General features: G+C 74.3%; 53 protein-coding genes and 4 tRNA genes (1 of these 57 running past the window's edge). 38 read left to right on the forward strand and 19 right to left on the reverse strand.

Annotation, left to right across the window (positions count from 1 at the left end; all coding sequences use genetic code 11):
- Both KK617_RS04010 and KK617_RS04015 read right to left on the reverse strand, forming a co-directional pair.
- Nucleotides 1-4,461 (reverse strand): ATP-dependent helicase (locus KK617_RS04010; RefSeq protein ID WP_277498251.1); only part of this gene is annotated, 4,461 nt, incomplete at its 3' end.
- A 72-nt stretch (nt 4,462-4,533) separates the two neighbouring features.
- Nucleotides 4,534-5,064 (reverse strand): GNAT family N-acetyltransferase, encoded by a 531-nt coding sequence (locus KK617_RS04015; protein WP_277498252.1) that lies wholly within the window; start codon nt 5,062-5,064, stop codon nt 4,534-4,536.
- Nucleotides 5,065-5,105: 41 nt separating this feature from the next.
- Between KK617_RS04015 and KK617_RS04020 the strand changes: the two genes are divergently transcribed.
- The 7 genes from KK617_RS04020 (at nt 5,106) to KK617_RS04050 (ending at nt 9,779) form a co-directional block, all read left to right on the forward strand.
- Nucleotides 5,106-5,735 (forward strand): DinB family protein, encoded by a 630-nt coding sequence (locus KK617_RS04020; RefSeq protein WP_277498253.1) that lies wholly within the window; start codon nt 5,106-5,108, stop codon nt 5,733-5,735.
- Entirely contained in the window at nt 5,732-5,926 is a 195-nt protein-coding gene (locus tag KK617_RS04025) for a DUF3046 domain-containing protein (RefSeq protein ID WP_277498254.1), read from the forward strand. Before KK617_RS04020 ends, KK617_RS04025 begins: the two co-directional genes overlap by 4 nt.
- Nucleotides 5,927-6,157: 231 nt before the next feature.
- On the forward strand, nt 6,158-7,195 hold the full coding sequence (gene recA / locus KK617_RS04030; RefSeq protein WP_277498255.1) for a recombinase RecA: 1,038 nt from the start codon (nt 6,158-6,160) through the stop codon (nt 7,193-7,195).
- Nucleotides 7,185-7,769, forward strand: coding sequence for a regulatory protein RecX (locus KK617_RS04035; protein ID WP_277498256.1), 585 nt, complete (start codon nt 7,185-7,187; stop codon nt 7,767-7,769). Before recA ends, KK617_RS04035 begins: the two co-directional genes overlap by 11 nt.
- A gap of 23 nt (nt 7,770-7,792) precedes the next feature.
- Nucleotides 7,793-8,638 (forward strand): PPK2 family polyphosphate kinase, encoded by an 846-nt coding sequence (locus KK617_RS04040; protein WP_277498257.1) that lies wholly within the window; start codon nt 7,793-7,795, stop codon nt 8,636-8,638.
- Complete coding sequence (locus KK617_RS04045) at nt 8,635-9,399, forward strand: HipA family kinase (protein WP_277498259.1); 765 nt, start codon at nt 8,635-8,637, stop codon at nt 9,397-9,399. Before KK617_RS04040 ends, KK617_RS04045 begins: the two co-directional genes overlap by 4 nt.
- Entirely contained in the window at nt 9,396-9,779 is a 384-nt protein-coding gene (locus tag KK617_RS04050) for a DUF3037 domain-containing protein (RefSeq protein WP_277498260.1), read from the forward strand. Before KK617_RS04045 ends, KK617_RS04050 begins: the two co-directional genes overlap by 4 nt.
- Nucleotides 9,780-9,783: 4 nt before the next feature.
- Here the strand turns inward: KK617_RS04050 and KK617_RS04055 are convergent, their stop codons facing one another.
- From KK617_RS04055 to KK617_RS04070, 4 genes are all read right to left on the reverse strand, one after another.
- A complete protein-coding gene (locus tag KK617_RS04055; RefSeq protein ID WP_277498261.1) occupies nt 9,784-10,527 on the reverse strand; it encodes a sirohydrochlorin chelatase in 744 nt (247 codons plus the stop codon).
- A gap of 127 nt (nt 10,528-10,654) precedes the next feature.
- Nucleotides 10,655-11,395 carry a phosphoadenylyl-sulfate reductase gene (locus KK617_RS04060; RefSeq protein WP_277498263.1) on the reverse strand — a complete coding sequence of 247 codons (741 nt, stop codon included), beginning with the start codon at nt 11,393-11,395 and terminating at the stop codon, nt 10,655-10,657.
- Nucleotides 11,392-11,595: a hypothetical protein gene (locus KK617_RS04065; protein ID WP_277498264.1), complete on the reverse strand. Its 204-nt coding sequence runs from the start codon at nt 11,593-11,595 to the stop codon at nt 11,392-11,394. The genes KK617_RS04060 and KK617_RS04065 overlap by 4 nt, the downstream gene beginning before the upstream one ends.
- Nucleotides 11,588-13,321 (reverse strand): nitrite/sulfite reductase, encoded by a 1,734-nt coding sequence (locus KK617_RS04070; RefSeq protein WP_277498265.1) that lies wholly within the window; start codon nt 13,319-13,321, stop codon nt 11,588-11,590. Before KK617_RS04070 ends, KK617_RS04065 begins: the two co-directional genes overlap by 8 nt.
- A gap of 292 nt (nt 13,322-13,613) precedes the next feature.
- Here KK617_RS04070 and KK617_RS04075 point away from each other — a divergent pair, with 292 nt between their 5' ends.
- Nucleotides 13,614-15,173, forward strand: a complete 1,560-nt coding sequence (locus tag KK617_RS04075) for a glycine hydroxymethyltransferase (RefSeq protein WP_277498266.1) — start codon at nt 13,614-13,616, stop codon at nt 15,171-15,173.
- Nucleotides 15,174-15,329: 156 nt separating this feature from the next.
- Here KK617_RS04075 and KK617_RS04080 read toward each other — a convergent pair whose 3' ends face one another.
- From KK617_RS04080 to KK617_RS04090, 3 genes are read right to left on the reverse strand one after another with little or no spacing between them, the layout of a single operon-like run.
- A complete protein-coding gene (locus KK617_RS04080; RefSeq protein ID WP_277498267.1) occupies nt 15,330-16,004 on the reverse strand; it encodes a response regulator in 675 nt (224 codons plus the stop codon).
- Nucleotides 16,001-17,485, reverse strand: a complete 1,485-nt coding sequence (locus KK617_RS04085; protein WP_277498356.1) for a sensor histidine kinase — start codon at nt 17,483-17,485, stop codon at nt 16,001-16,003. Before KK617_RS04085 ends, KK617_RS04080 begins: the two co-directional genes overlap by 4 nt.
- Nucleotides 17,452-17,667 (reverse strand): hypothetical protein, encoded by a 216-nt coding sequence (locus KK617_RS04090; RefSeq protein ID WP_277498361.1) that lies wholly within the window; start codon nt 17,665-17,667, stop codon nt 17,452-17,454. The genes KK617_RS04085 and KK617_RS04090 overlap by 34 nt, the downstream gene beginning before the upstream one ends.
- A 121-nt stretch (nt 17,668-17,788) precedes the next feature.
- On the opposite strand from KK617_RS04090, the gene KK617_RS04095 reads away from it, so the two are divergent.
- From KK617_RS04095 to KK617_RS04115, 5 genes are all read left to right on the forward strand, one after another.
- Nucleotides 17,789-19,231, forward strand: coding sequence for a cation:dicarboxylase symporter family transporter (locus tag KK617_RS04095; protein ID WP_277498268.1), 1,443 nt, complete (start codon nt 17,789-17,791; stop codon nt 19,229-19,231).
- A 127-nt stretch (nt 19,232-19,358) separates the two neighbouring features.
- Nucleotides 19,359-20,315: a YihY/virulence factor BrkB family protein gene (locus KK617_RS04100; RefSeq protein WP_277498269.1), complete on the forward strand. Its 957-nt coding sequence runs from the start codon at nt 19,359-19,361 to the stop codon at nt 20,313-20,315.
- 5 nt (nt 20,316-20,320) lie between these two features.
- Complete coding sequence (locus tag KK617_RS04105; protein ID WP_277498270.1) at nt 20,321-20,692, forward strand: hypothetical protein; 372 nt, start codon at nt 20,321-20,323, stop codon at nt 20,690-20,692.
- Between the two features lie 9 nt (nt 20,693-20,701).
- The gene (locus KK617_RS04110; protein WP_277498271.1) at nt 20,702-21,793 is read left to right on the forward strand and encodes a potassium channel family protein; all 1,092 of its coding nucleotides are present in this window, start codon (nt 20,702-20,704) and stop codon (nt 21,791-21,793) included.
- 27 nt (nt 21,794-21,820) lie between these two features.
- Nucleotides 21,821-23,836, forward strand: a complete 2,016-nt coding sequence (locus KK617_RS04115; RefSeq protein ID WP_277498357.1) for an ATP-binding protein — start codon at nt 21,821-21,823, stop codon at nt 23,834-23,836.
- Nucleotides 23,837-23,843: 7 nt separating this feature from the next.
- Here KK617_RS04115 and KK617_RS04120 read toward each other — a convergent pair whose 3' ends face one another.
- Entirely contained in the window at nt 23,844-24,383 is a 540-nt protein-coding gene (locus tag KK617_RS04120; RefSeq protein WP_277498272.1) for a hypothetical protein, read from the reverse strand.
- A gap of 425 nt (nt 24,384-24,808) precedes the next feature.
- A complete protein-coding gene (locus tag KK617_RS04125) occupies nt 24,809-25,015 on the reverse strand; it encodes a hypothetical protein (RefSeq protein ID WP_277498273.1) in 207 nt (68 codons plus the stop codon).
- 90 nt (nt 25,016-25,105) lie between these two features.
- Between KK617_RS04125 and KK617_RS04130 the strand changes: the two genes are divergently transcribed.
- The gene (locus KK617_RS04130) at nt 25,106-25,402 is read left to right on the forward strand and encodes a hypothetical protein (protein WP_277498275.1); all 297 of its coding nucleotides are present in this window, start codon (nt 25,106-25,108) and stop codon (nt 25,400-25,402) included.
- A 93-nt stretch (nt 25,403-25,495) separates the two neighbouring features.
- Here KK617_RS04130 and KK617_RS04135 read toward each other — a convergent pair.
- The 4 genes from KK617_RS04135 to KK617_RS04150 all read right to left on the reverse strand — a co-directional run bounded on the left by KK617_RS04135 (nt 25,496) and on the right by KK617_RS04150 (nt 26,765).
- A tRNA-Val gene (locus KK617_RS04135) sits at nt 25,496-25,570 on the reverse strand.
- 37 nt (nt 25,571-25,607) lie between these two features.
- Nucleotides 25,608-25,678, reverse strand: a tRNA-Cys gene (locus KK617_RS04140).
- Between the two features lie 28 nt (nt 25,679-25,706).
- Nucleotides 25,707-25,779: transfer RNA gene (locus KK617_RS04145), tRNA-Gly, on the reverse strand.
- A 242-nt stretch (nt 25,780-26,021) separates the two neighbouring features.
- Complete coding sequence (locus KK617_RS04150; RefSeq protein ID WP_277498276.1) at nt 26,022-26,765, reverse strand: FCD domain-containing protein; 744 nt, start codon at nt 26,763-26,765, stop codon at nt 26,022-26,024.
- A gap of 139 nt (nt 26,766-26,904) precedes the next feature.
- Here KK617_RS04150 and KK617_RS04155 point away from each other — a divergent pair, with 139 nt between their 5' ends.
- Nucleotides 26,905-27,726 (forward strand): aminodeoxychorismate lyase, encoded by an 822-nt coding sequence (locus tag KK617_RS04155; protein ID WP_277498277.1) that lies wholly within the window; start codon nt 26,905-26,907, stop codon nt 27,724-27,726.
- A gap of 65 nt (nt 27,727-27,791) precedes the next feature.
- A tRNA-Val gene (locus tag KK617_RS04160) sits at nt 27,792-27,863 on the forward strand.
- Between the two features lie 92 nt (nt 27,864-27,955).
- On the opposite strand, the gene KK617_RS04165 is transcribed toward KK617_RS04160, so the two are convergent.
- Entirely contained in the window at nt 27,956-28,333 is a 378-nt protein-coding gene (locus KK617_RS04165) for a DUF1330 domain-containing protein (RefSeq protein ID WP_277498279.1), read from the reverse strand.
- A 78-nt stretch (nt 28,334-28,411) separates the two neighbouring features.
- Between KK617_RS04165 and KK617_RS04170 the strand changes: the two genes are divergently transcribed.
- From KK617_RS04170 to KK617_RS04260, 19 genes are all read left to right on the forward strand, one after another.
- On the forward strand, nt 28,412-29,101 hold the full coding sequence (locus tag KK617_RS04170) for an NADPH-dependent F420 reductase (protein ID WP_277498281.1): 690 nt from the start codon (nt 28,412-28,414) through the stop codon (nt 29,099-29,101).
- A gap of 529 nt (nt 29,102-29,630) precedes the next feature.
- A complete protein-coding gene (gene thrS, locus KK617_RS04175; RefSeq protein WP_277498282.1) occupies nt 29,631-31,619 on the forward strand; it encodes a threonine--tRNA ligase in 1,989 nt (662 codons plus the stop codon).
- 5 nt (nt 31,620-31,624) lie between these two features.
- Nucleotides 31,625-32,644: a hypothetical protein gene (locus KK617_RS04180; protein WP_277498283.1), complete on the forward strand. Its 1,020-nt coding sequence runs from the start codon at nt 31,625-31,627 to the stop codon at nt 32,642-32,644.
- 43 nt (nt 32,645-32,687) lie between these two features.
- A complete protein-coding gene (locus KK617_RS04185) occupies nt 32,688-33,209 on the forward strand; it encodes an HIT domain-containing protein (protein WP_277498284.1) in 522 nt (173 codons plus the stop codon).
- Nucleotides 33,206-33,985: an inositol monophosphatase gene (locus tag KK617_RS04190; protein WP_277498285.1), complete on the forward strand. Its 780-nt coding sequence runs from the start codon at nt 33,206-33,208 to the stop codon at nt 33,983-33,985. Before KK617_RS04185 ends, KK617_RS04190 begins: the two co-directional genes overlap by 4 nt.
- 12 nt (nt 33,986-33,997) lie before the next feature.
- On the forward strand, nt 33,998-34,636 hold the full coding sequence (gene pgsA / locus KK617_RS04195; protein WP_277498286.1) for a phosphatidylinositol phosphate synthase: 639 nt from the start codon (nt 33,998-34,000) through the stop codon (nt 34,634-34,636).
- A gap of 163 nt (nt 34,637-34,799) precedes the next feature.
- The gene (locus KK617_RS04200; protein WP_277498287.1) at nt 34,800-35,861 is read left to right on the forward strand and encodes a diiron oxygenase; all 1,062 of its coding nucleotides are present in this window, start codon (nt 34,800-34,802) and stop codon (nt 35,859-35,861) included.
- A 132-nt stretch (nt 35,862-35,993) separates the two neighbouring features.
- Nucleotides 35,994-37,760 carry an FAD-dependent oxidoreductase gene (locus KK617_RS04205; RefSeq protein WP_277498288.1) on the forward strand — a complete coding sequence of 589 codons (1,767 nt, stop codon included), beginning with the start codon at nt 35,994-35,996 and terminating at the stop codon, nt 37,758-37,760.
- Between the two features lie 10 nt (nt 37,761-37,770).
- Nucleotides 37,771-38,676, forward strand: coding sequence for a pyridoxal 5'-phosphate synthase lyase subunit PdxS (gene pdxS / locus KK617_RS04210; RefSeq protein ID WP_277498289.1), 906 nt, complete (start codon nt 37,771-37,773; stop codon nt 38,674-38,676).
- 54 nt (nt 38,677-38,730) lie between these two features.
- A complete protein-coding gene (locus KK617_RS04215) occupies nt 38,731-39,876 on the forward strand; it encodes a metallophosphoesterase (RefSeq protein WP_277498290.1) in 1,146 nt (381 codons plus the stop codon).
- A gap of 61 nt (nt 39,877-39,937) precedes the next feature.
- Nucleotides 39,938-40,621 carry a pyridoxal 5'-phosphate synthase glutaminase subunit PdxT gene (gene pdxT, locus KK617_RS04220; RefSeq protein ID WP_277498291.1) on the forward strand — a complete coding sequence of 228 codons (684 nt, stop codon included), beginning with the start codon at nt 39,938-39,940 and terminating at the stop codon, nt 40,619-40,621.
- Between the two features lie 15 nt (nt 40,622-40,636).
- Entirely contained in the window at nt 40,637-41,404 is a 768-nt protein-coding gene (locus tag KK617_RS04225) for a YebC/PmpR family DNA-binding transcriptional regulator (protein ID WP_277498292.1), read from the forward strand.
- A gap of 138 nt (nt 41,405-41,542) precedes the next feature.
- A complete protein-coding gene (gene ruvC / locus KK617_RS04230; RefSeq protein ID WP_277498293.1) occupies nt 41,543-42,178 on the forward strand; it encodes a crossover junction endodeoxyribonuclease RuvC in 636 nt (211 codons plus the stop codon).
- Nucleotides 42,175-42,777: a Holliday junction branch migration protein RuvA gene (gene ruvA / locus KK617_RS04235; protein ID WP_277498294.1), complete on the forward strand. Its 603-nt coding sequence runs from the start codon at nt 42,175-42,177 to the stop codon at nt 42,775-42,777. The genes ruvC and ruvA overlap by 4 nt, the downstream gene beginning before the upstream one ends.
- Before the next feature lie 55 nt (nt 42,778-42,832).
- Nucleotides 42,833-43,879 (forward strand): Holliday junction branch migration DNA helicase RuvB, encoded by a 1,047-nt coding sequence (gene ruvB, locus KK617_RS04240; RefSeq protein WP_277498358.1) that lies wholly within the window; start codon nt 42,833-42,835, stop codon nt 43,877-43,879.
- Nucleotides 43,880-44,008: 129 nt separating this feature from the next.
- Nucleotides 44,009-44,356: a preprotein translocase subunit YajC gene (gene yajC / locus KK617_RS04245; protein ID WP_277498295.1), complete on the forward strand. Its 348-nt coding sequence runs from the start codon at nt 44,009-44,011 to the stop codon at nt 44,354-44,356.
- 3 nt (nt 44,357-44,359) lie between these two features.
- Entirely contained in the window at nt 44,360-47,059 is a 2,700-nt protein-coding gene (locus KK617_RS04250) for a hypothetical protein (RefSeq protein ID WP_277498296.1), read from the forward strand.
- A gap of 26 nt (nt 47,060-47,085) precedes the next feature.
- Complete coding sequence (locus KK617_RS04255; RefSeq protein ID WP_277498297.1) at nt 47,086-47,694, forward strand: adenine phosphoribosyltransferase; 609 nt, start codon at nt 47,086-47,088, stop codon at nt 47,692-47,694.
- Nucleotides 47,695-47,969: 275 nt separating this feature from the next.
- On the forward strand, nt 47,970-50,207 hold the full coding sequence (locus tag KK617_RS04260) for a bifunctional (p)ppGpp synthetase/guanosine-3',5'-bis(diphosphate) 3'-pyrophosphohydrolase (RefSeq protein WP_277498359.1): 2,238 nt from the start codon (nt 47,970-47,972) through the stop codon (nt 50,205-50,207).
- Nucleotides 50,208-50,294: 87 nt separating this feature from the next.
- Here the strand turns inward: KK617_RS04260 and KK617_RS04265 are convergent, their stop codons facing one another.
- Nucleotides 50,295-51,521, reverse strand: coding sequence for a DUF349 domain-containing protein (locus KK617_RS04265; protein WP_277498298.1), 1,227 nt, complete (start codon nt 51,519-51,521; stop codon nt 50,295-50,297).
- 156 nt (nt 51,522-51,677) lie between these two features.
- Between KK617_RS04265 and KK617_RS04270 the strand changes: the two genes are divergently transcribed.
- Genes KK617_RS04270 through aspS form a run of 3 tightly spaced genes read left to right on the forward strand, consistent with a single transcriptional unit; the run spans nt 51,678 to nt 55,634 of the window.
- The gene (locus KK617_RS04270; RefSeq protein WP_277498299.1) at nt 51,678-52,409 is read left to right on the forward strand and encodes an MBL fold metallo-hydrolase; all 732 of its coding nucleotides are present in this window, start codon (nt 51,678-51,680) and stop codon (nt 52,407-52,409) included.
- Between the two features lie 34 nt (nt 52,410-52,443).
- Complete coding sequence (gene hisS / locus KK617_RS04275) at nt 52,444-53,859, forward strand: histidine--tRNA ligase (RefSeq protein WP_277498300.1); 1,416 nt, start codon at nt 52,444-52,446, stop codon at nt 53,857-53,859.
- Nucleotides 53,856-55,634 (forward strand): aspartate--tRNA ligase, encoded by a 1,779-nt coding sequence (gene aspS / locus KK617_RS04280; protein WP_277498301.1) that lies wholly within the window; start codon nt 53,856-53,858, stop codon nt 55,632-55,634. The genes hisS and aspS overlap by 4 nt, the downstream gene beginning before the upstream one ends.
- Before the next feature lie 118 nt (nt 55,635-55,752).
- On the opposite strand, the gene KK617_RS04285 is transcribed toward aspS, so the two are convergent.
- A complete protein-coding gene (locus KK617_RS04285) occupies nt 55,753-56,421 on the reverse strand; it encodes a TrkA family potassium uptake protein (RefSeq protein ID WP_277498303.1) in 669 nt (222 codons plus the stop codon).
- A protein-coding gene (locus tag KK617_RS04290; RefSeq protein WP_277498305.1) for a TrkA family potassium uptake protein crosses the window boundary here: on the reverse strand, nt 56,421-56,798 show its 3' portion. It continues 285 nt past the right edge of the window; the window shows 378 of its 663 coding nt (coding positions 286-663); its start codon lies off the right edge, out of view — the gene reads right to left on this strand; its stop codon occupies nt 56,421-56,423. Before KK617_RS04290 ends, KK617_RS04285 begins: the two co-directional genes overlap by 1 nt.

Raw genomic sequence — 56,798 nt, forward strand, 5'->3', positions numbered from 1 at the left:
CGCGCCGTCGGTCGCGGCGTCGGCGGCCGGGCGGTCGGGCCAGGCGAGCGCCGCGCCGAACGGGTTGGCCGGGTCGGTCGCGGCCAGCACGTGCGTCGCCGGGGGCGTCGACGAGCCGTCCACGCCGCCGGCGGGCTCGGCGAACGTGCGCAGGCGGTCGACGGCGCCCGTGGTGCCGAACTGGGCGGCGCCCAGGCTGCCGACGAAGTAGCCCCGCCGGCACCGTCCGGACTCCTCGAACGCGGAGAGCACCTTGTAGACGGCCGCGAACCCGCCCGGCAGGCGCTCGCTGACCGCCGCGCCGCGGGTGACGACGCCGTGGCGGGCCAGCATCAGCTCCGCGGCGGCGTGACCCCGGCGGGTCGCGTCGTCGTCCGCCTCCGGCACGAGCGACCAGCGGCCGGACGTGCCGACGGGGACGCCGCCGGAGCGGGGCGTCGCCGGACGGGCGGTCCCGCCCCCCAGCGGCCCCCGGCCGCGCACCCCGACACCGCGCGAGCGGGGCGCGGGTCGCCGGGAACGGTGCGCGCCGGAGCCACCCACGCGGTCGCGCACGGGGGAGAACGTGTCGTTGGTGACCCGCCCCGCCCACACGAGGTCCCACAGCGCGGCGGCGAGGGCGCCGTCGTCCAGGGTGCCGGCGGCCTGGCCCAGCTGGCGGAAGAAGTAGGCGCCACCCGGCTGGAGCGCCTCGAGCACCCGGTCGTGCAGCTCGGACGCGTCGTACGGCGCGGGCAGCGGCACCGTGAGGTCGGCGCTGTCCGCGAGGTGCAGCGAGACCCAGCCGTCCGCGCCCGGGAGCGCGCCGTGCCCGGCCCAGATCACCTCGCCGCTCGCGGTGAGCTCGTCGAGGTACGCCGGCACGTAGTCACGCACCCGCGCCGGCAGCACGAGCGTCTCCCACGCCGAGGCGGGCACCGCGCACCCGGCGAGCTGGTCGACGGCGGTGAGCACCCCGTCGACGCCGTGCAGCCCGCCCCGGCGCGCCGGTTGCCGCGGCATCGGACGCGACCCGTCGGGCTGCGGCTGCTCGGCCTCGGCCACCTGCTGCCAGGCGGGCAGGAAGCGGCCGAGGGCACCCGGGTCGACGGGCTCGACCTCCTGGCGCAGCCGGGCCAGCGAGCGACGGCGCACGCGGCGCAGCACCTCGGCGTCGCACCACTCGCCGCCGCTGCCGCCCGGCCGGAACTCGCCGTCGACCACGCGGCCCTGGGCGCCGAGCCGCACCAGGGTGGTGGTGACGACGGCCGGACCGAGACCGAACCGATCCGCGACGTCGGCGGTGGTGAACGGCCCGTGGCTGCGGGCGTAGCGGGCGACCAGGTCGCCGAGCGGGTCCTCGACCTGCTCGCCGAACACCTCCGGGACCCCCGGGGGGACCGGGACGCCGAGCGCGTCGCGCAGGCGGGCCACGTCCTCGACCACCGCGTGCCGCTCCTCGCCCGCGACGCGGACCGTGACGACGCGGCGGGCCTCGACGAGCGCCGCCACCCAGGCGGCCGTCTCGTCCGGGTCGGCGGTCGAGCGGGCGACGACCTCCTCGGGGGTGAGCGGGCCGACGAGGCGCAGGAGGTCGGCGACGCCCTCGGCGTCCCGGGCGCGCCGGTCGGGCGCGAGCCGCTGGAGCTCGGCCTCGACCTCGGCCAGCACCTCGGGGTCCAGCAGGTCGCGCAGCTCGGTGCGGCCCAGCAGCTCCGCCAGGAGGGTGGGGTCGAGCGACAGGGCGGCAGCCCGACGTTCCGCGAGCGGGGAGTCGCCCTCGTAGAGGAACTGCGCGACGTACCCGAACAGCAGGGTGCGGGCGAACGGCGACGGGGAGGGCGTCTCGACGTCCACGAGCTGCACCTCGCGCCGCTCGACCTGCGCCTGGAGCCCGAGGAGGCCGGGCAGGTCGTAGACGTCCTGCAGGCACTCACGCACCGTCTCGAGCACGACGGGGAACGCCGGGTACTTCGACGCCACCTCCAGCAGCTGCGAGGCCCGCTGCCGCTGCTGCCACAGCGGGGAGCGGCGGCCGGGGTCGCGGCGGGGGAGCAGCAGGGCCCGCGCCGCGGACTCGCGGAAGCGGGACGCGAACAGCGACGACGAGCCGACCTCGGCGGTCACCAGGTCGTTGAGCTCGTCCGCCTCGAACGCGAACACCTCGGCGCCGGGCGGGTCCTCGCCGGTGTCGGGCAGGCGCACGACGATGCCGTCGTCGAACGCGGTGGCCTGGCCGTCGACGCCGGTGCGCTCGCGGATCCGGGCGTTGACCGCGAGCGCCCACGGGGCGTGGACCGGCACGCCGTACGGCGAGTGGAGCACGAGGCGCCAGTCGCCGAGCTCGTCGCGGAAGCGCTCGAGCAGCAGGGTGCGGTCCGACGGCAGCACGTTGGTCGCCTCGCGCTGCTCCGCGACGTACTCCACCAGGTTGTGCGCGGCGTTGGCGTCGAGGCCCCGCTCCCGCACCAGCGCCACGGCCTCGGCCCGGGGCAGCCCACCCAGCTCTCGGTGCAGCGCCCCCACCGCGGCGCCGAGCTCGGCGGGGCGGCCGGGGGAGTCGCCCTTCCAGAAGGGCAGGCGCCCGGGAACGCCCGGCGCGGGCGTGACGAGCACGCGGTCGTGGGTGATGTCCTCGATGCGCCAGCTGGTCGCGCCCAGCGCGAACACGTCGCCGACGCGGGACTCGTAGACCATCTCCTCGTCGAGCTCGCCGACGCGTCGTCCGCCGCGGGCGTTCTTGTCGTCGGCGCCGCCGGTGACGAGGAAGACGCCGAAGAGGCCACGGTCGGGGATCGTGCCGCCGCTGGTCACGGCGAGCCGCTGCGCGCCGGGCCGGGCCGTCAGGGTGCCGGCGACCCGGTCCCACACGACGCGGGGCCGCAGCTCGGCGAACTCGTCGGAGGGGTAGCGCCCGCTCAGCAGGTCCAGCGTCGCGTCGAACGCGCTGCGGGGCAGGGTCGCGTACGGCGCGGCCCGCCGCACCAGGGCGTAGAGCGCGTCGACGTCGATCGGCTCGAGCGCCACGGTGGCGACCACCTGCTGCGCCAGGACGTCCAGCGGGTTCGCGGGCACGCGCAGCGCCTCGATGGCGCCGGAGCGCATGCTCGCCACGGCGACGGCCGTGGGGGCCAGGTCGGCGCGGTGCTGGGGGAACAGGACGCCGCGGGAGACCTCGCCGACCTGGTGCCCGGCCCGGCCGACGCGCTGGAGCGCGCTCGCGACGCTGGGCGGCGAGCCGATCTGCACGACGAGGTCGACGGCGCCCATGTCGATGCCCAGCTCGAGGCTGCTCGTCGCGACGACCGCGGGCAGGCGCCCGCTCTTGAGATCGTCCTCGATGAGCGCCCGCTGCTCCTTGGAGACCGACCCGTGGTGGGCCCGGGCGACCAGCGGCGCCGCACCCGTCGTGGTGCCCGACTGCGCGACGGCCTCGGCCGGGAAGCGCGCGGGCCGCTGCGGCAGGTCGTCGGCGTCGTGGTCGGCGTCGTGGTCGGCGTCGTGGTCGGCGTCGTGGCCGGGCCCGTCGGGCTCGGCGGCCGCGCGCTCCTCGTGCCGCTCGGCCGCCAGCTCGTTGAGGCGGGCGGTCAGGCGCTCGGCGACCCGGCGCGAGTTGGCGAAGACGATGGTGGAGCGGTGGGCCTCGACGAGGTCGAGCACGCGGTTCTCCACGTGCGGCCAGATCGACGAGGCGGCGCGACCGCTGTCGGGGTCGGTCTCGTCGTACTCGCCCGGAGTCGTCATGTCCTCGACCGGGACGGCGACCTCGAGCTCCCACGCCTTCTCCGAGGGCGGCGCGACGACGTCGACCGGGGCGCCGCCGCCGAGGAAGCGCGCCACCTCCTCGATGGGGCGCACGGTCGCGGAGAGCCCGATCCGCTGGGCGGGCTGCGGCAGGAGGGCGTCCAGCCGCTCGAGGGTGACCGCGAGGTGGGCCCCGCGCTTGCTGCCGGCGACGGCGTGCACCTCGTCGAGGATCACGGTCTCGACGCCCCGCAGGCTCTCGCGGGCCTGGGAGGTGAGCATGAGGAAGAGGGACTCGGGGGTGGTGATGAGGATGTCGGGCGGCCGGGTGCCGAGGCGGCGGCGGTCGGCGGCCGACGTGTCGCCCGAGCGCACCCCGACGGCCACCGGTGGCACCTCGACACCGAGACGCTCGCCGGTCGCGCGGATGCCCACGAGGGGGGAGCGCAGGTTGCGCTCGACGTCGACGGCGAGGGCCTTCAGGGGCGAGACGTAGAGCACCCGGCAGCGGTGAGCGGCCTCCTCCGGCGGGGGCGTCGAGAACAACCGGTCGATGGCCGACAGGAACGCCGAGAGGGTCTTGCCCGAGCCCGTGGGTGCGACGACCAGCGCGTGCCGGCCGGTGCCGATCGCGTTCCAGGCGCCCTCCTGCGCGGGCGTCGGCGCGGGGAACGCGGCGCGGAACCACGCCTGCGTCACCGGGCTGAAGCGCTCCAGCGCCGAGGGGGGTCCGACCATGCCGGACATCTTGACAGGCCGCACCGACAGTCCCGGACCGCTGCGCCCGGGGCCGCCCGGGGCCGCCCCGGGTCAGTCGAGGACGGCGTCGCCCGTCGGGATGTTGACGAGCATCCGCTGGTAGAACGCCATGTCGACCCAGTGGTCGAACTTGTTGCCGACCTCCTTGAACTCGCCGACCTTGGCGAACCCGCACGCCACGTGCAGCCGCTCGCTGGCGGGGTTCGGCAGCGCGACGGCCGCGATCGCGGTGTGCACGCCGGAGACCGCCATGGTCTGCAGCAGGGCCGGGTAGAGCATCCGGCCGACGCCGCGGCCGCGCACCGAGCCGTCGAGGTAGATCGACGTCTCCCGCGTCAGCGCGTAGGCGGGACGGGGGCGGAACGACCAGGAGTAGGCGTAGCCCACCGCGTGGTCGTGTGCGTCGACGGCGACGAGGAGGTGGTCGCCCGGGTGCTCGCCGTCGAGGCGGGCGCGCCAGTAGTCGGTGTCGGGGGGCTCGAGGTCGAACGTGGCGAGCGAGTGCTCGACGGCGTGGTTGTAGATGGCGGCGATCCGGGGCAGGTCGCGCTCGTTCGCGGAGCGGGTCGCGTACTCGGCCATCCGCCCATCATCGCCCAGGTGGGCCTTGAGAGGATGCGGGGGTGAGCAGCTCGTGGGAGGCGCCGGCGCCGGACCTCAAGGACTGGACCTGGGTCCTGGACCGGCCGTGCCCCGACTGCGGGACCGCCAGCGGCGCCCTCGACGTCGAGGACCTGCCGTCGCTGCTGTCCGTCACGGCCGAGGCGTGGCACCGCGTCCTGGCCCGCCCGGGCGCCGCGGAGCGGCCGCGGCCGGGCACGTGGTCCCCGCTGGAGTACGGCGCGCACGTCCGCGACGTGCACCGGGTCTTCGACGAGCGCCTGGCGCTCGTGCTGGGGACCGACCCCGGGCCGGCCCGGTTCGCGAACTGGGACCAGGACGCGGCCGCCGTCGCCGGGCGCTACCACGAGCAGGACCCGGCGGTGGTGGCCGACGAGCTGGCCGAGGCCGCCGAGGAGGTGGCGCACCGCTACGCGCAGGTGGGTCCCGGCGACCTCGCCCGCACGGGCCTGCGCAGCAACGGCTCCGCCTTCACCCTGGTCTCGCTGGGGCAGTACCACCTGCACGACGTCGTCCACCACCTGCACGACGTCGGCTCCCCGGTGCGGGACGCCCTGCCCGCCGCCGCCCGTACGGCGCCGCGCACCCCCGCGGCCCCGCCGGCGGTCGCGACGCCGGGGGAGCGGGCGTGAGGCACACCGAGCTCTGGGCGCGTCTCGAGGTCGCGGTCGGTCCCCGCCTCGCACGCTCCTGGGCCCAGACGCAGGTGCACCCGGCGCTCGGCAACCGCACGGTGGTGGAGGCGCTCGACGCCGGGGTCGACCCGCGCGAGGTCTGGGCGGTGGTGCACCGCGCGCTCGAGCTGCCCGACTCCGAGCGCTGAGCGGGGCGACCCGGACGCGCCGACACGCCGCGCACGGGTCCTGCCTGACATCGAACACCTGTTCGTCTACGCTTTTCCCACACAGGCACGAGATCGGGTCGAGATCTCCCCAGGCGCCGGCGGCACACCACCGTTGTCGGTGGCTCGTCCTAGCGTCGTGCCCACGCGAACGACACAGGCAGCGCACGCTGCCGCTGGACTCGGGCCACGAGCTCGGAGGGGATGGACACCATGGCTGGTGCAGACCGCGGCAAGGCGCTCGACACGGCGCTCGCGAGCATCGAGAAGCAGTTCGGCAAGGGCTCGGTGATGCGTCTGGGTGACGACGCCCGCGCTCCCCTGGAGGTCATCCCGACGGGCTCGATCGCCCTCGACGTGGCCCTCGGCCTCGGCGGGCTCCCGCGCGGGCGCGTCGTCGAGATCTACGGCCCGGAGTCGTCGGGAAAGACGACCGTCGCGCTCCACGCGGTCGCCAGCGCCCAGCGCGCCGGGGGCATCGTGGCGTTCATCGACGCGGAGCACGCGCTCGACCCCGACTACGCGAAGGCGCTGGGCGTCGACACCGACGCGCTCCTCGTCTCGCAGCCCGACTCGGGCGAGCAGGCGCTGGAGATCGCCGACATGCTGGTGCGCTCCGGCGCGCTCTCCCTCATCGTCATCGACTCGGTCGCGGCGCTCGTGCCCCGCGCCGAGATCGAGGGCGAGATGGGTGACAGCCACGTCGGTCTCCAGGCCCGCCTCATGAGCCAGGCGCTCCGCAAGATGACCGGTGCGCTCAACGGCGCCGGCACGACGGCGATCTTCATCAACCAGCTGCGCGAGAAGATCGGCGTCATGTTCGGCTCGCCCGAGACCACCACGGGTGGCCGGGCGCTGAAGTTCTACTCCTCGGTCCGCCTCGACGTGCGGCGCATCGAGACGCTGAAGGACGGCACTGACTCGGTCGGCAACCGCACCCGCGTGAAGGTCGTGAAGAACAAGGTCGCACCGCCGTTCAAGCAGGCCGAGTTCGACATCATGTACGGCAAGGGCATCAGCCGCGAGGGTGGCCTCATCGACGTGGGCGTGGAGTCGGGCCTCGTCCGCAAGGCGGGTGCCTGGTACACCTACGACGGCGACCAGCTGGGCCAGGGCAAGGAGAACGCGCGCAACTTCCTGCGCGACAACCCCGACCTGGCCGACGAGCTGGAGAAGAAGATCCTCGAGAAGCTCGGCGTGGGTCCGCAGGTCGACCAGCCGGCGGAGCCGATCGGCGTCGATGACTTCTGATCCCGCCGAGCTGCGCGCGCTGCTCGACGCCCCTCCGCCGCCCGACCCGGTGGCGGAGGGCCCCGACGCCGACGTCGAGCAGGTCGCCCGCACGATCCTGCTCGACCAGCTGACGGGGCGGGCGCGCAGCCGCAAGGAGCTGGCCGACAAGCTGGCCGCGCGCGAGGTCCCGGCGGACGTCGCGAGCCGCCTCCTCGACCGGTTCGAGGAGGTCGGCCTCGTCGACGACGCCGCCTTCGCCCGCACGTGGGTGGACGGGCGCCGGTCCGCGAAGGGCCTGGCGCGCCGGGCGCTGGCCCAGGAGCTGCGCCGCAAGGGCGTCGACGACGAGGTCGCCCGCGAGGCCCTCGACGAGATCGAGCCCGACGACGAGACGGCGACGGCCCGGGCGCTGGTGCGCAAGCGGCTCCGCTCCCTCTCGGGGGTCGAGGCCCCGGTGGCCACCCGTCGCCTCGTCGGCATGCTCGCCCGGAAGGGGTACAGCCCCGGCACGGCGTACGCCGTCGTCAGCGACGAGCTGCGCCGCCAGGGCCGCGAGGTCGACGACTCCGACCACGAGCCGGCCGACGACTGAGCCCCGGGTGCCATAGTGGCGCGGTGGACACCTCGCTGCTGCGCGCACCCGACGGCGCCTTCTCCCTGGCCGACATCGACCCGGGCGCCACGCCCGGCTTCGACGGCGGCAAGGCCGCGGGCAAGGAGGAGCTGAGCACGGTCGTCGCCGAGCTCACCGACCTGCAGGAGCGTCTCTTCGCCGAGGGACGCACCCGGCCCGACGCACGACGCGTGCTGCTCGTGCTGCAGGGGATGGACACGTCCGGCAAGGGCGGCACGGTGCGGAAGGTGATCGGGTCCCTGGACCCGCAGGGCGTGGCGATCGCCTCCTTCGGCACCCCGACGCCCGAGGAGCTCGAGCACGACTTCCTGTGGCGCGTCCGCTCGCGGCTGCCGGCCCCGGGCCGCATCGGCGTGTTCGACCGCTCGCACTACGAGGACGTGCTCATCGCCCGGGTGCGCTCACTGGTGCCGGCCGAGGAGGTGGACCGCCGCTACGCAGCGATCCGCGACTTCGAGGCCGACCTGGTCGCCGACGGCGTCCGCGTCGTCAAGGTGATGCTGCACATCTCGCCCGAGGAGCAGCGCGACCGGCTGCTCGCCCGTCTCGACGAGCCCGCGAAGCACTGGAAGTTCAGCCCGGCCGACATCGACGACCGCGCCCTGTGGGCCGACTACCAGGGGGCCTACGAGCGGGCGATCACCGAGACGCACCGGCCCGGGGCGCCGTGGCACGTCGTACCCGCCGAGTCGAAGTGGTACCGCAACCTGGCGGTGGCCCACCTGCTGCTGGCCGAGCTGCGGGCGCTGGACCTGCAGTGGCCCACCGCGTCGTTCGACCCCGCCGAGCAGCGCCGTCGGCTGGTCGAGGAGGACCCGCTGTCGTGATCCCGCTCCAGCACGTCACGCGGTACGTCGCGCCGCTGCGGGAGGGGGGGAGCCTGCCCGGCCTCGTCGAGGCCGACGACCTCGGCACCTACGTGTGCAAGTTCCGTGGTGCCGGCCAGGGCCTGCGGGTGCTCGTCGCGGAGGTCGTCGTCAGCGGGCTCGCCCAGCGTCTCGACATCCCCACCCCGCGGCTCGTCGCCCTGGAGCTGCACCGCGACCTGGCCCGCTACGAGGCCGACGAGGAGGTCCAGGACCTGCTGCGGGCCAGCGTCGGTCTGAACCTGGGGGTCGACTTCCTGCCCGGGGCCTTCGGGTTCGACCGGTCCGTCGAGGAGGACACGGAGGTGGCACCACGCATCCTGTGGCTCGACGCGCTGACGGCCAACGTCGACCGCTCGTGGCGCAACCCCAACCTGCTGCGGTGGCACGGGCGCACCTGGGCGATCGACCACGGGGCCTCGCTCTACTTCCACCACGCGTGGAGCGGCGGAGTCACCGACCCGGCCCGGTTCGCGGCGCAGCGCTGGGACGTCAGCGACCACGTCTTCGCCGACCGCGCCGGCGACCTCGCCGAGGTCGACGCCCGGGGCCGTGCACTGCTGGGCCCCGACGTCCTCGCCGACGTGGTGGCCCAGGTGCCGGACGAGTGGCTCGAGCCCGTGCCGGGAGCCGCGACCCCCGCGGAGCTGCGCGCGGCGTACGTGCGCTTCCTCGGCGCCCGCCTCGGCACCCGCGCCTGGCTGCCGGGAGCCGACGCGTGAGCGGGGAGCGGTCGCCGTACCAGTACGTCGTGCTCCGCTGCGTGCCGCGCGTGGACCGCGAGGAGTTCCTCAACGTCGGCGTGCTGCTCTACTGCGAGGCGCGCAGCTTCCTCGCCGTGGCGTGGCACGTCGACGAGGAGCGGCTCACCGCCGCCTTCCCCGCCCTCGACCTCGCCACCCTGTGCCGGGCGCTCGACTTCGTCGACGGGGTCTGCGCCGCCGACGAGCGGGCGGGGTCGGCGGCGACGCACCCGATCGGCGTGCGCTTCGGCTTCCTCAAGGCGCCGCGCAGCACCGTCGTGCAGCCCGGCCCCGTGCACGGCGGGCTGACGACGGATCCCGCAGCCGAGCTCGCCCGGCTGCGGGACCTGCTGGTGTGACGGCTCAGACGGGCACGAGCTCCACGGCGCCGACGGCGTAGCGGGCCAGGACGACGCGCGCCACCTCGGGGTGGGCGCCGAGCGGCTCGGAGACCGCGACGGCGCCGGCCTCGAGGGCCAGCTCGGCGGCGCGGTCCGGCAGCATGCCCGGCGCGAGGAACAGGGAGGCCACCGCGATGTGACGGCGACCCTCCCCGCGGAACGCCCGCACGGCCTCGCCGGTCGCCGGCGGCGCGGTCGAGGCGAACGCGGCGCTGACCGGCAGCTTGTGACGAGCACCCCAGACGCGGGCTAGGCGGGCCACCGCCTGGTTCGCCAGCGCGTCGCTGGAGCCGGCGGCGGCCAGCACGAGCGCGTCGAGCTCGCGCACCCGCGCCGAGCTCAAGGCCGCGCGCAGGCGCTCGTCGAGCACCTGCAGGAACGCCGCCTCGAGCCCGAGGATGGCCGAGGCCCGGATGCCGAGCCCCTCGTGGCGCGCCGCGGCCTCGGCGATGGCCGCGGGGACGTCGACCTTCGCGTGGTAGGCGTCGGAGAGGAGCAGGGGGACGACGACGATCTCGTCGTGGCCCGCGCGCACCAGGTCGTCGACGACGTCCTGGAAGCCCGGGCGGGCCAGCTCGAGGAACGCCGGCTCGACCGTGAGGTCGGGGCGCTGCGCGCGCACCTCGGCGACGAGGGCGCGGACGGTGGCGGCGGAGCGGGGATCGCGGCTGCCGTGGGCGAGGGCGATGAGTGCAGGAGCGGCCATGACGGCCTCCTTCCTGAGGTCCGGCCGGGGTGGCCGGGGGCGGGGTGGTGCGGGGTGGGGCGCGCTCCGTGCCCGGGGGCGCGCCGTGGGGTGGTCGCGGTGGGGGTGCTCGGCCGGTGGGCCGGCATCACATGTGGATGCCGCACTCCGTCTTGTTGGTGCCCGCCCAGCGACCGCTCCGGGGGTCGTCGCCGGGGGCCACCCGTCGGGTACACGGCCAGCACCCGATGGACGGGTAGCCGTCGTAGGCCAGCGGGTTCACCAGCACACCGTTCTCCTCGATGTAGCGCTCGACGTCGTCGTCGCTCCACCGCGCGATCGGGGAGACCTTCACCTTCTTCTTCTTCGCGTCCCACCCCACGACGGGGGCGATGACGCGGTTGCTGGTCTCGGCGCGGCGCAGGCCGGTGGCCCACGCGTCGTACCCGTCGAGCGAGGAGCGCAGCGGCTCCACCTTGCGCAGGGCGCAGCACAGGTCGGGATCGCGCTTGTAGAGCTCGGGCCCGTGCTCCGCGTCCTGCTCGGCGACGGTGCGCGTGGGGCCGATGGTGATGACGTTGACGTCCATCGTCGCCGCGACCGCGTCCCGCGTGCCGATCGTCTCGGCGAAGTGGTAGCCGGTGTCGAGGAACACGACGTCGATGCCCGGCGCGACCTTCGCCGCGAGGTGGGACAGGACCGCGTCGCCCATGGAGGACGTCAGGCAGAAGCGCTCGCCGAACGTCGCGAAGGCCCACTCGATGATGTCCTCCGCCGGGGCGAGCTCGAGCTCGGCACCGACGTGCTGGACGATCTCGCGCAGCTCCTCCGACGAGCGGCCCTCCGTCTGGCTCCCGCGGTTCGCGCGGGCCACCTGGGTGGCGATCATGCGGGTGCTCCCTTCGTGATGCCGGCCGGGCGCGGCAGGCGCCCGATCATGCGCAGGGAGAAGGCGCGCAGGCAGCTGCGGCATTCCCAGGCGCCGGCGGGGGACGTGACCTCGCCCGTCGTGGGGTCGGTCGTCTCGTGCGGGCGGAGGTCCTCCTCCGCGCAGTAGGGGCAGTGGTACGGCGCCGCGCGCTCAGACACCGGCCACCTCCGGCTCCCGGGCGGGCTCGGCCGGCTCGCCGCGCAGGAGCGCCTCGTCGGCGCGCACCACCCAGTCGGCGAAGCTCTCGCCGTCGGTGCGGTCGCCGAGGTAGCCCTGCACCACCGCCGTGATGTAGTCGTCCAGCCCGGCGCTCGTCACCTTGTGGGCCCGCAGCTTGCGGCCGAAGTTCGAGTTGAGGCCCGTCGCGCCGCCGAGGTGGACCTGGAAGCCCTCGACCTGGCGGCCGTCGTCGTCCAGGACGAGCTGGCCCTTGAGGCCGAAGTCGGCGACCTGGGTGCGGGCGCAGGCGTTGGGGCAGCCGTTGACGTTGACCGTGATCGGCACGTCGAGGTCGGGCACGCGCTCCTCGAGCGAGGCGATGAGGTCGCGGCTGCGGTCCTTCGTGTCGACGATCGCGAGCTTGCAGTACTCGATGCCCGTGCAGGCCATCGTGTTGCGCCGCCAGTTGGAGGGGCGCGCGCTGAGGCCGATGGCCTCCGTCGCCGCGACGAAGTCCTCGACGACGTCGGGCGCCACGCCGAGGACGACGATCTTCTGGTACGCCGTGAGCCGCGCGCCGGCCGCGCCGTACTGCTCGACGAGGTCGCCCAGCGCCGTCAGCACCGTGCCGGAGATGCGCCCGACCGTCGGCGCGAGGCCGACGTAGTAGGCGCCGTCCTTCTGCGCGTGCACGCCGACGTGGTCGCTCTGGCGCACCGGCGCCTCGGGCGACGGGTTGTCGACGAGGGTGCGGTGCAGGTACTCCGTCTCGAGCACCTCGCGGAACTTCTCCGGGCCCCAGTCGGCCAGCAGGAACTTCAGGCGGGCCTTGGAGCGCAGGCGGCGGTAGCCGTAGTCGCGGAAGACACCCGCGACGCCGGCCCACACGTCCGGGACGTCGTCGAGCGCTATCCACACGCCGAGCTTGTGGGCGAGCATCGGGTTCGTCGAGAGCCCGCCGCCGACCCACAGGTCGAAGCCCGGGCCCAGCTCGGGGTGCACCGTGCCGACGAACGACACGTCGTTGGTCTCGGGCGAGACGTCGTGGCTGGGGTGGCCGGTCAGCGCCGTCTTGAACTTGCGGGGGAAGTTCGAGAACTCCGGGTCGCCGATGTAGCGCCGCTTGATCTCCTCGAGCGCCGCGGTGCCGTCGATGATCTCGTCGGCGGCGACGCCGGCGACGGGGGAGCCGAGGAACGGGCGGGGGGAGTCGCCGCACGCCTCGGTGGTGTCGAGGCCGGAGGCGTCGAGGATGTCCCAGATCGTCGGCACGTCCTCCACGCGGATCCAGTGGTACTGGATGTTCGCCCGGTCGGTGACGTCCGCGGTGTCGCGGGCGAACTCGGTGCCGACCCGGCCGAGCGCCCGCAGCGCGTCGGCGCCGAGCAGTGCGCCGTCGGAGCGCACGCGCATCATGAAGTAGCGGTCGTCGAGCTCCTCCTCCTCGAGCGTGGCGGTCTTGCCGCCGTCGAAGCCCGGGGCCCGCTGGGTGTAGAGACCCATCCAGCGGAAGCGGCCGCGCAGGTCGGCCGGGTCGATCGAGTCGAAGCCGCGCTTGGAGTAGATGTTGATGATGCGCGCCCGCACGTTGAGCGGGTTGTCGTCCTTCTTGGACTGCTCGTTCTTGTTCAACGGCTCCGTGTAGCCGAGCGCCCACTGGCCCTCGCCGCGCTTGCGGCGGGGCGCGGCGGGGCGGCGCTGGGCGGGGGTTGCCGGGGTGCTCACAGCCAGGATCCTTCGCGGGGATGCGGGATCGCAGGTATCAGGTCGCCGTCGGGGGACGGTCGTCGGCCGGGTCCTGCGACCTCGACGTGGGTCGGGTCGGTGCGTCGTCGGCGAGGCCGACGGATGAGGACGTCAGGACGGCCAACACATCATGCTGCGCGTGCGCATGAGGTCCACGTGGCGTCGAACCACGAGGTACGCGTGCGTCGCAGCAGTGACCATGGACAGGAGTCTCAACTGGCGGAACGCGTCCCACAACCACGAATCTCATGATGTGGGAACGCTGTCCAGGATGCGGACGGACCCCCGCGCCAGCAGGGCGGATCGGGCGCCCGTGAGGCACAGGTCACAGCGGGCCGCCCGTCGTACGACGCGAAATCGACGGCTGCGGCGCGCCCTCACTACATTGGCGTCCATGACCGATGCCCTCATCAGCAGTGCGTACTCCCAGGCTCTCGAGGTCATCGCCTCGGTGGAGCCCCGCATCGCGGACGCGACCCGCGCCGAGCTCGCCGACCAGCGCAGCTCGCTCAAGCTCATCGCCTCCGAGAACTACGCGTCGCCCGCCGTGCTGCTCACCATGGGCACCTGGCTGAGCGACAAGTACGCCGAGGGCACGGTCGGTCACCGCTTCTACGCCGGTTGCCAGAACGTCGACACCGTCGAGTCCCTCGCCGCCGAGCACGCCCGGGAGCTGTTCGGCGCCGAGTACGCGTACGCCCAGCCGCACTCCGGCATCGACGCGAACCTCGTCGCGTTCTGGTCGATCCTCGCCCACCGCGTCGAGGGGCCGTGGCTGGAGGAGGCCGGCGCGAAGAACGTCAACGACCTCACCGAGGCCGACTGGGAGCGCCTGCGCAACGAGCTCGGCAACCAGCGCCTGCTCGGCATGAGCCTCGACGCCGGCGGCCACCTCACCCACGGCTTCCGCCCGAACATCTCGGGCAAGATGTTCCACCAGCAGCAGTACGGCACGGACCCGGAGACGGGCCTGCTCGACTACGACGTCGTCCGCGCCCGCGCCAAGGAGTTCAAGCCGCTCGTGCTCGTCGCCGGGTACTCGGCGTACCCGCGGCGGGTGAACTTCGCCAAGATGCGCGAGATCGCCGACGAGGTCGGCGCCACCCTCATGGTCGACATGGCGCACTTCGCCGGGCTCGTCGCCGGCAAGGTGTTCACGGGCGACGAGAACCCCGTGCCCCACGCCCACGTCGTCACCACCACGACCCACAAGTCGCTGCGCGGTCCGCGCGGCGGCATGGTGCTGGCCACGGAGGAGTACGCCCCGAGCGTCGACCGCGGCTGCCCGATGGTGCTCGGTGGCCCGCTCTCGCACGTGATGGCCGCCAAGGCCGTGGCGCTGGCCGAGGCGCGCCGTCCGGAGTTCGCCACCTACGCCAAGCAGGTCGCCGACAACGCGCAGTCGCTCGCGGAGGGCTTCCTCAGTCGGGGCGCGAAGCTCGTGACGGGCGGCACCGACAACCACCTCGTGCTCCTCGACGTCACGGGCTTCGGCCTCACCGGCCGCCAGGCCGAGTCGGCGCTGCTCGACGCGGGCGTCGTGACGAACCGCAACTCGGTGCCCGGGGACCCGAACGGCGCCTGGTACTCCTCCGGCATCCGCTTCGGCACCCCGGCGCTGACCACCCGCGGCTTCGGCCAGGACGAGTTCGACCGCGTCGCCGAGCTCGTGGTCGACGTGCTCAGCCGCACGCAGCCCGGCACCACCAAGACCGGCGGTCCCTCGAAGGCCACCTACGTCACCGAGGACGGCGTCGCCGACCGCACCAAGGCGGCCTCCGCGGAGATGCTCGACAAGTTCCCGCTCTACCCGGGTCTCGAGCTGTCCTGATCCGCAGGGGGTACGCCGGCCCGCTCGCGCCGCCGTACCGGCCCGTTCTTGCCTCGGGGCGACACTTGACGCCGCAACCCGCCACTTCCGGCGGGAAGCTTCCACCCGGAAGTGGCGGGTTCCCCGGTGCACCGGGGAACCCGCCACCCGGGTGACTCAGCTGCGCCAGCGGTACTCGACCTCGGGGCGCCCGGTGCCGCCGTACCGCGGCGCCCGCTCGAGGCGCCCCGCGTCGGCGAGGTGCTCGAGGTAGCGGCGCACCGTGACGCGCGAGGCCCCCACCAGCTCGGCCACCTTGGTCGCGGACACGCCGCGACCGGCGCCGCGCACGGCCTGGGTCACCTCGCGCAGGGTCTCGGCGCTCATCCCCTTCGGCACCGTGCCGGCCGTGGGCGCCCGCAGGGACCCGAGGAGCCCGTCCACCTCCTCCTGGGCGATCTCCGCGGAGTCCAGCAGGCTGGCGCGGTAGGCGGCGTACTGCTCGAGCTTGGCCCGGAAGGTCGGGAAGGTGAACGGCTTCAGCAGGTAGAGCACCACGCCGTGGGCGACCGCCTGTCGCACGACCTCGACGTCGCGGGCCGAGGTGACGGCGATGACGTCGCAGAGGTGGCCGGCGGCGCGCATGCTGCGCACCAGCCCCAGACCGTGCCCGTCGGGCAGGTGCATGTCGAGCAGCACGAGGTCGACCGGCTCGCGCGACAGCGTCCGCGCCGCCTCGCCCGCCGAGCGGGCCACCCCCACCACCTCGAAGCCGGGCAGCCGCTCGACGTACGACGCGTGCGCCTGCGCCGCGGTGGCCTCGTCCTCGACGACCAGCACCCGCACGCTCACGGCGCCGCCACCCCCGCGTCCGCCCGCAGGTCGACGGTGAACGCGGCGCCCCCGAGGTCGGAGGAGCCGACGACGACGTCGCCGCCGTGCCGGCGGGCCACCTGCGCCACCAGCGCCAGCCCGATGCCGCGCCCGCCGGTGCCCTCGGCCGTGGCCTTGGTGGTCCAGCCGCGCTCGAAGGCGCGGGCGGCGTCCGCGGGGCTCAGGCCCGGGCCGGCGTCCTCGACGAGCACGCGCAGCCGGTCGGGCCCGGGGGAGAACGTCACCCGCACGGTGCGCACCCCGCTCGCGGCGACGGCGTCCAGCGCGTTGTCGACGAGGTTGCCGACCACGGTGACGATGTCGCGGTGCGGCACGAGCACGTCGGCGGGCACCGCGCCCTCGATCCGCAGGTCGATGCCGCGCTCGGCGGCCTCCGCGGTCTTGCCCAGCAGCAGCGCCGCCAGCACGGGGTCGCCGGTGGCGGCGACGACCCGGTCGGTCAGCAGCTGCGCCACCTGCAGCTCCTCGGTGGCGAAGTCGACGGCCTCCTCGACGCGGCCCATCTCGACGAGGGACACGACGGTGTGGAGACGGTTGGCGGCCTCGTGGTTCTGGGCGCGCAGGAAGTCGCCCAGCGCGCGCACGACGTCGAGCTCGCCGGTGACCGCCTGCAGGTCGGTGCGGTCGCGCAGGGTGACCACCGCGCCCACGGTGGCGTCGGCCCACGAGGCGGGGGAGGAGCTCACGACGAGCACCTTGTCACCGCTCACGTAGAGGTCGTCGCTGCTCGCCCGGCCCGCGGCCACCGCCGCGACCAGTCCCGGCGGCAGCCCGAGATCGCGCAGCGGGGTGCCGACGACCCCGTCGGCGGGCAGGTCGAGGAGGCGGCGGGCCTCGTCGTTGACGAGGGTGACCCGGCCGTCGACGTCGACGAGCAGCAGCCCCTCGCGCACGGCCCCGAGCACGGCGGCGTAGTACTCGTACATGCGGGTCATCTCGCGCTCGCCCAGGCCGTGGGTCTGCCGGCGCAGCCGGCGCGCCACCAGTGCGGCCCCCGCCAAGCCGACGAGGAGCACCACGGAGGCGGCGACCGTGACGCGCACGAGCGCGGCCCGGACGGCGTCGGAGATCCGGTCGATGCTCACGCCGACGGAGACCAGCGCCACGACGGGCCGCGCCCCGTCGGCCCCGTCCGCCCCCTCGGCCCCGTCGGCGGCCCCGTCCGCGGCGAACACCGGCACGACCGCGCGCACCGACGGGCCGAGCGTGCCGACGTACTCCTGCGTGAAGGGCCTGCCCGCCAGCGCGGGCTCGATGTCGCCCACGAAGCGCCGGCCCACCTGCGCGGGGTCGGGGTGGGTGAAGCGGGTGCGGTCGGTGTCCATCACGACGACGAAGTCGACGTCGGTGTCCTCCTCGACCTCGGTGGCCCACGCCTGCAGGCCGCGCGACGGGTCGGGTCCGGTCACCGCCGCGGCGAGGGCGGGGGAGTCGGCCAGGGACTCGGCGACGGCGAGCGCGCGGTCGGCCGCGTCGTCGCGGTGTCGGCGCGGGCGTCGACCAGCGCGAGCGTCACCGCGGTCGCCACCAGCACGAGGACCAGCACCACCTGCAGGGTGAGCACCTGCCCCGCGACGGACCACTCGCGTCGCTCACCGGGTCGTACCACGGGGACGATCATGCCGCACGTGCAGGTCGTGACCGCGAACACAACGACCACAACGGTGACCCGGCTCACAGCGCGGCCCACAGTGTGACGGTCGTCCCCCGGCGCAGCGGGACCCGAGCACGAGGAGCAGTTGATGAGCAGCAGCACGACGGCGGGCCAGGCGCCCGTGCGCCGCAAGGCGCGCACCCACTTCCTCTACATCGCCGTGATCGTCGCGGTGGCCCTGGGCATCGCGGTGGGCATCCTCGCCCCGAGCTTCGCCGTCGAGCTGGAGCCGATCGGCAAGGCGTTCGTGGCGCTCATCAAGATGATGATCCAGCCGGTCATCTTCTGCACGATCGTGCTCGGCGTCGGCTCCATCCGCAGCGCCGCGCAGGTGGGCAAGGTCGGCGGCCTCGCGCTCGCCTACTTCATCACCATGTCGACGTTCGCGCTCGGCATCGGCCTGGTCGTCGGCAACCTGGTGCACCCGGGTGAGGGGCTGCGGGTCAACGACTCCGTCGCCGCGTCGGGCGCGGAGTACGCCGAGAAGGCCGGCCACGCCACCACCGCGGACTTCCTGCTGAGCATCATCCCGACCTCGCTGGTCTCGTCCCTGACCTCCGGCTCGGTGCTGCAGACCCTCTTCGTCGCCCTCCTCGTGGGCTTCGCGCTGCAGGCCATGGGCCGCGCCGGCGAGCCGATCCTGACCGGTGTCGGCCACGTCCAGCGCCTCGTCTTCCGCGTGCTGGCGATGATCATGTGGGCCGCCCCGATCGGCGCCTTCGCCGCGATCGCCGCCGTCGTCGGTGCGACCGGGGCCGGTGCCCTCAAGAGCCTGGCGGTGCTCATGCTGGGCTTCTACGCCACCTGCGCCATCTTCGTCTTCGTGGTGCTCGGCGCCCTGCTCAAGGTCAGCACCGGCATCAACATCTTCACGCTGCTGAAGTACCTGGGCCGCGAGTTCCTGCTCATCGTGTCGACCTCGTCGTCCGAGTCGGCCCTGCCCCGCCTCATCGCCAAGATGGAGCACGCCGGCGTCGACAAGCCGACCGTGGGCGTCGTCGTGCCGACCGGCTACTCGTTCAACCTCGACGGCACCGCGATCTACCTCACCATGGCGTCGCTCTTCATCGCCTCCGCGCTCGGCGACCCGCTGAGCATCGGCGAGCAGGTCTCCCTCCTGCTGTTCATGATGATCGCGTCCAAGGGTGCCGCGGGCGTCACCGGAGCCGGCCTCGCCACCCTCGCCGGCGGCCTCAGCTCGCACCGCCCGGAGATGGTGGACGGCGTCGGCCTCATCGTCGGCATCGACCGCTTCATGTCCGAGGCCCGCGCCGTCACCAACTTCGCCGGCAACGCCGTCGCCACCGTCCTCATCGGCCACTGGACCGGCGGGTTCGACCGCGAGAAGTTCGACGCCGCCGTCTCGGGTCGCCTCCCCTTCGACGAGGAGACGATGCTCGACGAGCACGGCCACGACCACGGCCACGGTGCCGTCGACCACGCCGAGGCCGTCGCCGCGAACGCCAAGGCCGACCACCAGGTCGCCCTGTCCAAGGACGCCGTCACCGACGACCGGCTCGCCGCGCGCTGACGACCCGCTCGACCCGCACCGGCCCGCCCACCCCGCGCGTCGCCGTACCGGCCCGGACCGCCCACCCCGCGGTCCGGGCCTCGCGTGTCCCGGGGGCCGCACGGTCGCCGGTCGTTACGGTGGCGCGGTGACGCCCCCGAACCCCTCCCGCCGGGCGGTCGCCCGTCGGGCCCTGCGGCTGCTGGGGCGGGTCGCGCGGGCGACGGCGGCGTCGTGCCTGCAGTTCCGGGTGACGGGGCTGGCGGCCGAGGCCGCGTTCTTCGCGCTGCTGTCGGTGCCGCCCCTGGTGTTCGCGCTGACGGGCTCGATCGGCTACGTCTCCGAGCACCTCTCGGCCGGCGAGGTCGGCCAGGTGCGGGACTTCGTGGTCGAGCTGGCGTCCCGGGCACTGACCGACACCGCGGTCGACCGTGTCGTCGTGCCGACCATCGACGACGTGCTCGAGGGCGGTCGCTTCGACGTCGTGTCCGTCGGCTTCGTGCTCGCCCTGTGGTCGGGCTCCCGGGCCCTGCACGTCTTCGTCGACACCATCACGATCATGCACGGGCTCGGCGGGCGGCGCGGGATCATCGCCACGCGGGCGCTGTCGTTCGGCCTCTACCTGCTGGGCCTGGTCATCGGGGCGGTGATGATCCCGCTCGTCGTGGCGGGCCCCACGTTCCTGACGTCCGTGACGCCGTCGCGGCTCGAGGTGCTGCTGGGCTTCTACTGGCCGACCGTGCTCGTGCTGGGGACCTGCTTCCTCGCGACGCTCCACCACGTCGCCGTGCCCGTGCGCACCCGGTGGCGGATGAACCTGCCGGGGGCGGTCCTGACGCTGGCCCTCTGGATCCTGGGCTCGGGCGTGCTGCGCTGGGGGCTGGCGGCGACCGCCGCGGAGTCGCGCTCGATCTTCGGGCCGCTGGCCGCGCCCATCTACGTGCTGCTGTGGCTCTACCTGCTGGCCATCGCGGTGCTCGTCGGCGCCGCCCTGAACGCCGCGCTCGACCGCCTCGTGCCGCAGAGCACGACGGCGGCCGCCCGCCGCGAGCTCGCCCTGCTGCTGCGGCCGCGACGGCAGCCCGGAGCACCCGTGGGAGACTGACGCCCGTGGCCAACGTGAACATGCCGAAGCCCGTGGTCTGGCTCGGTGCCGTGCTCTGCGTCGCCGGCGGGTACCTCCTCGGCGTCGTGGTGACGGCCGAGGACCCCGAGGTCGGCACGGCCGAGGTCGTCTCCTTCGCCCCGTCGTCCAGCGAGCTCTGCCTGCGGGGCGAGGCGCTGGTGGACACCGAGGCCGCCGACGACGTCGAGGGCGACGGCGAGGACGCCGAGCTGTGCGGGCAGTGGATGCGCCCGCCGGACGCGGGCGACCCCGCCGAGGGCACGACCTTCCGCTTCTGGGTGCAGGTGACCGACGACCCGCCCTCGGGCGAGCGTGGCTCGGCCAACGTGCTCATCTACGGCGACGTGGTCGATTAGGTTGACCCGGTGAGCGACCCTCAGCAGCCCGAGGGCACCTCCCGCGGCCGCGTCGCCCTCCCGGACCGGCAGCGCTCCCCCTGGTTCGAGCTGTCCAAGCGCCTGGGCGCGGCGGCGGCGATCCTGCTGGGCACGGTGCTCCTCGTCTACCTGGACCGCGAGGGGTACGTCGACAACAACGACCCCACGAAGCGCGTCGGCCTGCTCGACGCGTTCTACTACACGACCGTCACGCTCAGCACGACCGGCTACGGCGACATCGCGCCGGTCAGCGCGGGCGCCCGGCTCGTGAACGCGATCATCATCACCCCCGCGCGCGTCGGGTTCCTGGTGCTCCTCATCGGCACCACCCTGGAGGTGCTGGCGTCCCAGGGACGCGAGATGTTCCGGGTCAACCGTTGGAGGAAGCGCATGGCTCAGCACGTGGTGGTCGTCGGCTACGGCACGAAGGGGCGCCGGGCGGTCGACACGCTGGTGCGCAACGGCTGGTCGCGCGAGCAGGTGGTGGTCGTCGACCCGCGCCAGGTCGCGATGGACGACGCGCACGCCGACGGGCTGGCGATCGTCGTCGGCGACGCCACCCGGCGCGAGGTCCTGCGCCGCGCGCGGGTCGCCGAGGCCTCCCAGGTCGTCATCACCACCGACCGTGACGACACGAACGTGCTCGCGACCCTGACCGTGCGCCAGCTCAACCCCGAGGCGTTCATCGTCACCGCGGTCCGCGAGCAGGAGAACGTGCCGCTGATGAAGCAGAGCGGCGCCGACTCCGTCATCACCTCGTCCGACGCCGTGGGCCGCCTCCTCGGCCTCTCCTCGCTCTCGCCCGCCCTGGGCACCGTGATGGAGGACCTGCTGACGTACGGCGACGGGCTCGAGGTCGCCGAGCGCGAGCTGCTCGTCACCGAGGTCGGCAAGCAGCCGCAGTCGCTGCCCGACCAGGTCATCGCGGTCGTCCGCGACGAGCGCGTCTACCGCTACTTCGACCCGGTCGTGACGCAGCTGGCGCGGGGCGACCACCTCATCGTGGTCCGGCCCGCGCAGGAGCTGCCGTGGGCCCCCCGTCCCGGCACCCACGGCGAAGCCGCCTCGACGGACGCGTGACGGGGGACTCGTGAGGGGGGACTCGTGATGGGGCAGCCCGCCGTCGCCGGGCGGCGCCCGGCACCCACCTGGCCGTTGTCGTGGCCGTGGGCGCTCGCCTGGGCGACGGTCGTCGCGGGCCTCACCCTGCTGGGGAGGCTCACGGCCGTCGAGCCCGGGGCGCCGTCCCTGGTCGTGCCGTCGACGGGCTTCGCGGTGCTGTGGATGCTGTCGCGGGACGCGGGGTGGCGCAGCCCCGACTGGGGCCTGCTGCTGGTGTGCCTCGCCGCGGTGTCGATCGTGACCGGTCTTCCCCCGGCGCCGGCCGCGGCCCTCGTGGCGGGCGCGATGGTGCAGGTGGTGCTCAGCGTGGTGCTGCTGCGGCGCTGGAGCCCCCGCACCTGGGGCGTCGCCGGCGGTGACGAGCCCGTCGGCAGCGTCGCCGCCATGGCCCGGGTGGTCGGCGCCGTGGTGGTCGGGGGAGTGGTGGGCGGTGCCGTCGCCGCCCTCGGCCTCGCGATCGAGGGGGACGCGCCCGACCTGGTCGGTCTCGGCCTGCTCCTCGGCCGCGGCCTGGCCGGCGGCATCTTCGTGGTGCCCCCGCTGCTCGTCATCGGCCGTGCCGTCGCCGTGCGTCGCCCGCGCGCGTCCGACGAGGGCGGACGTCTCGAGCTGGTGGCGCTACTGGTGGTCACCGCCCTGCTCTACCTGGCTGCCTTCCTGCCCGAGGGCCTGCCCCTCGCGTTCCCGCTGCTCGTCGTCACGGCCTGGGCGGCCCTCCGCTTCCCCACGGCCGTGGCGGCCGCGCACGGCGTCGGTGCGGGCATCACGGTCGTGCTCGTGACGCTCGCCGACCACGGTCCGTTCGCCGGTGCCCTGGACCCGCGCGTGGGTGCGGTGCTCGCCCAGCTCTTCGTGTGCGTGGTCATCGTGTCCGGGTTGGTCCTGGGGGTCGGGCGCGACGAGCGTCGCGCGCTGCTGCTCGACGTACGTCGTGCCGAGGCGGCCGCGCTGGAGCAGACCGACCTGCTGCGCACCATCATCGACACGATGCACGAGGGCGTGCTGGTGGTGGAGGGCGACGGGGCGGTCGTGCTGCGCAACCCCGCCGCCGGCAGCCTGGAGCCCCGGGACGAGTCGTCCTCGGTCCGCGACGCCGCGGGCCGGGTGCTCTCCGTCGACCAGATGCCCTACCGGCGGGCGCTCGACGGCGAGGACGTGCGGGGCAGCTACGTGCTGCGTCTGCCGGCCGACGACGCCGACGTCTTCATCGAGGTCGCGGCCACCCCGCTCCCGCGCTCCGCCGCGCTGCCGCCCCGGGCGGTGATGGTGGTCCGTGACGTCACGCAGCAGGAGCTGCAGCGTCGCGAGCTGACCGCGTTCGCGGGCGTCGTGGCGCACGACCTGAAGAACCCGCTGGCCGTGGTCGACGGCTGGATCGAGGTGCTGGCCGACGAGCTGGAGGAGGGGGGCGTGCCGCCGCGCCGGACGGTCGAGCAGACGGTCGACAAGGTCCGCACGGCGTCGGGCCGGATGCAGAGCCTCATCCGCCACCTCCTGCAGCACGCCACGAGCCGCGACGCCGCCCTGGACCTGGAGGACGTCGACGTCGCGGTGCTCGCCGACGAGGTGGTCGCGGGTCGCGACGCCGCCGACCGCGTCGAGGTGGGCCCGGCGCCGCGCGTGCACGGCGACGCCGCGATGCTGCGCCAGCTGCTGGAGAACCTCGTCGGCAACGCGCTGAAGTACGTCGTGCCCGGCGAGGTCGCCCACGTGCGGGTCGACGGCGAGGCGGCCGGCGACGGCATGGTCGCGGTGCGCGTCACGGACAACGGCGTGGGCATCCCCGACGAGGCCAAGGACCTGGTGTTCCAGCAGTTCTACCGGGCCCACGCCGGGTCGGTGTACTCCGGCACCGGGCTCGGCCTGGCCATCTGCCGCCGCATCGTAGACCGCCACGGCGGCACGATCACGGTGAGCGACAACCCCGCGGGCCGGGGTACCCGCATCGAGGTGCTGCTCCCCGCTGCCGAGACCCCCGGTCCGGGCGCGACCACTCCCTGACGCGGGCTCAGCCCAGCTCGGCGAGCACGTCGTCGGGCAGCGGGAACCGCGCGCTGGTGGCGTCGGGGTCGATCGACCCGACGGCCGACACCTCGACGTACGCCGGCGCGGGGCACTCCGGGACGGTGCCCGTGCGGGTGTCACCGGGCAGGAGGAGGTCGAGCGTGCCCTCGGCCGAGGCGCCGGCAGCCAACGGGTCCCCGATCAGCAGCGTCGACCCCGCGGCGTACTCCCCGAGGGCCGGTTCGTCGCCGCACACGATGCCGAAGCTCGGTACGGCGGTCTCCCGGTCGGTGGGGTTCTCGACGAGCACCGACGCCGTCACCCAGGGGCCGCCGCTGTCGCCGCCGACCGCGAGCGAGGAGACGGTGACCAGGACCCCGTCGACGAGCTCGAGCGCGTCCCCGACGGCGACCTCGGTGGAGCTGCGGGTGGGCACGCCGTCGGGTCCGGCCGCCGGCGCCGTGTCGTCACCGGTGTCGGAGCTGCAGGCGGTGAGCGACGAGATCCCGGCGAGCACGCCGGCCACGAGGACGATGCGCTTCATGGGTGGGGAACCTACCGCCGGACGACGGCGTCGCCGGGGGCGCCTCCGCCAGGGGCGAGCGCCGGAGGCAAAGTCTCGGGCGTTCGGGCCCGGGGCGGTGGTCGCGCACCGTAGCGTCCCGCGGCATGGGGGAGGAACGACGATGAGCAGGCGACACCCACGTGACGGGGTCCCGCCGGTGGTCGCGCTCGGAGGGCTCGCCGTGCTGGCGGTCGTCGCGGTCGTGCTGCTGGCGCTGGCCGTCACGCGCTACTGACGCCGGCCGACCGAGACGGCCCGAGCGACGAGGAACCCCCGCCGCCCTGCGTGAGGGTGACCGGGGTTCCTCTGTGCGCCGACCTCTGCGGGGTGGGCTACGTCCACCACCGTAGCCGTCCGGCGGTCGCCAGCGGGGACGTCAGCGGGGGACGTCGCCGGGTGCCGGGTCACGCGTCGGTGTCCGGGACGCTCTGGTCGTCCTCGCCGACCTGGTCCATGTGGGCGTCGAAGGCGCGGCGATCGGTCACGTCGCCCAGCGGCGACCGTGCCCACTCCCCGAACGGCCGCGGCTCCCGCGTGCGGGTCTCGCGCGGGTGGTACGTGACCGCCCGGCCGTCGTCGCTCCAGGTCGCGACCCAGCGCGAGGCGCGCACGGTCAGGACCTCCCAGCCGGCACGGCGGGAGGGCGAGGCGGGGGCGGCACGAGTGGGAGATGATCGAACACACGTTCTATCCTGCCACTCGTGCGTGTCACCTCCGTCGAGCTGGGCCCGATGTACGCGGCCCGGGTGCAGCACGTGTGGGTGGACGTCACGGGCCGGTGGGAGCAGCCGCGCCCCGGCGTCGTGATGATGTGGCGCCAGCGACGGGGCAAGCGCTTCGGGTGGGACGCCTGGGCGGTGTGGATCGAGCCGGGGACCGACCAGCGGCCCGACGCCCGCATGGAGCAGGCGTGGATCGACTCCCGCCTCGTGCGCACCCTCGACCAGTGGCCGATCGAGGAAGGGCCGATCGAGGAAGGGCCGACTCCGCCACGGTGAGGGCGGCCGCCGTGGACGCGCCGGAGGCGGCCCGAGAACGAGGAAGACCCCGTCTCGGCTGCGCCGTGACGGGGTCTGACCTGGTGGAACGTGTGGTGGGCGATACTGGGTTTGAACCAGTGACCTCTTCCGTGTCAAGGAAGCGCGCTACCACTGCGCCAATCGCCCTTCAAGCGACCACGATCCCGGAGGATCGAGGAAGTCGAGGTGGAGACGGGATTTGAACCCGTGTAGACGGATTTGCAGTCCGTTGCCTCGCCTCTCGGCCACTCCACCGTGGAGGCTTCGACCATTGTTCTCTCCGAGCGGACGACGAGGCTCGAACTCGCGACCTCAACCTTGGCAAGGTTGCGCTCTACCAACTGAGCTACGTCCGCTTGCGCTCCGTTCCGTTCCCGGCCCGGCGTGCGTCGAGAACATTAGCGGATGCCCCACCCGGTGCAAAATCGGGTCCACGGCGGCGTGGCGAGCAGGCGAACGGGCCCGTCGTGGCGCGGTTCTCGGCCGTTCCGGACCCGTCCAGTGCCGGGTCCGTCGAGGGCAGTTGCCCGAGCGCCGCCCGGGCCATGCCCCGAGCTGCGTCGACGCTGCGGCGCCGGCCCGGCGCTGCGTCGGGGGCTCACGTCGTGCCGAGGAACCAGGTGACCGGGGCGTCCAGCACGTCGGGGAAGGTTCGCTCAGCGTGCTCCAGGTGCGCTGCGAGGTGGTCCCGCATGGCGGCGGCGGACCGGGCCGGGTCGCGCGCCGCGATGGACGCGTAGATGGCGCGGTGGGCGTCGTCGACCGCCGACCGGTGGGTATCGGGGAGGTCGACACCGGTGGCCGAACCGTGCAGGGTCTCGAGCAGCGCGTCGACCAGGCAGCCGAGCGCGGCGTTGCCGGAGCCGTGGGCGATGGCCCCGTGGAACTGCCTGTCCTGCTGACGGACCGCGCCCTCGTCGCCGGGCTGCTCCTCCCGGGTCTCGACGCTGCGCCCGAGCTCGACGATCTGCTCGTCGCTCATCCGCTGGGCGGCGAGCTGCGCCATCACGGGCTCGAGGGTGCCCCGGGCCTCGACGACGGTGCGGAACGAGGCGTGCTCGAACTGCAGCAGGAGGGTGAGGCTGTGGGCGAGGTTGCTGGCGCGGGGCTGCTGGACCACCGGTCCTCCACCGGGCCCCGGGCGAAGGCTGATGACGCCTTGGAGCTCCAGGAACCGCAGGGACTCGCGCAGGGTGCCCCGTCCGACCGAGTACTCCTCGAGCATCACCCGCTCGGGGGGCAGGCGGTCGCCGGCCCTGTTGCCCCGCTGGTGGATGTCGCCGACGATGCGCTGGGCGAGCAGCAATGCGGTCTTCTGCGGCCGCAACGACGGTTGGCTCATGAGACCTCCTGGTCGGCCGGGAACGGCGGTCCAGCCGCCACGAGACGGATGATAGGCATGGATCCTTCGGGGGTGAGGGGCTCGCGACAGCCGCCCGGCCCCCCGGGGCATCGACCCGCCCCGACCTACGATGGCCGCCATGCAGACGTGGGTGGACGGCCGGCTCCTGAGCGATCCCGACGAGCCGGTGGTGCGGGCGACCGACCACGGGCTGACGGTGGGGGACGGGGTGTTCGAGTCCGTCAAGGTCGTCGACGGCCGCCCGTTCGCGCTGACCCGCCACCTCGAGCGCCTGGAGCGATCGGCGGCCGGGATCGGCCTCGGGGGCGTCGACGTCGCTGCCGTCAAGGAGGGCGTCGGTGCCGTGCTCGCGGCCGCGCACCTGCCGCTGGGCCGGCTGCGCATCACCGTCACCGGGGGGCCGGCGCCGTTGGGGTCCGGGCGGGGTGACGCGGCGCCCACGGTCCTCGTGTCGGCGGTCCCCATGGACCCGTTGCCCGCCGCCACGAAGGTCGTCACCGTGCCGTGGCGGCGCAACGAGCACAGCGCGGTCGCCGGGCTCAAGACGACGTCGTACGCCGAGAACGTCGTCGCCCTCGCGCACGCGGCCGAGCGGGGCGCCTCGGAGGCGGTGCTCGCGAACACCGCGGGAGACCTCTGCGAGGGCACCGGCTCGAACGTGTTCTACGTCGTCGACGGCGAGCTGCGCACCCCGACGCTCGCGAGCGGCTGCCTCGCCGGCGTGACCCGCGCGCTCGTCATCGAGTGGCTGGGGGCCCGCGAGGTCGACGAGCCGATCACGGTCGCCGAGCAGGCGGACGAGGCGTTCCTCGTCAGCACGACCCGGGACGTGCAGGCCGTCGCGCGGTGGGGCGACCGGGAGCTGCCGGCCCCCGGTCCCGTGACCGCCCGGGCGCAGGAGGTCTGGGCCGAGCGGGAGGCGCAGGACGTCGACCCGTGAGGTCGCGGGACCCCGCATTGTGAGTTGCCGGGCGTCGTGCGCTAACGTGTGCGACCGCACCACGCGGGCGATTGGCGCAGTGGTAGCGCGCTTCGTTCACACCGAAGAGGTCACTGGTTCGAACCCAGTATCGCCCACCGACGGAACGCCCCCGGCTCTCGAGCCGGGGGCGTTCCTGCGTCGTGGGGCGGTCGCGGGGTGTGGCGCCGGGCGGCCGGGTGTGGCGCGGTCAGCTCGCGGAGCCGGCCCACGGCACGGTGGCCTGCAGCACGGCCTCGGTGAGTGCGTTCGTCCGGTGCTGCGTCACCTGCTGGTACTCCGGGTCGGCGACCATCCGGCTGAAGGCCTGCCGGTCGGGGTAGCGCACGAGCAGCACGGCGTCCCAGTCCTGGCCCGTCTCGGCGACGAGGGTGGTGGACCCGTCGCCGGCGTAGAGCACCTGCGCTCCGTACCGCGGCAGGAACGTCTCCTCGAGCGCCGCCGCGTACCGCGCGTACTCCTCGCGCCCGCCGTCCGCGAAGCGCAGCAGGTTGAGCATGACCACGGGTCCGCCCGGGTCCTCGGTCAGGTAGCGCTTGATGTCCTTGCCGGTGGGGTTGATCGCCATGGCGCCGATCGTGGCAGGTCACCGACGCCGTGTCGCGCCTCGCGGAACAGCGGCGCGCCGTGCGGGGTTGCAGCGGCCATGACCACCACCATCGGATTCATCGGCGCCGGCAACATCGGCGGCACGCTCGCCCGGCTCGCCGTCGCGGCGGGGTACGACGTCGTGCTGAGCAACAGCCGCGGCCCCGAGACCCTCGTCGACCTCGTCACCGAGCTCGGCGGCAGCGCGCGCCCGGCCACGCCCGAGCAGGCCGCGGCCGAGGGCGACGTCGTCGTCGTGACCATCCCGCTGAAGGCCTACCGCGACGTGCCGGTCGAGCCGCTGCGCGGCAAGGTCGTCATCGACACGAACAACTACTACCCCGAGCGCGACGGGCACGTCGCCGAGCTGGACGACGAGTCGACCACCACCAGCGAGCTGCTGCAGGCGCACCTGCCGGAGTCGCACGTGGTCAAGGCGTTCAACAACATCTTCTTCGAGCACCTCTTCAGCCGGGCGCGCGAGAGCGGCGACCCCGAGCGCAGCGTCCTGCCGATCGCCGGCGACGACCCGGGCGCGAAGGCGACGGTGCGCGACGTCATGGACCGCCTGGGGTACGACGCCCTCGACGTCGGCCCGCTGGCGGAGGGCTGGCGCTACCAGCGCGACACGGCGGCGTACGCGGGCCTCTTCGTCGTCGACGACGACTGGGCCCACCCGCGCCAGGCCACCCGCCCGCTCCTCGAGGAGAAGCTGGCGACCGCGCAGCGCTACCGCGACATGGCCTGACCCGCCCGACCGAGAGGGCGACACAGAGGTAGGTGCCCGCCAGGTGCACGACGCCGAACCCGGCGAGCACCAGGACGAGCAGGGCCACGAGGAGCACCAACCCGAGCTCGCCGTCGCTGACCGTCGACGACCGCACCCACGCGTGCTGCGGGACGTCGGCCTCCGCCGCCCAGGAGCGCGCGTGCTCCATCCCGCAGAAGCTGACGGCGTAGGAGTGCCGCCAGTCGGTGTCGATCTCGCTGGAGGCCGTGGTGGGGTCGGAGGACGGCTCGTCGAGCCCACGGGCCAGGACGAGGCGCACGGTCGTGCCGTCGGTCAGGTCCACGGCGCTCCAGCACACGGCGCACCGGTTGGCGGGGGGACTGCTGCGGCGGGTCGTCTGCTTCACCCGCGCAGGGTAGGCCGTCGGCGGCCCGCCGCGGGGCGAAACCGGGGCGAGCGCGGACGGCGGCGACCGATAGCATCGCGCCGGGCGCCCCCGTGCGCCCGCCGAGCGCCCGCCACCGACCGCACGCCCAGGAGATACCTCGTGTCCGACATCTCGATCGCCCGCACCCACGCCGACGTGCGCGAGGAGCGGACGGTCACGGCCGGCACGAGGGCCTGGGAGCTCTTCGCCGAGCAGCCGGACGTCATCGCCGCACGCATCGGCGGCGAGCTCCGCGACCTGTCCCACGAGCTCGCCGACGGCGACGAGGTGGAGGCCGTCGAGATCACCAGCCCCGACGGCCTCGACATCCTGCGCCACTCGACCGCGCACGTGCTCGCCCAGGCCGTCCAGGCGCTCTTCCCGGAGGCGAAGCTCGGCATCGGCCCGCCGATCACCGACGGCTTCTACTACGACTTCGACGTCGAGACCCCGTTCACGCCCGCGGACCTCGACAAGATCGAGACCCGGATGCGGAAGATCATCAAGGAGAACCAGCGGTTCTCCCGCCGGGTCACCACCGACGCCGACGCGCTCACCGAGCTGCAGCACGAGCCCTACAAGCTCGAGCTGATCGCGCTCAAGGGCGGCGGCGCGGCGGAGGACGCCGCCGAGGGCGCGAGCGTCGAGGTCGGCGCGGGCGAGCTCACCATCTACGACAACACCGGGCGCAGCGGCGACGTGGTCTGGAAGGACCTGTGCCGCGGCCCGCACCTGCCCACGACGAAGCGCATCCCGGCGTTCAAGCTGATGCGCAGCGCGGCGGCGTACTGGCGCGGCGACGAGAAGAACAAGCAGCTGCAGCGCATCTACGGCACCGCCTGGGCGACCAAGGAGGACCTCGAGGCCCACCTGCACCGCCTCGAGGAGGCCGAGCGCCGCGACCACCGCAAGCTCGGCCGCGAGCTCGACCTGTTCAGCTTCCCCGACGAGCTGGGCTCCGGGCTGCCGGTCTTCCACCCCAAGGGCGGCGTCATCAAGCGGGAGATGGAGGACTACGTCCGCCGTCGCCACATCGAGGAGGGCTTCTCCTACGTCGGCACCCCGCACATCAGCAAGGACGGCCTGTTCCACACCTCGGGGCACCTGCCGTACTACGCCGACACCATGTTCCCGCCCATGGAGTTCGAGGGCTCGAACTACCAGCTCAAGGCGATGAACTGCCCGATGCACAACCTGATCTACGCCTCCCGCGGCCGCTCCTACCGCGAGCTGCCGCTGCGGCTCTTCGAGTTCGGGTCGGTCTACCGCTACGAGAAGTCCGGCGTCATCCACGGCCTCACCCGCGTGCGCGGCTTCGCCCAGGACGACTCGCACTCGTACTGCACCCCCGAGCAGGCGCCGGCCGAGGTGGAGCACCTGCTCGACTTCATGCTGAGCGTGCTGCGCGACTTCGGTCTCGACGACTTCTACCTGGAGCTCTCGACCCGCGACGACTCCAAGCCGGGCAAGTTCGTGGGCACCGAGGAGCAGTGGGCGACCGCGACGAAGGTGCTCGAGGACGTCGCGCGGGGCTCCGGTCTCGAGCTGGTGCCCGACCCGGGCGGCGCCGCGTTCTACGGCCCGAAGATCTCCGTCCAGGCCAAGGACGCCATCGGCCGCACGTGGCAGATGGGCACCGTGCAGTACGACTTCAACCAGCCCCAGGGCTTCGGTCTGGAGTACGCCGCCGCGGACGGGTCGCGCCAGCAGCCCGTGATGATCCACTCGGCGAAGTTCGGCTCGATCGAGCGGTTCCTCGGCGTGCTGGTGGAGCACTACGCCGGCGTCTTCCCGCCGTGGCTCGCGCCCGTGCAGGTGCAGGCCATCCCGGTCGCCGAGCGGCACGTGGACTACCTGTACGACGTGGCGAAGCGCCTGCGGGCCGCGGGCATCCGGGTCGAGGTCGACGACTCCGACGACCGGATGCAGAAGAAGATCCGCAACGCCCAGCTGCAGAAGGTGCCCTTCATGGTCATCGTGGGCGACCAGGACGTGGAGGCGGGCGCGGTGTCCTTCCGCTACCGCAACGGCGACCAGGACAACGGCGTGCCGATCGAGGACGCGGTCGCCCGGGTCGTCGACGCCGTCGCCGCCCGCACCCAGGTCTGAGCGGCGTGCGGGCCGGCGTGGGGGGCCGCGGGGGAGTGCGCGGCCTGCTGGCCGCCGCTCTCCTCGTCGTCCCCCTCGCCGCCTGCGGCGGGGGAGGCGGGGACGGCGCGACGGAGCCGAGCACCCCGGCTCCTGCGCCGCCCAGCGCCCCCGAGGCCGCGGCCACCGAGCTGACCCAGGCCCCCGCCCCGGGTACGGCGGGCCCCGAGGCCGGCGACCTGGCCGGCCTGGCCGAGGAGCTCGCCGGCGAGCAGGACGGGCCGCAGGACGGGCCCCAGGACGGGCCGGTACGCGGCCCGGACGGTGCCGTGCTCGGCGGCGACATCAGCTGGCCCCAGTGCCCCCGGGGCCTCGGCATCCCGCAGAAGCGCACGCTCGGCATGCCCCTGCCCCTGCCGGAGGCGGAGTACGTCGTCATCGGCCTCACCAACGGCCCCGGCTTCCACCCCAACCCGTGCCTCGCCGCGCAGGTCGACTGGGTGGCCGAGCGTCACCTGCTCGCGTCGGCGTACGCGGTGGCGAGCTTCCCCGACGCGGCGACCGTGGCCCGCCACGGCACGACGGGCCCCTTCGACGGCTCGACACCCGACGGCGCCCTGCGCAACACCGGCTACCAGCAGGCCCGGTTCAACGTGGCCTCGATGCGCTCCGCGGGGCTCGTCTCGCCCGTGGTGTGGATCGACGTCGAGCCGGTGCCCGACTTCGCGTGGAGCGACGACCCGGACGCGAACGCGGCCGTGGTCGAGGGCGTGGCCCGGGGCTACACCGACGCGGGACTGGCCATCGGCGTCTACTCCACGCCGTACCTGTGGGAGCAGGTCGTGGGCGACCTGGCGCTCGGCGTGCCCGAGTGGCGGGCGGCCGGGCACACCTCCCGCGCGGAGGCGCTGGCGCGCTGCGGCGAGGAGTGGGTGGTGCAGGGCGGACCGGCGGTGCTGGGCCAGTGGGTGGCCGACGAGCGCGACCAGGACGTGACCTGCCCCGGCGTGGCCGACGAGCTGGACCGATGGTTCCACCAGTACTGAGCGACCCGCGCCGGACGGGCGCGCGAGAGGCGGAGGAGCGACCGTGAGCGACCCCGACGGGCTGATGCGGCTCTACACCCCCTACCGGATGGCCTACATCCGGGGCGGTGACGGGGAGGAGCAGCCGCGCACCGAACCGCGCGGCTGCCCCTTCTGCCGGATGGTGGCGGGCACGTCGACGGAGCCCGACCTGGTCGTCGCCGAGGGGCCGACCACCTTCGCGGTGCTCAACCTCTACCCCTACAACCCGGGCCACCTCATGGTGCTGCCGCGCCGGCACGTCGCGGACTACACCGACCTCGACGACGACGAGACCGCCGAGGTCGCGGCGATGACCAAGGCGGCCATCACCGCGATCCGGGCGATCGCCACTCCGGACGCGTTCAACGTGGGCCTCAACCTCGGCTCGGCCGCGGGCGGCTCGCTCGCCGCCCACCTGCACCAGCACGTCGTGCCGCGCTGGTCGGGCGACGCCAACTTCATGACGGTGCTCGGCGCGACCAAGACGCTGCCGCAGCTGCTCACGGACACCCGCGACCTCCTGCGCGAGGCGTGGCCGGCGTGAGCGCGCCCGACGCCGACGACGTCCGCCTCGCCGGGGACGTCGTGCGCGCCGCGGGCCGGCTCGCGGCGGCGATGCGGGCCGAGGGGGTCGAGGGTCTCGCCGTCGCCGAGAAGACGTCGGTCTCCGACGTGGTGACGGCCGCCGACCACGCCGCCGAGGACCTGGTGGCGGGCCGGTTGCGCACCGAGCGCCCCGGCGACGGGCTGCTGGGGGAGGAGGGCGTCGACGAGGCGGGCACCACCGGGCGCCGCTGGGTGATCGACCCCGTCGACGGCACCTACAACTTCCTCTCGGGGCTGACGTGGTGGTGCTCGGCCCTGGCGCTGCTCGACGGGGACGAGCTCGTGCTCGGCGCCGTCTACCACCCGCACGAGGACGCGCTGTTCGTCGGCGGCCCCGGGCTCCCGACCACCCGGGACGGGCAGCGCCTGCCGCGACTGACCGACGTACCGCTCGCGCGCACGAGCGCCGCCACCTACTTCCACCCGTCGGCGCTCGCGGGCGAGGCGGGCCGTGCGTTCGGGCGGGCGACGGGTGCCGTCGCGGCGGTGCGCATGCTCGGCTCGGGGAGCATGGACGCCACCGCCGTCGCGCAGGGCCGTCTCGGGCTGGTGTTCCAGCACTCGGTGCCCACGTGGGACGAGCTGCCCGGCGCCGCGCTCGTGCGCGGGGTGGGCGGCACGACCCGGCACGAGGTGGTCGACGGGCTGGACTGGTACGCCGCGGGCGCGCCGACGGCGGTCGCGGAGGCGTGCGCGGCGCTCGCGGGCCGCTAGCCTGCCGTCACCATGCTCGAGCGCTTCCGCGGGTTCTGGACCCGACTCCTCTCGCCCATCGCCCGTCTCCTCATCCGTCGTGGGGTCAGCCCCGACGCCGTCACCCTCGTCGGCACGCTCGGTGTCTGCGTGGGCGCCCTCGTGTTCTTCCCGCAGGGCGAGCTGCTGATCGGCGTCCTGTTCATCACCGCCTTCGTGTTCTCCGACCTCATCGACGGGTTCATGGCCCGGGAGACGGGGCGCAGCTCGAAGTTCGGCGCCTTCCTCGACTCCACCCTCGACCGCGTGGGCGACGGCGCCATCTTCGGCGGCCTGGCGCTCTACTTCGCGGGCCCGGGCGACTCGACGCTCTACCTCGTGCTGAGCCTGGTCTGCCTCGTCATGGGCAGCGTGACGTCGTACGCGCGGGCCCGGGCGGAGGGGCTGGGCTTCCAGGCCAAGGTGGGCATCGCCGAGCGGGCGGACCGCCTCGTCGCGATCCTCGTCATGACCGGCCTGTCGGGCCTGTTCGACCTGCGCATCCTCATGGAGGTGACGCTGTGGGCGCTGGCGGCCGCCAGCACGGTGACCGTGGTGCAGCGCATCTGGGTGGTGCGCGAGCAGGCCCTGGCGGAGAGCACCGGGGGCGCGGCGCCGCCGTCCGCGGCCTGAGGACGCCCGCCGCGAACGTGACACCCGAACATGACACTCTGAATGTTACATAGTCCTTGACATCGTCCGGTCGGCGGAGCACGATCGTGTGAACGGGTGGCCAGCCACCCTCGAACGGCCGGGGAACCGGCCGTGCCGCGACGACGCGAGGAGAGTGCCAGCGATGACCGCACAGGTGTCCGAGAAGCCCGACGCCTCCGGTGAGCCGGAGAAGTTCACCCTCGACATGATCGACTGGGACGCTCCCGAGGTGCCCGAGGGGCTGTCCGACGAGGAGTACGCCGAGGTGCTGCACCGTCTCTCGGTCGCCTCGGTCGAGCGCCACTTCGACGCGTTCGTCGACATCGACTGGGACCACCCCGACTTCCAGGTGCGCCACGACGACCCGCGCTGGATCCTGCCGAAGGTGGACCCGCTGGGCTCGAGCGCGTGGTACCAGTCGCAGCCGGTGGAGAAGCAGATCGAGATGGGCCTGTGGCGTCAGGCCAACATCTTCAAGGTCGGCTGGCAGTTCGAGAACATCCTGATCCGCGGGATCATGCAGTACGTCTTCAGCCTGGAGAACGGCTCGCCGGAGTACCGCTACCTCATGCACGAGGCGACGGAGGAGTGCCACCACACCCAGATGTTCCAGGAGGCGGTGAACCGCGTCGGCATGGACGTCTCGGGCATGCCGCTCTGGATCCGGGTGCTCAGCCCGACCTTCTCGCTGGTCGCGAACCGCCTCCCGGTCATCTTCTTCGTCGGCGTGCTGGCCGGCGAGGAGCCGATCGACCACACGCAGAAGGCGATCCTGCGCAGCCGCGACGAGATCCACCCGATGATGGGCCGGATCATGGAGATCCACGTGGCCGAGGAGGCACGCCACATCTCGTTCGCCCACGAGCTCGTCAAGCGTCGCGCGCCCAAGATGGGCCGCATCAACAAGCTCGCGGTCTCGCTGCTCTACCCGGTCATCATGCGGATCCTCGGCGACGCCATCCTCATGCCGCCCAAGGAGTTCCGCCGCCGGTTCGGCGTGCCCGAGAGCCTCGTCAAGGAGCTCTACTGGGACTCGCCGGAGTCGCAGAAGATGCTCGCCGACACCTTCGCGGACGTGCGCATGCTGGCCGAGCAGTCCGGGCTGATGAACCCGCTGGCGAAGCGGGTCTGGAAGCGCCTCGGCATGTACGGCACGCGCCCGTCGCGCTACCGCAGCGAGCCCCCGGTGAAGTTCGCGGCCTGAGCCGCCCGCAGCACCCCCGGTACGGCGGTACCGGCGACGGCCCCCACGTCGCCGGTGCCGCCGTACCGTTCTCCCCCGGTCGAGCCCGGTCGTCCGCCCCGCCGCGACGCCCCGAACAGACAGCGAGCCCCCATGCCCCACGTCGTCACGCGCTCGTGCTGCGGGGACGCGTCCTGCGTCTTCGCGTGCCCGGTCAACTGCATCCACCCGACGCCCGACGAGCCGGACTTCGGCACCGCCGAGATGCTCTACATCGACCCGGCGTCGTGCGTCGACTGCGGCGCGTGCGTCAGCGCCTGCCCGGTCGGGGCGATCAAGCCCCACACCAAGCTGGCCGAGGGCGAGCTGCCGTTCCTGGAGATCAACGAGCTCTTCCACACCCCGCCGCGACCGCGACCCGTCCAGGCGCCCCTGCGGCCCATCGAGCGGGCCGACCCGGCCCGCGGGCCGCTGCGCGTCGCCGTCGTCGGCTCGGGCCCGGCGGCGATGTACGCCGCCGACGAGGTGCTCAAGCAGGACGGCGCGCAGGTCAGCGTGATCGAGCGGCTCCCCACGCCGTACGGCCTCGCCCGGGCGGGCGTCGCGCCCGACCACCCCGACACCCGCAAGGTGGTCGACCTGTTCCGCACCATCGAGCGCGAGCGGGGCTTCTCCTACCACCTCGGCGTCGAGGTCGGCGTCGACGTGACGCACGAGGACCTGCTGGCCCACCACCACGCGGTGCTCTACGCGACCGGCGCCTCGCTCGACCGCCGCCTCGGCGTGGAGGGCGAGGACCTGCCGGGCAGCGGCACGGCCACGGGCTTCGTCGCCTGGTACAACGGCCACCCCGACCACACCGAGCTCGACGTGCCCCTGGACGCGGAGCGGGTCGTGGTCGTCGGCAACGGCAACGTCGCCCTCGACGTCGCCCGCATCCTGGCCACCGACCCCGAGCGGCTCGCGGGCACCGACATCGCCGACCACGCGCTGGAGGCGCTGCGGGAGAGCAAGGTGCGCGAGGTCGTGCTGGTCGCCCGGCGGGGCGCCGCGCAGGCGGCGTACACGCTGCCCGAGCTCACCGGCCTCGTCATGCGCGACGACATCGACGTGGTCGTCGAGGGCGGGCTGCGCCTCGACAATGAGACGCTGCGCCGGCGGGCGGCCGGCACCCTGGAGCCCATGCTCGAGCAGAAGATCCGCATGCTCGAGCACCTCCCCGAGCCCCGCGGCGAGGGACGGCGCCGCGTCGTCCTCCGCTTCGCCCAGTCCCCGCTGCGCATCCTGGGCGAGGGCGCGGTGGCCGGGCTCGAGGTGGTCGACAACGACCTCGTCGTCGACGCGGAGGGCAACGCCCGCGCCGTGGCGACCGAGCGGGTCTCGACCCTCGCGGCCGGTCTCGTGCTGCGCTCGGTGGGCTACCGCGGACGTCCCGTCCCGGGCCTGCCCTTCGACGAGGTCAGCGCCACCATCCCCAACGACGCGGGGCGGGTGCACGACGGCAGCGGCACCCCCGTGCCGGGCACGTACGTCGCGGGCTGGATCAAGCGGGGCCCCAGCGGCTACATCGGCACGAACAAGACGGACGCGGAGGAGACGGTCGCGCACCTGGTGGCCGACTTCAACGCCGGCCTGCTCGCGGAGCCCAGCGCCCCCACCGCCGGCGCATCGGCAGGCCCCGACGGCGAGCCGGGCGCGCACCGCGAGGCGTTCGCGCAGCTCGTGCGGCGCCGGGCGCCCCGGTCGATCGACGCGGCCGGCTGGGCGGCGGTCGACACGTACGAGCGGGCCTGGGGAGCGCGCGACGGCCGGCCGCGCCGCAAGCTGGTCGACCGGGACACGATGGTCGAGGTGGCGCGGGCCCGACCCGTCGCGCCCACCCCTCGGCACGGCGCCCGCCGCGCCCGCCGACGGTCCTAGGGTGCCGCCCATGACGAACGAACCGACCGCCCCGTCCACCACCGGCTCCGTGCGGGTGAAGCGCGGCATGGCCGACATGCTCAAGGGCGGCGTGATCATGGACGTGGTCACCGCCGAGCAGGCCCGGATCGCCGAGGACGCCGGTGCGGTGGCCGTGATGGCGCTGGAGCGGGTGCCGGCCGACATCCGCGCGCAGGGCGGGGTGTCGCGGATGAGCGATCCCGACATGATCGACTCGATCGTGGCGGCCGTGTCGATCCCGGTGATGGCCAAGGCCCGCATCGGTCACTTCGCCGAGGCGCAGGTGCTGCAGAGCCTGGGCGTCGACTACGTCGACGAGTCCGAGGTGCTGACCCCGGCCGACTACGCCCACCACATCGACAAGTGGTCGTTCACCGTGCCGTTCGTGTGCGGGGCGACGAACCTGGGCGAGGCGCTGCGGCGCATCACCGAGGGCGCGGCGATGATCCGCTCCAAGGGCGAGGCCGGCACGGGGGACGTGTCGAACGCGGTGACCCACATGCGGACGATCCGCGCCGAGATCGCCCGCCTGTCCTCGCTGGCCCCCGACGAGCTGTACGTCGCGGCGAAGGAGCTGTCCGCGCCGTACGAGCTGGTCGCGGAGGTCGCGTCCGCGGGACGGCTGCCGGTCGTGCTGTTCACGGCCGGCGGGATCGCGACCCCGGCCGACGCGGCGATGATGATGCAGCTGGGCGCCGAGGGCGTCTTCGTCGGGTCGGGCATCTTCAAGTCCGGCAACCCCGCGCAGCGCGCCGAGGCGATCGTGCGCGCCACCACGTTCTTCGACGACCCCGACGTGGTCGCGAAGGCCTCGCGCGGGCTCGGTGAGGCCATGGTCGGCATCAACGTGGAGGAGATCCCGCAGCCGCACCGGCTGGCCGAGCGCGGCTGGTGAGGCCCGCCGCCGCGACGGCGGGGCGCCTCAGGGCGGCCCCGGCAGGATGACCGGGTGATCTGGCTCGGCGGCGCGCTCGCCCTCCTCGTGCTCGTCGGCTGGGTGACGTGGCTCGTGCGCCGCCTCGCCGTCGCGCCCGCCTGGGGCGACGTGCTGGGCCCGCGCGGCGCGGCCCGGGTACGACGGGGGACCGTCGCCGTCGCGGTGCTCGGCGTCGTCGCCTTCGCCGTGGCGGAGGTCGTGCAGCGCACGACGGACCCGGCCCCGTGGCGCCCGCTCCTGTGGCTCGGCCTCACGGCGGTCGCGCTGGCCTGGTACCTGACGCTCGGCCTCCTGCTGGTGGCGGTCACGTGCGGCGTGCTGCGCCTCGCCCGCCGTCCGGCGGCCCGGTTGCGGACCGCGCGGTGGGGCGCCGTGCTCGCCGTGCTCGCGGCGACGGGCACCACGGCGTACGGGCACGTCGAGGCCGCCCACGTGCGGACCACGGAGCACGAGGTCGTGGTGGCCGACCTGGGCGACGGGCTCGACGGCCTCCGGGTGGCGTTCATCAGCGACCTGCACGTCGGGCCGGTGCGCGACGACGACTTCGTGCGCGCGGTGGTCGAGCAGGTGGCCGGCACGGACGCCGACCTGGTGGTGCTCGGGGGCGACTACGCCGACGGCCTGCACCGCCACGTCGGTCCCTACCTCGACCCGCTGGGCGACCTCGACGCGCCGTACGGCGTGGTGGCCGTGACCGGCAACCACGAGTTCCTCAACGGCGACGCCGACGAGCTCGTCGCCCGTCTCGAGGGGCTCGGCATCACGGTGCTGGCCAACGAGTCGGTGACCGTCGAGGCCGGGGGAGCGCGCCTCGTCGTGGCCGGGGTGCACGACGCCATCGGGACCGGCGCGTCCGCCCCCGACCCCGGCGCCGCCCTCGCCGGGACGTCGCCCGACGACGCGATCCTCTTCGTCGCCCACGAGCCGTCCCAGGTCGTCACGGACCGCGGCGTCGACGTGCAGCTGTCCGGGCACACCCACGGCGGGCAGCTGTGGCCTTTCGGGTGGTTCGTGCGCCTCGACCAGCCCACCGTCGCCGGGGTGGACGACGTGGACGGGGTCACGCTGGTGACCGGCCGGGGCGCCGGGGCCTGGGGCCCGCCGGTGCGCGTCGGCGCGCCGCCCGAGGTCGTCGTCGTCACGCTGCGGGCGGGCTGAGGCCCGCCGCGATGCGGGACGCCCGCCGCCCGGCACCCGCCGCCCGCTAGGTTCGGCGCCCGTGCCCGCCCCTCCGTCCCCCCCTCCGTCCCCGCCGTCGCCCCCGTCGAGCCGCCCGCGCGTCGGGGTGCTCGCCCTCCAGGGCGACGTCCGCGAGCACGTCGCGGCGCTGCGCCGCCTGGGCGCGGACGCAGTGGCCGTCCGCCGGGCCGAGGAGATCGAGCCGCTCGACGGGCTCGTCCTCCCGGGCGGGGAGTCGACGACCATCGGCCGGCTCGCGGTGCGCTTCGGGGTGATGGACGCGGTGCGGGCGTTCGTGGCCCGGGACCGTCCCGTCCTCGGGACGTGCGCGGGCATGGTGCTGCTGGCCGACCGGGTCCTCGACGGCACGCCGGCGCAGCAGGACGGCTCGGAGGTGGTCGGCGGCCTGGACGTCACCGTGCGCCGCAACGCCTTCGGTCGGCAGGTCGACTCGTTCGAGACCACCGTCGACCTCGCCGGCACCCCGGTGCCGGCCGTCTTCATCCGGGCCCCGTGGGTCGAGTCGGCCGGCCCCGGGGTCGAGGTGCTGGCCCGGGCGGAGGGCTCCCCGACGCACGGCGACGCCGCGGGTAGGATCGTCGCGGTCCGGCAGGGCGCGCTCCTGGCGACGTCCTTCCACCCCGAGATCGGTGACGACCCCGTCGTCCACCGGATGTTCTGGGACTCGGTGGTGGACGAGGCTCGGACCCGTCGTACCGGCTGAGTAGAAGAGGGACGCATGTCTGGCCACTCCAAGTGGGCGACCACGAAGCACAAGAAGGCCGCCATCGACGCCAAGCGCGGCAAGATGTTCGCCAAGCTGATCAAGAACGTCGAGGTCGCGGCCCGCATGGGCGGCGGTGACCCCGGGGGCAACCCGACGCTGTACGACGCCATCCAGAAGGCGAAGAAGAGCTCGGTCCCGAACGACAACATCGACCGCGCCGTCAAGCGCGGCTCGGGCGCGGAGACCGGCGGCGCCGACTACCAGACGATCATGTACGAGGGCTACGGGCCGGCGGGCGTCGCGATGCTCATCGAGTGCCTCACGGACAACAAGAACCGCGCGGCCATGGAGGTCCGCACCGCGATGACCCGCAACGGCGGCTCGCTCGCCGACCCGGGCTCGGTCTCCTTCCTGTTCCACCGCAAGGGCGTCGTCGTGGTGCCCGCGGCGCAGGACGCGCGCACGGTGGACGAGGACGACGTGCTCGAGGCCACCCTCGAGGCCGGCGCCGACGCCGTGGAGGACATCGGCGAGGCGTTCGAGGTCGTCTCCGAGGCCACCGACCTCGTCGCCGTCCGCACCGCGCTGCAGGCGGCGGGCATCGACTACGACTCCGCCGAGGCCGAGTTCCGCCCCGACCTCAAGGTCGAGCTCGACAAGGACGCCGCCGGCAAGATGCTGCGCCTCGTCGACGTGCTCGAGGACCTCGACGACGTGCAGAACATCTACGCGAACTTCGACATCTCCGACGACGTCATGGCGGAGCTCGAGGACGCCTGACGGCGGAGGCACGAGGGCGGCACGAGGGCGGCACGGCGGCACGGCGGCGCGTCGTACCGCCCACGGCCCGCGAGCGGGCTACGGTGGCGCGCTAGAACACACGTTCGACACCACCACCTCGCGTCGGGAGGACCACGGATGCGCGTGCTCGGGATCGACCCCGGCCTGACCCGTTGCGGCATGGGTGTCGTCGAGGGCAGCGTCGGCCGTCCCCTGACCCTCGTCGACGTCAACGTGCTCCGCACCGCGGCCACCGAGGCCGTGCCGGTCCGGCTCGTGACGATCGAGAAGGGTGTCGAGGCCTGGATCGAGGAGCACCGCCCCGACGTCGTGGCGATCGAGCGGGTCTTCGCGCGCTCCGACGTCAGCACGGTGATGGGCACCGCCCAGGCCAGCGGCATCGCCATGGTCGTGGCCGCACGCCGAGGCATCCCGGTCGCGCTGCACACCCCGAGCGAGGTCAAGGCCGCCGTGTCCGGCAGCGGCCGCGCCACCAAGGCCCAGGTGGGGGCCATGATCACCCGGATCCTGCGGCTCTCCGAGATGCCGAAGCCTGCCGACGCCGCCGACGCGCTGGCCCTCGCCGTGACCCACATCTGGCGCGGCGGGGCGCAGGACCGCCTGGAGGCCGCGGTGGCCGGCGCTCGGGCGACGTCACGCGTCGCCGGCACGCCCCGGGGCGCCAGCGGCACGCCCAGCACGTCCGGCACGACCAGCACCACCGCACCGAACCGGTACGCCGCGGCCGTCGCCGCCCACGGGAGGAAGAGATGATCGCGTTCGTCCGAGGCGAGGTCGCCACGGTCGGCCTGACCAGCGCCGTCCTGGAGGTCGGCGGTGTCGGTGTCGAGCTGCTGTGCGCACCCGCGACGCTCGCCACGCTGCGCCGCGGCGAGCGCGCCACGCTCGCGTCGAGCCTCGTCGTGCGGGAGGACTCGCTGACCCTGTTCGGTTTCGTCGACGACGACGAGAAGCAGGTCTTCGAGCTGGTGCAGACCGCGTCGGGGGTCGGGCCCAAGCTGGCCCAGGCCATGCTCGCGGTGCTGCGGCCCGACGACCTGCGCCGCGCGGTCGCCGACGAGGACGTCAAGACGCTCACGCGGGTCCCCGGCATCGGGCAGAAGGGCGCGCAGCGCATCATCCTCGAGCTGAAGGACCGCATCGGCGCCCCCGGCACCGTCGTCGCCCCGGGCCAGCCGGTCGTGGCGCCGGGCGACGCGTGGCGCGCGCCGGTGCACAGCGGTCTCGTCGGGCTGGGGTGGTCGGCGAAGGAGGCCGACCGCGCCGTCGACGCGGTCGCGCCCGAGGCGGGCGACGCGCCCGACGTCGGTGCGCTGCTGCGCGCGGCCCTCCGCACGTTGAGCAAGGCCTGACGTGGGCGACGAGCAGGGGTACGACGACCACCTCAGCGCCGCCGAGGAGGCCCACCTGCGCACCCTGACGGCGGCGGAGGCCGAGGGTGACGAGCGCGCCGTCGAGGCGGCGCTGCGCCCCCGGACCCTCGACGAGGTGGTGGGGCAGGTCCGCGTCCGCGAGCAGCTCGGCCTCGTGCTCGAGGCGGCCCGACGCCGCGGCCGGGCGCCCGACCACGTGCTGCTGTCGGGCCCGCCGGGGCTGGGCAAGACGACCCTCGCCATGATCATCGCCGCCGAGATGTCGGCGCCCCTGCGCCTGACCAGCGGTCCCGCCATCACCCATGCCGGTGACCTCGCCGCCATCTTGTCGGGGATGAACGAGGGCGACGTGCTGTTCGTGGACGAGATCCACCGGATGTCGCGGCCGGCCGAGGAGATGCTCTACATGGCGATGGAGGACTTCCGGGTCGACGTCGTCGTCGGCAAGGGCCCCGGGGCCACCGCCATCCCGCTCGAGATCCCGCCCTTCACGCTGGTCGGCGCGACCACCCGGGCCGGCCTGCTGCCCGGCCCGCTGCGCGACCGGTTCGGGTTCACCGCCCACCTCGAGTTCTACGAGCCCGAGGACCTCGACCGCATCGTGCGCCGCTCGGCCGGGCTGCTCGGCACGACGCTCGAGGACGACGGCTCCGCCGAGATCGCCGGCCGCTCGCGCGGCACCCCCCGGATCGCGAACCGGCTGCTGCGCCGGGTGCGCGACTTCGCCCAGGTCCGCGCCGACGGCGTCGTGACCCGCGAGGTGGCCCGCGCGGCGCTGGACCTGTACGAGGTCGACGCCTCGGGGCTGGACCGGCTCGACCGGGCCGTCCTGGACGCGCTGTGCCGCCGCTTCGGCGGGGGACCGGTGGGGGTCTCCACCCTCGCCGTGGCCGTCGGTGAGGAGCGCGAGACGGTCGAGGAGGTCGCCGAGCCGTTCCTCGTGCGCTCCGGGCTGCTCGCCCGCACGCCGCGCGGCCGCGTCGCCACCACGGCGGCGTGGGCCCACCTCGGGCTGGCCGTGCCCGCGTCGTACGACGGACCCGGCGGCCGCGTGGCCGACGCGCCGCTCTTCGACGACTGAGCGACGCCCCCGACCGCTGCCCGACCGCTGCCCGACCGCTGCCGGACCCGGGCCCCGCGGGCGGGCTAGGATCGCGGAGGTCGTTCGCGCGGCCGGTCCCTGTCGTCGACGCCGAAGAGATGTCGCCTCGTGTACGAGCTGCTGTTCCTCGCCCTGCTGTTCCTGCTCTTCTGGTTCCTCATGATCCGCCCGGCGCAGCGCCGCCAGAAGGCGCAGGTCGAGCTCCAGAACTCGCTGCGGGTCGGTGACGAGGTGATGCTGACCAGCGGCGTCTTCGGCGTCCTGCGCGAGGTGGGCGACAGCGAGCGCGTCCGCGTCGAGCTCGCCCCCGGCACCGTCGTCGAGGTCGTGCGCGCCGCCGTCGCCGTGGTCGTGAAGGACGAGGACGTCGAGGACGCCGCCGCGCTCCCGGCCGACGCGGTCGACCCGACCCCGGAGACCACGGTCGACCTCGACAAGCGGGCCGACGGGGCCTGACCGGTGGCCGGGGGACGCGCCACCACCCACGGCAGGGCTGTCGTCCTCCACGTCCTGCTCGTCGCCACCGCTCTCGGCGTGGTGGCCCTGACCGCCAGCTGGGCTCCCCGCTGGGGGGTCGACGTGCTGGCCGGCACCCGGGTGGTGGTCGTCCCGACCGCCGAGGAGACCTCCGCCGACGCGCTGGACGCCACCGCCGAGGTGCTGGAGGCGCGGGCCCGTGACGCGGGCGCACCTGGCGCGACGGCGCGCCGCCGCAGCGACGGCGCCCTGCTCGTGACCCTGCCCGGCCGTCCCGACGACCGCGTGCTCGACGCCCTGCGCTCGACCGGCCAGGTCGGTCTGCGCGCGGTCGTCGCCCGGGGCGACGACGCCCCCGCCGGCACCGGCGGCGCGGCGGGCGGCGTCGACGTCGCCGGGCTCCCGGCCACCGGTGACTCGGCCGTCGCGTGGACCCGCTCGCCGGACCCGGCCTGGGCGGCCGCGCTCCCGTCGTACCGCTGCGGGGACGACACCGGGCCCGTGGCCGCCGACCAGCCGCTGCTGGCGTGCGACGCCGCGGGCGGCACCTACCTGCTCGGTCCCGCGCTCGCCGCCGGTGACACCGTCGACGACGCCGCGGCCGAGCTGCGGGAGGAACCCGACGGCGAGCCCGGTGGGCCCGGTGGGGCCGAGGCGCCGGGCGGCGCCGAGGGGGAGCTGCCGGACGGGCCCGTCCCCGGGGAGGCACCTGCCGACGGCGGCCCGGGCGACGACGCGCCCGCCGACCCCGCCGACCCCGCTGATCCCGCTGATCCCGCCGACCCTGCTGACCCCGGGGCCGAGTTCGGCGACGACCCCGCCGACGGCAACTTCGTGCCCGGGGGCGAGGAGCCGGTGCTCGACGGTGGCCGCTGGGGCGTGCGCGTCCAGCTGGACCCGGGCGCCGCGGACGGCGTCGCGACCCTCGTCGCGCTGACCGTGCCGGAAGCCGCCGCCGAGGCCGCCGAGGCCGCCGAGGCCACCGAGGCCACGGAGGGGACGAAGGGGGCAGGGGGTCCCGAGCGCCCCGGCACCCCGTCCACGACCGACCCCGCCGACGACCTGGGGGTCGACGTCCCCCAGGTCGCCCTGACCATCGACGGCGACGTCGTCGCCGTGTCCGACCTCACCGAGCCCGACGACGGTGCCGTGCTCGTCGGGCGGCTCGACCAGCCCGAGGCGGAGGCCGCGGCCGAGCGCGTGCGCGCCGGTGCGCTGCCCGTGGCGGTCGACCACGTCGACGTCATCCGCCTCGGCTCCACCCTCGATCGCGACGAGGGCGCGCACGGCGCGCTGGGGGCGGGGGTCGGCCTGCTCGTCGCCGCCCTCGTGGTGGCGGCCCTCGCCCGCCGGCGGGCCGTTCTGCCGCTCGTCGCGACGGCCGGTACGACGGTCCTCGTCGCCCCCCTGCTGCTCCTGGCCGACCAGGTCGTCGGCCTGCCGCTCACCCTCCCGGTCGCGGTCGCCGTGGCGGGCACCCTGCCCGTCGTGCCGCTCCTCGCCGCCGGCGTGCAGGTCGCCGGCGAGCGCGAGGCGCCGGGACGCACGCCCGCGGCGGCCGCCGAGCGGGGCGGGGCGGAGGCGTGGCGTCGCTGGTGGCCGTGCGTCGCGGCCGGCGTCCTCGGAGCGGGAGCGGTGCGCCTCGCGGCCGGGGGCGAGCTGGGCGACGTCGCCGTCGCCGTCGGCGTCGTGCTCGCCGCCGCGCTCGTCAGCGGCCTCCTCCTCGTGCGGCCGCTGGCCGTCGTCCTCGCGGAGCGCCGCGGCGCGGCGCACCTCCCCGGCGCCACCACCCCCGCCACCGACCGCTCCCCGCGGCCGACGTCCGCCCGCCGCGTCGTCGCCGGGCTCCTGGTCGCGGCGGCCGTGGTGGCCGTGGCCGGCCTGGCGCTGCGCGGCGTGGCCTCCGACCCGGCCTTCACCGCCGGGGAGGAGCACCTCGTCGCGGTGGTCGGCGACCCCGTCGACGCCCGGTCGGCCGTGCGGGACGCGGCCCGGGGGAGCGGCGTCCCCGTCTCGTCGGTGCGCACCGCGGGGGACGGCGCCGTGCTCGTCACCACCCCGCGTCTGACGACGGCCGAGCGCGCCGCGCTGACCGCCGACCTGGCGGCGCTCCCCGTCACCGAGGACGCCGGCGTCTCGTCGGCCGGCTTCCGCGCGGCCGGGTCGCCGCTGGCGTGGGTCGGCGCGGGGGCCCTGGTCTTGGCCGCGCTCCTGGCCGGCCTCGCCCTCACCCGGGGGCTGCTGGCCTGGTCGCTGCGTGCCGTGGGGGTCGTGGTCGCCGCCACCGCCCTCGCGCTGCTGACCGGCACCGGGCTCGCGGCGTGGGCCGGTGTGACGGCCTCGCCCGCGACGCTGGCCGCCCTCCTGGCCGTGGCCGTCACCGCGGTCGTCGCGCACGTCGCGGTCGTGACCGGGCGCGGGGTCGACGACTGGTGGCGCCGCTACGTCGAGGCCGCCGCGCTGGCCCTCCTCCCGCTGCTCGGCGTGGTGGTCGCCGCGCCCTCGATGCGAGGGCCGTTCCTCGTCGTGGCCGCGGGCCTGCTCGTGGCCACCACGACGGCGCTCCTGCTCGCCCCGACCCGCCTGATGGCCCCGCCGCCGCTGCCGTCCGGTGTCGGCCCGCCGCCGGGCACGGCGGGTACGGCGGGGGCGGCGCCACGCCGTACCGTGTCGACGCCCTGACCCACCACGAACGGAGACCGAGACCGATGGCCGCGACGCAGCCCCCCACGTCCCCCGCCCCGGGGACCGCCGACGCCGACGCGGTCCGGGCACGGCGTGCCGCGGCGGCCGAGGCCGTCCGGTCGACACTGCTCGACGTCCCCGACTTCCCCCAGCCCGGCGTGGTCTTCAAGGACGTGACGCCGCTGCTCGCCGACCCGGCGGCGTTCGCCGCCGTCGTGGCGGCCCTGGCGGACGTCGGTCGCGGGTCGGACGGGGCGCCGGTGGTGGACAAGGTCGTCGGCATGGAGGCCCGCGGGTTCCTGTTCGGCACCCCGGTCGCCCAGGCCCTGGGCGTCGGCTTCGTGCCGGTCCGCAAGCCCGGGAAGCTGCCCCGCGCCACCCACGAGGTCGACTACGACCTCGAGTACGGGTCCACCTCGCTGGCGCTGCACGTCGACGCCCTGGCCCCGGGCGACCGGGTGCTGGTGGTCGACGACGTGCTCGCCACGGGTGGCACGGCCGCCGCGACCCGCACGCTGGTCGAGCGGTGCGGCGCCCACGTCGTCGGCATCGCGCTGCTCCTCGAGCTCACCTTCCTGCCCGGTCGCGCCGCGGTGGACGGCGTGCCGGTGACGGCGCTGCTCCAGGTCTGACGCGAGGGCGACCGGCGCCCGCACGCGCCGACCGACGTGGTCCTAGACTGACGAGGGTGAGCGACGAGCAGGGGAGCGGTGCGGATCCCCGGACGAGTGTGCCCGTCGCCGAGGCCCCCCCGGTGGACCCGGTCGTCGAGCCCCGTGTCGAGCCCGGCGCGGACGACGCCGCCCCCGGCGTGGGCCAGCGCACGCGCCGGCTGGCCCGGTCCGGTGAGCCCCTCCCGGCGCCGACCGGCACCCGCTCGACGGAGTCGGTGACCTCCGCCCGCAGCATGCGGGCGCGCCTGGCCCGCATCGGCACGCGCAGCCAGCCGGGCACCAACCCCGTGCTCGACCCGCTGTTCCGCGCGGTGCGCGCGAACCACCCCAAGGCCGACCTGGCGCTGCTCGAGCGCGCCTACCTCACCGCCGAGCGCCTGCACGGCACGCAGATGCGCAAGAGCGGCGACCCCTACATCACGCACCCGCTCGCCGTGACCACCATCCTGGCCGAGATCGGCATGACCGAGCCGACGCTCGTCGCGGCCCTGCTCCACGACACGGTCGAGGACACGCCGTACACGCTCGACGAGCTGCGCGCCGACTTCGGCGACGAGGTCGCGGTGCTCGTCGACGGCGTGACCAAGCTCGACAAGGTGCAGTACGGCGACTCGGCCCAGGCCGAGACCATCCGCAAGATGATCGTGGCGATGTCGCGCGACATCCGCGTGCTCGTCATCAAGCTCGCCGACCGGCTGCACAACATGCGCACGCTGCGCTACGTCAAGCAGGAGACGCAGGAGCGCAAGGCCCGCGAGACCCTCGACATCTTCGCGCCGCTGGCCCACCGCCTCGGCATGAACACGCTGAAGTGGGAGCTCGAGGACCTCGCGTTCGCGACCCTGCACCCGAAGATCTACGACGAGATCGTGCGCCTCGTGGCCGACCGCGCGCCCTCGCGCGACCAGTTCCTCGCCGAGGTCATCGCGCGCGTCACCTCCGACCTGAAGGACGCGCGGATCAAGGCCACCGTGACCGGCCGGCCGAAGCACTACTACTCGATCTACCAGAAGATGATCGTCGGCGGCCGCGAGTTCTCCGACATCTACGACCTCGTCGGGATCCGCGTGCTCGTCGAGGACGACCGCGACTGCTACACCGTGATGGGTGCCGTCCACCAGCGCTGGAACCCGGTGCTGGGCCGGTTCAAGGACTACATCGCGATGCCGAAGTTCAACATGTACCAGTCGCTGCACACGACGGTCATCGGCCCGCAGGGCAAGCCCGTCGAGATCCAGATCCGCACCTACGCCATGCACAAGCGGGCGGAGTACGGCGTCGCGGCCCACTGGAAGTACAAGGAGGACGGCCGCGCCGGCGTCGACACCGACCGGCTGGCCGAGCGCGACGACATGGCGTGGGTCCGCCAGCTGCTCGACTGGCAGAGCGAGGTGGAGGACCCGGGGGAGTTCCTCGACTCCCTGCGCTACGAGATCAACCAGGCCGAGGTCTACGTGTTCACCCCGCGCGGCGACGTCATCGCGCTGCCGACCGGTGCGACGCCCGTCGACTTCGCCTACGCCGTGCACACCGAGGTCGGCCACCACACCATCGGCGCGCGGGTCAACGGCCGCCTGGTGCCGCTGGAGTCCACGCTCGACAACGGCGACGTCGTCGAGGTCTTCACGTCGAAGGCCCCCAACGCCGGGCCGTCGCGCGACTGGCTGGGCTTCGTCCGCTCCCCGCGCGCCCGCTCCAAGATCCGCGCCTGGTTCACCAAGGAGCGGCGCGAGGAGGCCATCGAGCGCGGCAAGGAGCAGCTGGCCAAGCTGATGCGCAAGGAGGGCCTGCCGCTGAAGCGGCTCATGTCCGCCGAGTCGCTGACCGAGGTCGCGGTCCACTTCAAGCTGGCCGACATCACCGCGCTGTACGCCGCGGTCGGCGAGGGCAACCTGTCGGCCCAGACCGTCGTACGACGCGTGATCGACCTCCACGGCGGCGAGGAGGGCGCCCGGGAGGACGCGGCCGAGGGCGTCACCATCACCTCGCCCCGGCGCCGGCGCGCGGCCACCCCGACGTCGACGGACTCCGGCGTCATCGTGCGCGGCGCCGCCGACGTGTGGGTCAAGCTCGCCAAGTGCTGCACCCCCGTGCCGCCGGACCCGATCCTCGGGTTCGTCACGAAGGGCGGCGGCGTCTCGGTGCACCGCAAGACCTGCACCAACGCCGACAACCTGCTCTCGCAGCCCCAGCGGCTCGTCGAGGTGGAGTGGGCGCCGACCGCGCAGTCGACCTTCCTCGTCAACATCCAGGTCGAGGCGCTCGACCGGGCGCGCCTGCTCTCCGACATCACCATGGTGCTGTCGGACCAGCACGTGAACATCCTCAGCGCGTCGCTGAGCACGACGCGCGACCGCGTCGCGAAGAGCAAGTTCACGTTCGAGATGGCCGACGCCAAGCACCTCGACACCGTCCTGCGGGCCGTGCGCACCGTGCCCGGCGTCTTCGACGCCTACCGCCTGACGCAGTAGGGCCCGCCGTACGAGCGAGGCCCGGCCCCGCACCGTCGAGGTGCAGGACCGGGCCCCGGTCGTGGGTGCGGCGAGACGCCGCCCCGCTCAGCCGAAGTCGGCGGAGGCGCGGCGTGCGGCGTCGAGGAACATCTGGCGCGAGGCGAGGTTGCCCTCGAGGTCGGCGACCTTGCGCGCGTCGCCGGCCGCCCGCGCCGCCTCGAGCTCGGCCTCCACCTCGGCGATGGCCGTCTCGAGCTTCACGATGACGTCGTTGGCGCGCGCCGACTTCTCGGGGTCCGAGCGCTTCCACTGCTCGTCCTCGACACCGCGGATGGCCTGCTCGACCTTCCGCATGCGGCCCTCGAGCTCCTTGACGCGGTCGCGCGGCACCTTGCCCGCCGCGTCCCAGCGGTCGGCGAGGTCGCGGAACGCGCGCTTCGCGGCGTCCAGGTCCTCGACGGGCAGCAGCGCCTCGGCCTCGACGAGGATCTGCTCCTTGACCTCGGCGTTGCCGGCGAACTCGGCGTCGAGCGCGTTGTTGGCCGCGTCGCGGGCGCCGAAGAACGTGTCCTGGGCGCCGCGGAAGCGGCGCCAGAGGGCCTCGTCCACGTCGCGCGGGGCCGGGCCGGCGGCCTTCCACTCGCGCATGAGGTCGCGGTAGCGGCCGGCGGTCGGGCCCCAGTCGGTCGAGGTGGACAGCGCCTCCGCCTCGGTCGCCAGGCGCTCCTTGACCGCGCGGGCGGAGTCGCGCTGCTCGTTGAGCTGCGAGAAGTGCGCCTTGCGCCGGCGGGTGTAGGTGGTGCGGGCGCCGGAGAACCGGCGCCACAGCGTGTCGTCGGAGGCGCGGTCGAGGCGCGGCAGCGCCTTCCACTCCTCGAGCAGGTCGCGCAGACGGTTGGCCCCGTTGCGCCAGTCGTTGCCCGCGGCCAGCTCCTCGGCCGCGGCGGCGATGCGCTCCTTCTCGACGCGGGCGGCCGCCACGCGCTCGGCGCGCTCGGCCTTCTTCGCCTCGCGCTGGGAGTCGACGGCGCCGGTGAGGCCGTCCACCCGGGCCAGCAGGCCGTCCAGGTCGCCCACGGCGTTCGCCCCGGCGACGCTGGCCCGCACCTTCGCCACGGACGCCGCGGCGTCCTCGGGGCTGAGCACGCCGCTGCCGATCCGCTTCTCCAGGAGCTCGACCTCGAAGCTGAGCGCGTCGAAGCGGTCGGTGAAGAACTTCAGGGCCTCGTCGGGTGACCCCGCCGGGTACTGCCCGACGGACCGCTCACCCTCGGAGGTCCGCACGTACACCGTGCCGTCCTCGTCGACCCGACCCCAGTCCTGACCCGTCACGTGGTCGTCCTCTTCTCGCTACCCGATGGCCTCGCTCCGGGCGCGCTGGTCGCGCGCACGGCTGTCCGGGGCACATGCTAGTCATCCCCGCCCCCCGCGTGGGGCGGCGTGCCCGCCGACGTGCGGCGCGCCGTACCCGCTCGGTAGTGTGCCGGGGTGTTCATCGCCGGATTCCCCGCAGGTGCCTGGGGCACGAACTGCTACGTCGTGGCCACGGGCAAGGGCACGGAGTGCGTGGTCGTCGACCCCGGGCAGGACGCCACGGCGGGGGTCGAGCAGGTCGTCGCCGAGAACCGGCTCAAGCCGGTCGCGGTGCTGCTGACGCACGGGCACATCGACCACATGTGGTCGGTGACGCCGGTGGCGGGCGCCTACGACGCGACGGCCTGGATCCACCCCCGCGACCGGCACCTGCTGAGCGACCCGATGGCGGGCATCAGCAAGGAGAGCGCCGCGATGCTGCTGGGCGGGCGCCACGAGTTCGTGGAGCCCGACGACGTCGCCGAGCTGGCCGACGGCCAGGAGCTCGAGCTGGCCGGCCTGCGCTTCGTCGTCGACCACACGCCGGGCCACACCGAGGGCTCCGTCACCTTCCGCACGCCGTACGGCGCGGGGGAGGGCGAGCCCGACGTCTCCGAGGTCATGTTCGCGGGCGACCTCCTCTTCGCGGGCTCGATCGGGCGCACCGACCTGCCCGGCGGCGACCACGCCACGATGCTGCGCACGCTCAGCTCGAAGGTGCTGCCGCTGGCCGACGACGTCGTCGTGCTGCCCGGGCACGGCGAGCAGACCTCCATCGGGCGCGAGCGCGCGACCAACCCCTTCCTCCGCGACCTGATCGAGGACGGCCGCGAGGGCGGCGCCGGTCGCGTCACCCGCGGCCTGTGACCGACCGGCAGAGCACCCGAGAGCTGAGCACCCCATGAGCAAGCCCACCCCGCTGAGCGGGTTCCCCGAGCTGCTGCCCGCCCAGCGGGTCGTCGAGCAGCAGGTGGTCGACACCCTGCGCAGCACCTTCGAGCTCCACGGCTTCGCCGGCATCGAGACCCGCGCCGTCGAGCCGATGGACCAGCTGCTGCGCAAGGGCGACACCTCCAAGGAGGTCTACGTCCTGCGCCGCCTCCAGGAGGAGGACGGCGGCCGCGACGCCGGCATCGGCCTGCACTTCGACCTCACCGTGCCGTTCGCGCGCTACGTGCTGGAGAACGCCGGCAAGCTCGACTTCCCCTTCCGCCGCTACCAGGTGCAGAAGGTCTGGCGTGGCGAGCGGCCCCAGGACGGTCGCTACCGCGAGTTCACCCAGGCCGACATCGACGTGATCGGCCGCGACGAGCTGCCGTTCCACCACGACGTCGAGGTCACCCGCGTCATGCTCGACGCGCTGCGCCGCCTCGCCGACCCCGGCTCCATCGGTCTGCCCGGCTTCCGCCTGCAGGTCAACAACCGCAAGCTCATCCAGGGCTTCTACGCGGGCTTGGGCCTCGCCGACACCGACGAGGTCATGCGCCTGGTCGACAAGCTCGACAAGGTGCCGGCCGAGCGCGTGCGGGAGATGCTCGTGGCCGACGCGGGCGCGACGCCGGAGCAGGCGGACGCCTGTCTGCGCCTCGCGACCATCCGCACCGACGACGACGGCTTCGTGGAGCAGGTGCGCGCGCTCGGCGTCACCCACCCGCTCCTGGACGAGGGCCTCGACGAGCTGGCCACCCTCGTGCGCGCGGCGGCCCCGCTGGCCGGCGGCAAGGTCCGCATCACCGCCGACCTGTCCATCGCCCGCGGGCTCGACTACTACACGGGCACCGTCTTCGAGACCCGCCTCGACGGCTACGAGTCGATGGGCTCCATCTGCTCCGGCGGCCGGTACGACGCGCTCGCCTCCGACGGCCGCACGACGTACCCCGGGGTGGGCATCTCGCTCGGCGTCTCCCGCGTCCTCGTGCCGCTGCTCTCGCGCGGCGTCGTGCGCGGCAGCCGCTCGGTGCCGAGCGCCGTGCTCGTGGCCCTCGTGGACGAGGGGTCCCGTCCGGCCGCCGACGCCGTCGCCGACGCGCTGCGGGCCCGGGGCATCCCCTGCGAGGTCGCGCCCAGCGCCGCGAAGTTCGGCAAGCAGATCCGCTACGCCGACCGCCGCGGCATCCCCTTCGTCTGGTTCCCCCAGGACGACGGCAGCCACCAGGTCAAGGACATCCGCGACGGGAACCAGGTGGACGCCGACCCGTCCTCGTGGGCACCCTCGCCCGAGGACCTGCGCCCGCAGGTGCTCACCGAGACCCCCAGCAGCACCAGCACCAGCCCCAGCAGCCCCCACGGCACCGACCCCCAGGAGAAGACCCCGTGATCCGCACCCATGACGCCGGCGCCCTGCGCCCGGCGCACGTAGGCCAGACCGTCACCCTCGCCGGGTGGGTGGCCAAGCGGCGCGATCACGGCGGCGTGGCGTTCCTCGACCTGCGCGAGGCCAGCGGCGTCGCCCAGGTCGTCGTGCGCGACGAGGAGGTCGCCGGCGGACTGCGCAACGAGTACTGCGTGAAGGTGACCGGCGAGGTCGCCCTGCGCCCCGAGGGCAACGCCAACCCCAACCTGGCCTCCGGCGACATCGAGGTCATCGCGACCGACGTCGAGGTGCTGAGCGCCGCCGCGCCGCTGCCGTTCCCCATCGACGACCACGTCGACGTGGGGGAGGAGGCGCGGCTGCGCCACCGCTACCTCGACCTGCGGCGTACCGGCCCGGGCCGCGCCCTGCGCCTGCGCAGCGAGGTCAACAAGGCGGCGCGCGAGGTGCTCGCCGGCCACGACTTCGTCGAGATCGAGACGCCGACGCTGACCCGGTCCACCCCCGAGGGCGCCCGCGACTTCCTCGTGCCCGCCCGCCTGCAGCCCGGCAGCTGGTACGCGCTGCCGCAGAGCCCGCAGCTGTTCAAGCAGCTGCTCATGGTCGCGGGCATGGAGCGCTACTACCAGCTCGCCCGCTGCTACCGCGACGAGGACTTCCGCGCCGACCGCCAGCCGGAGTTCACCCAGCTCGACATCGAGATGAGCTTCGTCGAGCAGGACGACGTCATCCGCCTCGCCGAGGAGATCGTCTCGGCGCTGTGGGCCCTCGTCGGGTACGACGTGCCCACCCCGCTGCCCCGCATGACGTACGCCGAGGCGATGGCCCGCTTCGGCTCCGACAAGCCCGACCTGCGGATGGGCCTCGAGCTCGTCGAGTGCACCGAGTACTTCGCCGACACCACGTTCCGGGTCTTCCAGGCCGAGTACGTCGGCGCCGTCGTCATGCCCGGTGGCGCCTCGCAGCCGCGCAAGCAGCTCGACGCCTGGCAGGAGTGGGCCAAGCAGCGCGGCGCCCGTGGGCTGGCGTACGTGCTCGTGCAGGAGGACGGCGAGCTGACCGGCCCTGTCGCCAAGAACCTCTCCGACGCGGAGAAGGCCGGCCTGGCGGCCCACGTCGGCGCCGCGCCCGGCGACTGCGTCTTCTTCGCCGCGGGCGCGACCAAGCCCATGCGCGCCCTGCTCGGTGCCGCGCGCCTCGAGATCGGTCGCCGCGGCGGCCTCATCGACGAGTCGGCGTGGAGCTTCCTCTGGGTCGTCGACGCCCCGCTGTTCGAGCCCGCGGGCGACGCCGTCGCCAGCGGCGACGTGGCGGTCGGCTCGGGCGCCTGGACGGCCGTGCACCACGCGTTCACCTCGCCGCAGGACCTCGCGTCGTTCGACGCCCAGCCGGGCGAGGCCCTCGCGTGGGCCTACGACATCGTCTGCAACGGCAACGAGATCGGTGGCGGGTCCATCCGTATCCACCGCGAGGACGTGCAGAAGCGCGTGTTCGCGCTCATGGGCCTCGACGAGGCCGAGGCGCAGGAGAAGTTCGGCTTCCTGCTCGAGGCGTTCAAGTACGGCGCGCCCCCGCACGGCGGCATCGCCTTCGGCTGGGACCGCATCGTGTCGCTGCTGGCCGGCGTCGACTCGATCCGCGAGGTCATCGCGTTCCCGAAGTCGGGTGGCGGCTTCGACCCGCTGACCGCCGCGCCCGCGCCGATCACGCCCGCGCAGCGCAAGGAGGCCGGCGTGGACGCGAAGCCGGCTGTCAAGGGTGAGTCGCCCGCGCAGGGCTGAGCCGCGCCGGACGCGCCGACGGGCCGTCGCCACCACCCCTGCGGGGGCGGGGCGGCGGCCCGTCGGGCGTCCGGGGGCGCTGCCGGGGGCGGTGCGGGTGCTGCCGGGAGGCTGCGCGTCAGGGGTGCGTGCTCGGTGCCAGCAGGCGCTCGAGGTCGTCCTCCAGCTCGGCGGGCACGACGAAGAGCAGCTCGTCGCCGGCCTCGAGCGGCTGCTCCGCGTCCGGCGTGTAGACCTGCCCGTCGCGCAGGATCGTCACCAGCGCGCAGTTGTCCGGGAACGGCACGAGGCCCGAGGGCTTCCCGACGTACGGCGAGTCCTCCGGCAGCGTGAGCTCGACGAGGTTCGCCTGGCCCTGGCGGAAGGTGAAGAGGCGCACCAGGTCGCCGACCGCGACCGCCTCCTCGACCAGCGCCGACATGATGCGCGGGGTCGAGACGCTGACGTCGACGCCCCAGGCCTCGTTGAACAGCCACTCGTTGTCGGGGTGGTTGACGCGGCCCACCGTGCGGGGCACGGCGAACTCGGTCTTGGCCAGCAGCGACGTCACCAGGTTGGCCTTGTCGTCGCCCGTGGCGGCGATGACCACGTCGCACTGGTCGAGGCGCGCCTCCTCCAGCGACGACAGCTCGCAGCAGTCGGCGAGCAGCCACTCCGCCTCGGGCACCCGCTCGGGGCGGATGGCGACGGCGGCCTTGTCGATGAGGAGCACCTCGTGGCCGTTGTCGATCAGCTCGGCCGCGACGGAGCGGCCGACCGCCCCGGCGCCGGCGATGGCGACGCGCATCAGCTCTCCTCCGGTCCGCGGGCGATGGTCTGGTAGGCGTGGGCGGCGTTCTCCTCGCGCATCACCAGGTGGAGCATGTCGTTGTCCTGGATGACGCTCTCGCGGTGGGGGAGCGTGCCCTCGCCGAGCCGGTCGATCCAGGCGATCCGGGTGCGGGTCTGCTCCTGGAACGCGACGGTGCGCACGCCCACCCAGCGCTCGGGGGCCGGGACCTGGTCGAGGCGGATGGTGCCCGAGGGGTCGCGGAAGTCGGGCTCGGCCCCGGCGGGCAGGATCCGGCGCAGCACCTGGTCGGCCGTCCACTTCACGGTGGCGACGGTGGTGATGCCGAGCCGCTGGTAGACCTCGGCGCGGCCGGGGTCGTAGATGCGGGCCAC

Source organism: Nocardioides sp. ChNu-99 (genome assembly GCF_029493445.1).
GTDB lineage: Bacteria > Actinomycetota > Actinomycetes > Propionibacteriales > Nocardioidaceae > Nocardioides.

Bases quoted from the DNA above. Each gene is read 5' to 3' on its own strand.
- KK617_RS04015 (WP_277498252.1), bottom strand. From the start codon at position 5,064: ATGGCCGAGTACGCGACCCGCTCCGCGAACGAGCGCGACCTGCCCCGG.
- recA (WP_277498255.1), top strand. From the start codon at position 6,158: ATGGCTGGTGCAGACCGCGGCAAGGCGCTCGACACGGCGCTCGCGAGC.
- KK617_RS04035 (WP_277498256.1), top strand. From the start codon at position 7,185: ATGACTTCTGATCCCGCCGAGCTGCGCGCGCTGCTCGACGCCCCTCCG.
- KK617_RS04055 (WP_277498261.1), bottom strand. From the start codon at position 10,527: ATGGCCGCTCCTGCACTCATCGCCCTCGCCCACGGCAGCCGCGATCCC.
- KK617_RS04060 (WP_277498263.1), bottom strand. From the start codon at position 11,395: ATGATCGCCACCCAGGTGGCCCGCGCGAACCGCGGGAGCCAGACGGAG.
- KK617_RS04075 (WP_277498266.1), top strand. From the start codon at position 13,614: ATGCGGACGGACCCCCGCGCCAGCAGGGCGGATCGGGCGCCCGTGAGG.
- KK617_RS04090 (WP_277498361.1), bottom strand. From the start codon at position 17,667: ATGATCGTCCCCGTGGTACGACCCGGTGAGCGACGCGAGTGGTCCGTC.
- KK617_RS04095 (WP_277498268.1), top strand. From the start codon at position 17,789: ATGAGCAGCAGCACGACGGCGGGCCAGGCGCCCGTGCGCCGCAAGGCG.
- KK617_RS04115 (WP_277498357.1), top strand. From the start codon at position 21,821: ATGGGGCAGCCCGCCGTCGCCGGGCGGCGCCCGGCACCCACCTGGCCG.
- KK617_RS04120 (WP_277498272.1), bottom strand. From the start codon at position 24,383: ATGAAGCGCATCGTCCTCGTGGCCGGCGTGCTCGCCGGGATCTCGTCG.
- KK617_RS04150 (WP_277498276.1), bottom strand. From the start codon at position 26,765: ATGAGCCAACCGTCGTTGCGGCCGCAGAAGACCGCATTGCTGCTCGCC.
- KK617_RS04155 (WP_277498277.1), top strand. From the start codon at position 26,905: ATGCAGACGTGGGTGGACGGCCGGCTCCTGAGCGATCCCGACGAGCCG.
- KK617_RS04165 (WP_277498279.1), bottom strand. From the start codon at position 28,333: ATGGCGATCAACCCCACCGGCAAGGACATCAAGCGCTACCTGACCGAG.
- KK617_RS04170 (WP_277498281.1), top strand. From the start codon at position 28,412: ATGACCACCACCATCGGATTCATCGGCGCCGGCAACATCGGCGGCACG.
- pgsA (WP_277498286.1), top strand. From the start codon at position 33,998: ATGCTCGAGCGCTTCCGCGGGTTCTGGACCCGACTCCTCTCGCCCATC.
- KK617_RS04200 (WP_277498287.1), top strand. From the start codon at position 34,800: ATGACCGCACAGGTGTCCGAGAAGCCCGACGCCTCCGGTGAGCCGGAG.
- KK617_RS04205 (WP_277498288.1), top strand. From the start codon at position 35,994: ATGCCCCACGTCGTCACGCGCTCGTGCTGCGGGGACGCGTCCTGCGTC.
- pdxS (WP_277498289.1), top strand. From the start codon at position 37,771: ATGACGAACGAACCGACCGCCCCGTCCACCACCGGCTCCGTGCGGGTG.
- KK617_RS04225 (WP_277498292.1), top strand. From the start codon at position 40,637: ATGTCTGGCCACTCCAAGTGGGCGACCACGAAGCACAAGAAGGCCGCC.
- ruvC (WP_277498293.1), top strand. From the start codon at position 41,543: ATGCGCGTGCTCGGGATCGACCCCGGCCTGACCCGTTGCGGCATGGGT.
- ruvA (WP_277498294.1), top strand. From the start codon at position 42,175: ATGATCGCGTTCGTCCGAGGCGAGGTCGCCACGGTCGGCCTGACCAGC.
- KK617_RS04255 (WP_277498297.1), top strand. From the start codon at position 47,086: ATGGCCGCGACGCAGCCCCCCACGTCCCCCGCCCCGGGGACCGCCGAC.
- KK617_RS04260 (WP_277498359.1), top strand. From the start codon at position 47,970: ATGCGGGCGCGCCTGGCCCGCATCGGCACGCGCAGCCAGCCGGGCACC.
- hisS (WP_277498300.1), top strand. From the start codon at position 52,444: ATGAGCAAGCCCACCCCGCTGAGCGGGTTCCCCGAGCTGCTGCCCGCC.
- KK617_RS04285 (WP_277498303.1), bottom strand. From the start codon at position 56,421: ATGCGCGTCGCCATCGCCGGCGCCGGGGCGGTCGGCCGCTCCGTCGCG.